We start from the raw sequence: 56,002 nt of genomic DNA on the forward strand, positions 1-56,002 counted from the left end.
GCCTATGAGGACGTCTCGATCACCCTGACCGAGCTGCGCCTGCGCCGCGTCAGCCACAAGGGCCACGTCATGGAATGGCGCTTCAACCCGCTCTGGGTGCGGCTCGACCAGGAGACCCACGAGGAGTTCGGTATCGAGCGCCTCTACCTGGTGGCGCGCGGCCAGCGCGTCGCCATCGCGAGCTTTTTGGGCCCGGAGGAGAAAGCCAGTTTTGCGAAGGCCCTCACGGCCGGGCTGCAGGCCGCGAAGCGCGGGCCGGTGTACAACCCGCTGTAGCGCGTCCAAGGGCACTGACTGCGGGCAGCTCTACCCAGGCGAAAGCGCCGCTAACACCCTCCGGCGTCGTTCCGGGGCGCGCGCAGCGCGAGCCCGGAACCCATACCCACAGGACCTTGTGTGGGGCACGCGGGTAGTGGGCATCTCGCCTCACACGTCTTCTCGTGGTTATGGATTCCGGGCTCATCGCTGCGCGATGCCCCGGAATGACGGAGCAAGCCGGGAAACTCCTGTTTCAAGCCGAAGCCGATCGCAACGCCCCTAGCCTCCCGATCGGAAATCGGGTGGAGTCCGCGCCCCGGCCGCCCTACATCCGGATCATGATGACCCTCGCCATTCACGATTCCGCCCTGGCCAAGCCGGGCCCGCAACAATCGGCCGCGCTGCGCGACTACGATGCGGTGCGCCGCGCGATCGCGTTCATCTCCGAGCACTGGCGCCGGCAGCCGACCATCGAGGACATGGCCGACGCCGCCAGCCTCACGCCCGACGAGTTGCACCATCTGTTCCGGCGCTGGGCCGGGCTGACGCCGAAGGCGTTCATGCAGGCACTGACGCTCGATCACGCCAAGGGCCTGCTGAAGAGCTCAGCCAGCGTGCTCGACGCCGCGCTCGACTCGGGGCTTTCAGGCCCCGGCCGGCTGCACGATCTGTTCGTCACCCATGAAGCGATGTCGCCCGGCGAATGGAAGACCGGCGGCGCCGGCACCACGCTTCGTTACGGCTTCCACCCCTGCCCGTTCGGCATCGCGCTGGTGATGGCCACCCCGCGTGGCCTCGCCGGCCTCGCCTTCGCCGACCCCGGCGAGGAGGCTGGCGCGCTCGCCGACATGAAGAGCCGCTGGCCCCGCGCCACCTATATCGAAGACGTCCCCGGCACCGCCGGCCTCGCCCAGCGCATCTTCGACAAGACCCTGTGGCGGCCCGACCAGCCCTTGCGCGTCGTCCTGATCGGCACCGACTTCGAGGTCCGCGTCTGGGAAACCCTGCTCAAGATCCCCATGGGCCGCGCCGTCTGCTACTCGGACATCGCGACACGGCTGGAGTCGCCGAAAGCCTCGCGCGCGGTGGGCGCGGCGGTCGGCAAGAACCCGATCTCGTTCGTCGTGCCCTGCCATCGCGCGCTCGGCAAGACCGGCGCGCTGACGGGCTATCATTGGGGGCTCACGCGCAAGCAGGCGATGCTTGGGTGGGAAGCGGGGGCAGGTGGGGATGGGGTAGAGCGGCGAGGCCGCTGCTACTCTCGCTGTCATCGTCCGCGAACGCTGACGATCCAGTAAGCACCGACGTCTCGAGTCTCGCGACCGTCACGGCGTGCTGGATGCCCCGCCTGCGCGGGGCATGACGACTGTAAAACTACGCAGCTTTTCATACGACACGAATTCCAGTCAGGCGCCACTCTCTCCGCCGTCATTCCGGGGCGTGCGCAACACGAGCCCGGAATCCATCGCATGGCAGATCGTGGCGGCTGCGCTGCGCGAACGTCGCCAACTTTCGATGATGCCGACGGCAGGCGCCGCGATCTCAGTCTCACCCTCCCCTGGAGGGGGAGGGTCGATCGCGCGCGAAGCGGGCGAGCGGGGTGGGGTGAGCCGCGGAAACCGGTGCGAGTGGAGAGATCACCCCACCCCGGCTCACATGCGCTCCGCGCATCTGAGCCGACCCTCCCCCTCCAGGGGAGGGTGACAGCGGGGCTCACCTCGGCTGCTCTCAATTCTCTGCCCTTGAGAACGGGCAGAGGGAGCGCAGCGTCGATACGGCGGGGGCTGGGCTTCAACTCATGGGGATGCGATCACCCATGAGCAGTGGAATCTTGCGACGGTCCTAGCCCGCCAGATCCAGCTTCGACTCCACGGTCGAATCCGCATTCAACCGGTAGATGATCGGCACGCCAGTCGCCAGCTCGCGTTTCAGGATGCCTTCCGGCGTCAGCTTCTCCAGCACCATGATCAGGGCGCGCAGCGAGTTGCCGTGGGCGGCGACCAGGGTGCGCTGGCCGCGGAGGACGCCGGGGAGGATCTCCTGGACGTAGTAGGGCAGCGCGCGGGCGAGCGTGTCCTTGAGGCTCTCGCCGCCGGGCGGCGGGACGTCGTAGGAGCGGCGCCAGATGTGGACCTGCTCCTCGCCCCATCTGGCGCGGGCGTCGTCCTTGTTGAGGCCCGAGAGGTCACCATAGTCGCGCTCGTTGAGCGCGAGGTTCTTGGCTGTCGGCAGGCCGGTCTGGCCGAGCTCGGTCAGGATCAGGTCGAGCGTGTGCTGGGCGCGCGTCAGCACCGAGGTGAAGGCGACGTCGAAGACCAGTCCCTGCGCCTTCAGCTTGCGCCCGGCCTCCCTGGCCTCGGCCACGCCCTGCTCGGTCAGGTCCGGATCCTTCCAGCCGGTGAACAGGTTCTTCAGATTCCACTCGCTCTGGCCGTGGCGCACCAGCACCAGGAGACGTTCGCTCATCAGTTCGCTTCCATCGACGTTGAACTAGAACAGGTCCTTGAGGCCGAGCACGTCGTCCATCGTGTAGTAGCCCGGCGGCTTGCCATGGGCCCACAGCGCCGCCTTCAGCGCGCCATGGGCGAAGATCATGCGGTCCTCGGCCTGGTGCGACAGCACCAGCCGCTCCGAGGGACCGGCGAAGATGACGCTGTGATCGCCCGCCGCCGTGCCGCCGCGCAGCGAGGCGAAGCCGATGTCGCCGCTGCGGCGCTCGCCGGTGATGCCGTCGCGGCCGCGCGCGGAATGCTCGTCGAGCGCGATGCCGCGGCCCTCGGCGGCGGCGCGTCCGAGCATCAGCGCGGTGCCGGAGGGCGCGTCGACCTTGTGCTTGTGATGCATCTCGAGGATCTCGATGTCGAAGCCGGCATCGAGCGACTTCGCCACCTGCTTGACCAGCGCCGCCAGCAGGTTGACGCCGAGGCTCATGTTGCCGGACTGCACGACGATGGCGCGCTTGGTGACGCTCCTGATGACGGCGTCGTCCGACGCGGACAGGCCGGTGGTGCCGACGACGTGGACGATGCCGCGCTGGGCGGCGATGGCGACATTGGCGATGGTCGCGGCCGGGACGGTGAAATCGAGGATGCCGTCGGCCTCGGCGGACATGCTCCAGAGGTCGCCCGACAGCTTGATGCCGTTGGCGGGCAGGCCGGCGAGGGCGCCGGAGTCCTTGCCGATCAGCTCCGAGCCGGGGGCTTCGAGCGCGCCCGCCAGCACGGCGCCGTCGGTCTCGGCGATCGCGCGCACCAGGGCGCGGCCCATGCGGCCGCCGGCTCCGGCAACGATCAAGCGCATCTTGGACATGTCAACTCCTCTGCCCCTTCAAGGGCTATAGCCGGGGCTGATAGCGGCGGCAACCGAGCGAGGCCACGTCGACGGTGGCCGGGGCGGGCGGCGATCAGGGCTGCGGGCCGTCATAGCCCTCGATGATCACCAGATCGCCTTGCGAATGCGGCGCGCGCATCGCCACCAGCCGCTGGTATTCAGGGGAATTGTAGCACGCCAGCGCGGTCGCGTAGTCCTTGAACTCGATCACGACGTTGCGCGAGCGCGAGGTGCCTTCCTTGGTCTCGTACTGGCCGCCACGGACCAGGAATTTGGCGCCGTACTGGTGGAACACGGCGCCGTTCTGCGCGACGTAGTCCTTGTAGCCGTCCATGTTGTGTACGTCGATCCGCGCGATCCAATAGGCCTTGGGCATCCCTGTCGTCTCCTTGCACTCTGGCGCGCTTGCTCAAGCTCGGTTGGTCTTGCCGACCAGCGCGACGGCGCTGGCGATGTCGGCGACGATGCTCTCGGCGGCCGCTGCCGGATCGGCGGCGCCGGTGACGGGACGGCCGACGACGAGGCGGTCGGCGCCGCCGGCGATCGCCAGCGCCGGGGTCATGATGCGCTTCTGGTCGCCAACGTCCGATCCCGCCGGGCGGATCCCGGGGGTCACGAGCTGCATATCAGGGCCGACCAGCGGGCGGATGAGCTGGGTCTCCTCCGGCGACAGGATCAGGCCGTGGATGCCGATCTCCTTGGCCTGCCTGGCGCGGTGCGCCACGAGTTCCTTGACACCCATGGCGTAGCCGGCGGCGGCGAGGTCAGCATCGTCGTAGGAGGTCATGACGGTGACGGCGAGCAGCTCGAGGCTGGAGCCGGCAGCGCCGGCGAGCGCCGCCTTCATGCTCTGGGAGAAGCCGTGCACGGTGAGGAAGCGCGCGCCGAGCCTGGCGATCTGCCGGGTGGCGCGCTCGACGGTGTTCGGGATGTCGTGCAGCTTGAGGTCCATGAACACGTGCTTGCCCTCGGCCGCGAGCCGTTCGGCGAGACCGAGGCCGCCGGCATAGGTCAGCTCCATGCCGATCTTGTAGAACGTCACGGCGTCGCCGAGCTGTGCGATCATGGCTTCGGCCTCCGCCACGCTCGGCAAATCGAGCGCCACGATCAGGCGGTCGCGGGGAGCAATCTCGGTCGGCATGTCACCTCACATCGTATGTTGCGCTGTTGCGACCAGCTCCCGCACCAGCGCGTCGAGCGCCGTGATGTCGGCGGGCAGTTTGAGCCGGTCCATGTCGTTGTAGGCCTTGTCGGCGAAGGCCAGCGCAAGCTGGCTCGGGATCACCGTCGCGTTGCAGGCCGTCAGCATCAGACGCAACGCGGCAAGGGCGCGGATGCCGCCAAAGCGGTTCTCGGAGGCGGCGGCGATCGCAAACGGCCTGTTGCGGAACACCGCGCCGCGGCTGCCCGGCGGCTCGTCGACGCGCGAGATCCAGGTGATGGCGTTGGTCAGCAGCGGCGGCACCGAGGCGTTGTATTCCGGCGTCACCAGCAGCACGGCATGATGGACGCCGATCATGCGCGTCAGATTCACGGCGTGAAGTGGAATGCCCGATTGCGCCTCGAGGTCGGCGTCGTAGATCGGCAGCGGAAAGTCGGCGAGCGAGATGCGGGTGATGTCGGCGCCGGCCTGCACGAACTGATAGGCGGCGGCCGCGGCGAGCTTCGCGTTGTGCGAGCCGGCTCGGGTCGAACCGGGGATGATGAGCATCTTCAGCGCTGACATCGTGAGGTCGGTCAACGACCCGCCACGAAGGATCGCGGCCGCCGGTCAGGGCTTGCGATACACCCAGACGCGCGCTGGCGGAAGATTCATCCAGATGCGCTCGGAGGCCTGCGTGGTAACGCCAGGCAGCGACTTCGGAATCGGCGGCACGACGGAATAGGTGAACTGCACGAACGGCGCATTCGGCGACATCGCCGCGAACGCATCGCGGATCAGCTTCATGCGGGTCAGCATCGGCTTGGTCACGAGCGGCAGGCCGGAGACGACGGCCGAGGCCGGGGCGCCGAGCACGTTCCAGAGCGTGTCGCGAAGGCGATAGGCGTCGCCCTGGACCACCTTGGCCTGCGGGTAGCGGTCGCGCAGCAGGGCGCAGAAGCCCGGATTGTACTCGACCAGCACCAGCCGCTTCTGATCGACGCCATGTTCGACCAGCGCATTGGTGATCGCGCCGGTGCCCGGTCCGAGCTCGATGACGGGGCCTGTCCCGTGCGGATCGACGTACTGCGCCATGGTGCGGGCCAGCAGTCGGCCCGACGGCATGACGGCGCCCATGTGCAGCGGCTTTTCGATCCATGAGCGGAGGAAGCGCACTTCGTCGTCCAGACGGAGAGGCTTTTTCGACGCACGCACGGACGTTTGCAGGGGCATCTCAGTACCAGACGGGACCGTCTTCACGGCGATGTCAGAAAAGAGTCACAAAGACGTATAGGGCGCAGGCGGGGCGGTCAAGCCGAACCGTAACGTACGATTAAGGCTGGCGGGTCCGCGCTCTTACAGTTGCATTCGATAATTTTTTGCATGTGCGGAGCAGCAAATTCGCTCGACATCGACATTCCGATGCCGTTCAGCGAAAGCATGCGGCCCCGCGGTTCTGCACTCACGGCTCAGCTCGCCGCCTTGCCGAAGAAGTCCTTGACCTTGGTGAAGAAGCCGGCGGCCTCGGGCTGGGTTGCTCCCGAGGACAGCTTCTCGAACTCGGCCAGCAATTCCTGCTGCTTCTTGGTCAGGTTCTGCGGCGTCTCGACAACGATCTGGACATACATGTCGCCGGTCTGGCGCGAGCGCAGCACCGGCATGCCCTTGGCCGCGATCCGGAACCGGCGCCCGGACTGCGCACCGGCGGGAATCTTCACCTTGGTCTTGCCCTTGTCGATCGTGGGCACCTCGAACTCGCCGCCGAGCGCCGCGGTCACCATCGAGATCGGCACCCGGCAGTGTAGGTCGGCGCCGTCGCGCTGGAAGAACTCGTGAGCAGTCAACGACAGGAAGATGTAGAGATCGCCCGGCGGCCCGCCGCGCAGGCCCGCCTCGCCCTCGCCGGCGAGACGGATGCGGGTGCCGTCCTCGACGCCCTGGGGAATGTTGACGGACAGCGTGCGGTCACGGGTGACGCGGCCGGAGCCGGAGCATGACGGACAGGGGTCCTCGATCATCTGGCCGCGGCCGTGACAGCCGGGGCAGGTCCGCTCCAGGGTGAAGAAGCCTTGCGCCTGCCGCACGCGGCCGGCGCCGCCGCACATCGCGCAGGTCTTCGGCTTGGTGCCGGCCTTGGCGCCGGTGCCGGAGCAGGATTCGCAGGTCACCGAGACCGGAATTTCGATCTGTGCGGTCTTGCCCTGGAACGCCTCTTCCAAGGTGATTTCCATGTTGTAGCGCAGATCGGCACCGCGCTCGCGTCCGGTGCCGCCACGGCGCTGCCCGGCCATGCCGAACAGGTCTTCGAAGATGTCGGAGAACGAGGAGGCGAAGCCGGCGCCGAAGCCGTGCGCCCCGCCCATGCCGCCCTGCTCGAAGGCGGCGTGGCCATAGCGGTCGTAGGCGGCGCGCTTGTCGGCGTCGCGCAGCACCTCATAGGCCTCGTTGATTTCCTTGAATTTCACTTCGCTGGAGGCATCGCCCGGATTCTTGTCCGGGTGCCACTTCATGGCCAGCTTGCGGAAGGCGGCCTTGAGCTTGCTCTCGTCGGCGTCGCGCTCGACTTCCAGGGTCTCGTAGTAGCAGCGCTTGGTGGACATCAATCAAACCCGCCCGAACTTCGCCCAACAGGAACGGCTGGCGCGATCGCCGCGCGCGTTCCGGGTCAATGAAAATGACCCCCATCCAACGAGCCGCTGAAAGCGCTCTTTGGCATGGGGGTCATGGTCACTACCTCTGCCTCAGTTAAGCAGATTTCTTCTTGTCGTCGTCGACCTCGGTGAACTCCGCGTCGACCACGTCATCCTTGGCGGCGTCGCGGGCCGCATCGCTCTCGGCCTGCTGCTTGTACATGGCCTCGCCGAGCTTCATCGACGCCTGGGCCAGCGTATTGGTCTTGGCCTTGATCGCCTCGGCATCGTCGCCCTTCAGCGCTTCCTTGAGATCGCTGACGGCATCCTCGATGGCACGGCGCTCGGTGTCGGCGACCTTCGAGCCATGCTCGGCCAGAGCCTTCTCGGTCGAGTGCACCAGCGCGTCGGCATGGTTCTTGGCGTCGACCGCCTCGCGGCGCTTCTTGTCCGCCACGGCGTTGGCCTCGGCGTCCTTGACCATCTTGTCGATATCGGCCTCCGACAGACCACCCGAGGCCTGGATGCGGATCTGCTGCTCCTTGCCGGTGGCCTTGTCCTTGGCCGACACGTTGACGATGCCGTTGGCGTCGATGTCGAACGTCACCTCGATCTGCGGCATGCCGCGCGGGGACGGCGGAATGCCCATCAGGTCGAACTGGCCGAGCATCTTGTTGTCGGCCGCCATTTCGCGCTCACCCTGGAAGACCCGGATGGTGACCGCGTTCTGATTGTCCTCGGCGGTCGAGAACACCTGGCTCTTCTTGGTGGGGATCGTGGTGTTGCGGTCGATGATGCGGGTGAACACGCCGCCCAAGGTCTCGATGCCCAGGGACAGCGGGGTCACGTCGAGCAGCAGCACGTCCTTGACGTCGCCCTGCAGCACGCCGGCCTGAATGGCCGCGCCGATCGCCACCACCTCGTCGGGGTTGACGCCCTTGTGCGGCTCCTTGCCGAAGAACTGCTTCACCATCTCCTGGATCTTCGGCATGCGGGTCATGCCGCCGACCAGCACCACTTCACCGATCTCGCCGGCGGTGAGGCCGGCATCCTTCAGCGCCTTGCGGCACGGCTCGATGGTCTTCTCGACGAGGTCGGCCACCAGCGCCTCGAACTTGGCGCGGGTCAGCTTCATCGTCAGATGCTTCGGACCGGACTGGTCCGCGGTGATGAAGGGCAGGTTGATCTCGGTCTGGGTGGTCGACGACAGCTCGATCTTGGCCTTCTCGGCAGCTTCCTTGAGGCGCTGCAAAGCGAGCTTGTCGTTGCGCAGGTTGATGCCCTGCTCCTTCTGGAATTCGTCGGCGAGGTAGCTGACCAGACGCATGTCGAAGTCTTCACCGCCGAGGAAGGTGTCGCCATTGGTCGACTTCACCTCGAACACGCCGTCGCCGATCTCCAGGATCGAGACGTCGAAGGTGCCGCCGCCGAGGTCGTACACCGCGATGGTGCCGGCCTTGGTCTTGTCGAGGCCGTAGGCGAGCGCGGCCGCGGTCGGCTCGTTGATGATGCGCAGCACCTCGAGGCCCGCGATCTTGCCGGCGTCCTTGGTGGCCTGACGCTGGGCGTCGTTGAAATAGGCGGGGACGGTGATGACGGCCTGGTCGACCTTCTGGCCGAGATGGGCTTCCGCGGTCTCCTTCATCTTCTGCAGGATGAAGGCGGAGACCTGCGAGGGCGAATAGGTCTTGCCGTCGGCCTCGACCCAGGCGTCGCCGTTGCCGGCCTTGACGATCTTGTAGGGGACGAGCTTCTTGTCCTTCTCGACCATCGGGTCGTCGTAGCGGCGGCCGATGAGGCGCTTGACCGCAAAGAAGGTGCGCTCGGGGTTGGTCACGGCCTGGCGCTTGGCCGGCTGACCGACCAGACGTTCGCCGTCGTCACTGAAGGCGACGATCGACGGCGTGGTGCGCATGCCCTCGGCGTTCTCGATGACTTTCGACGATTTGCCGTCCATGACGGCCACGCACGAATTCGTGGTGCCGAGATCGATCCCGATGACCTTTCCCATGGTCTCATATCCTTCTTTTTGCGGCAGGTTGGGTGGGGCCCTGACGGCGCCCCCATCCAAAACCCCCTCAGATCAAATGCTCGCGATATTGCGACGATGAGCGTCATATAGGAGGGGGGGAGTGGCCCGCAAGGACCGGACCAGGGGTTCGACCCCACGAAAATCACGGCCGCCGCCCAAGGTCATCATGGAGACATCAGAGCGGCCCATCGGGCCCGGCGGCGACGCGGAACGGCGGCTCGGACCGGAGGCGACTGCGCGGGTCCACCTGTCGGCACATCGAACGGCTGGTGCGAAATGCAGGGTGTGCGATCGCCGGCAAGTGCGACAGACCCGGTACCGCTGATCTGCCCCAACGACCGAAATGCGTTGTTAACCCACGGGCCCTAGCCTGCCGCACTCCTGGGACGGGAATGAGGCATGGTCATCGACACCGATTGGGGCTTTCCGCAACGCGCGCGTGAAGCCGGCCAGGCCACGTTCCCGAGACTGCTGATCTGCGCCATCGTGGTTGCAGCCGCGTGGCTGCGGTACGTCCTTCCCCTCAATGTCGACGTCAGCTGGTGGCTCCTCGTCAGCGAGCGCATGCTCGATGGCCAGCGACTCTACGTCGACATCCTCGAGACGAATCCGCCCATGGCGGGATCGGTCTATCTTCTGGCGGTCGCACTGGCGCGTGCGATCCATCTCAGGCCCGAGCTGGCGACGAATATCCTGATCTTCGCACTGACCGCGGCATCCCTGACGCTGGTGTGGCTGGTGCTGCGGACATCGGCCCTGCGCCATCGGCTCGCGGACGGCCGGCTGGCGGCGTGGACGACCGCCCTGCTCCTGATCGCGCCGATGTATGATTTCGGCCAGCGGGAACATCTGGCCCTGATCACGATATTGCCGGCGATCGCGGTGTATATCCTGCGCGCCGAGGGCGAGCGGGTAGCCCCGACGGCCATCCTCATCGCCGGGCTCAGCGCCGGCCTCACGATGAGCTTCAAGCCCTATTTCGCCTTCAGCGTCGGCTTCTGCATTCTCGCCGCCGCCGCGCAGGCGCGCGACTGGCGCGTGCTGCTCGCGCTGGAGAACTGGATCGCCGCGGCCCTGGTGCTGCTCAACGCGGCGTGCATCTACCTGTTCTTTCCCGAATATTTCACGGTCATCTATCCGCTGGTCCGCGACGTCTATCTGCTTCTGAAGGCGCCCGTACCGACCATCCTCGTCACTCTGCCGATGGGCCTGTGGCTCGCCGCGGCAATCATCGTCCTCCTCCTGCAGCGCCGGCAATACGAGCGCGACGCGGCGTCCTTCACCACGCTGGCCGGATCGCTCGGCTTCCTGGTGTCGTTCGTCGCGCAGCAGAAAGGCTGGGGCTATCACGCCTACCCCATGGTCGCGCTGGCGCTGCTTGCCGCCGGCCTTGCGGTGTCGGCGATCGACAGCAGCCGCGACGCGCGACGCTGGCCGCGTGCCGCCACCGCTCTCGCCGGCGCCGTGCTGTTCGTGCAGACCTGCTTCTGGTTCAATGGCAGCGTCGACGTCCGGCAGATCGAAGCCCAGGTGGCGCGGCTCGGTCCGCACCCGAGCATGCTGGTGCTCAGCGCGGCTGCGGTCATCGGCCACCCCATGGTGCGGACCCTCGATGGCACCTGGATCTCGCGCCAGGAGGCGTTCTGGGTCCGGGAAATCGTTCGCCGCTCGCAACAGGACGGAACCATCGATTCACAGACGGCGCAGAGGCTCGCGCCCTACGTGGAACGCGAACGCGCCGGGATCGTCGCCGACTTCCGGAAACAGCCGCCCGACGTCGTCCTGATCGACAATCAGAACAGCGACTGGGGCGATTGGGCGCGTTCCGACCCCGAACTCAGGGCTCTGCTGGAGCCCTATGTGCTGGTACAGACCGTCGACGGCGTCGAAATCCTGAAGCGCAGCTAGCGCTGGACCATCCTGAATCCGCCTTTCGAGGCGAATTATCCGCGAAATGCGCCCCCGCGGGGGTCCCGCCAATCGCCGCAGGCGATCAAAACCGCGCGCCCGGCCTGTTGCGGGGGGCGTAAAGCCGCTAAAAGCGTGCCCGCCGAAGACCACGCTGGCGAGGATCCCGACCGCCTCGGCACGAGGCCTCGGTCAACGAGGCAATGTTGATGATGATCGTTCGATTTTTCGCCGCGGCCACCCTGCTGATGTCGCTGCTGCACCCCGCATTGGCCGCCGACGCCATATTTCCGCCCGGCGTCCGCATCGGGCTCGCGCCCCTGGTGGGGCTCGCCAAGGCCAAGACGTTCTCCGGCTTCGAAACCGAGGACCAGAGCGTCAAGGTGCTGCTGACCGAACTGCCGGCGGCCGCCTATGGCGAGGTGAAGAATGCGTTTACCGCCAATCCCGCCGGGACCGGCAGCGTCAAGCCGGAGAGCATCGAGACCGCTGCCGGCACCGCCTACTACACGGTGGAGAACGGCCGGGATGGCGCCACGCCAGTGCGGCGCTACTCGATGATCCTGCCCGGCAACGGCTTCTCCGGCTACGTGGCCGTGCAGATCCCGGAGACCGCGAGCCGGATCTATACCGACGATGCCGTGCGCCAGATGTTCGCCTCCGCCGTCGTCCGCAAGGACGTTCCGGTCGACGAGCAGCTCGCGATGATGCCGTTCAAGGTCACCGACCTCTCCGGGTTCAAGACCATCCGCACGCTCGGGCCGGGCGCCCTGATCCTGGCCGATGGCGAAGAGGACAAGGGCTTCGAGGCCGCGCCCTTCGTGGTGATCGGGCTGGTGGCCGGCGTCGCCCCGGAGGCAGGCGACCGCGCGCGCGTCGCGCAGCAGGCGGCCACCACCATTCCGGGCGTCCGCGAAGCGCGCATCACGATGTCCGAGCCGATCCGCATCGACGGCCAGCCGGCCTATGAGACCCGGATCGACGCCACCAGCGGCAAGGACAATACGCCGGTGACGGTGGTGCAGTGGCTGCGCTTCGGCGGGCCGAACACGTTGCGGATCATCGGCAGCGCGCCGCGCGACCAGTGGTCGGCGGCCTTCCCGCGCTTCCGCGCCGTCCGCGACGGCATCCAGCCGAGAGGCTGAGACCAGCCCGGCATCGGACGTCGTGATCACGTTGGCCACTCGCCGTGAGACGGACTACAAAGTCGCGCCGACAAACAAGAAGCCACGGGCATCGTTGCCCGTGGCTTGTTCATTCGATCGACAGGACGGCAGCGGGACGCCTGCCTAGGCTCGCCGTCAGGCGGCGCTGTTCGACTGATCGTTGCTCGCCGCCGGCGCCGCCTTCGCGCCACCCTTGGACACGCCGACCAGCGCGGGGCGCAGCACGCGCTCGCCGATCATGAAGCCGGCCTGCACGACCTGCACCACGGTACCGGACGGCACCGACGGATCCGGGACCTCGTACATCGCCTGCTGGAAGTTGGGGTCGAACTTCTGTCCCGTCGGATCGAACTTCTTGACGCCGTTCTTCTCCAGCGTGTTGAGCAGCGAGCGCTCGGTGAGCTCGACGCCCTCGATCAGCGACTTCAGGCCCGCATCGGCATTGGCGCGTGTCTCGGCCGGCACGGCATCGAGCGCGCGCTGCAGATTGTCGGCGATATCGAGCACGTCACGGGCGAAGCCGGTGATGCCGTACATGCGCGCATCGGCGACTTCACGGGCCGTCCGCTTGCGCAGGTTCTCCATCTCCGCGAGCGTGCGCAGCATCTTGTCGCGCGCGTCGGCCGCCTCCTTGGCAAGGGCCTCGGCCGAGCCGGCCTCAGGATCATCGGGCATGATGTAGGGCTTGGAGACGACGGGTTCGCTGGCCTGCGCCGGGTTTTCCGGATCATTCTTATGCAGGTCGGGATCGGTCATGGACAGACTCGCAAGTTCGGCTGACGGGTTTGGGGGATATGGGGCGGGATATCGTGCTTTGGGCGTCGAAAATCAAGCGCAGCCTGACCATTGCGCCCGGAGGCGCTGTCCGCGGGTGAACCAAGTCACGCGTCAGCCACCCAGCAGCCGGCTGACCAGACGCGCGGCATAATCGACCGTCGGAATCACCCGGGCATAGTTGAGCCGGGTCGGACCGATGACGCCGAGCACGCCGACGATGCGCCCCGTGGCGTCGGAATAGGGCGACACGATCGTCGACGAGCCCGACAGCGAGAACAGCTTGTTCTCCGAGCCGATGAAGATGCGGACACCTTCCGCGCTCTCCGCCCGTCCGAGCAGATCGACGACGCCGCGCTTGGTCTCGAGATCGTCGAACAGCCGCCGGACACGCTCGAGATCTTCGAGCGCATGCAGGTCCTCGAGCAGGTTGGCGTGGCCGCGCACGATGAGCTGCCGCTCGTCGCTGTCCCCTCCGGACCAGCTCGCGACTCCGGCGGCGATCACCTTCTGCGTCAACTGATCGAGCTCAGCACGGTCATGCGCCAGCGCGGTCTCGAGCTCGAGCCGCGCTTCCGCCAGCGTCCGTCCTCTGATGCGGGCATTGAGGAAATTGGACGCCTCGGTCAGCGCCGACGACGGCACGCCCGGCGGCAGGGTCAGGACCCGGTTCTCGACCTGTCCGTCTTCACCGACCAGAACGACGAGCGCGCGCTCGGGCTCGAGCCTGACGAACTCGATGTGCTTCAGGCGGGTGTTGGATTTGGCGGTGAGAACCACGGCAGCGGCACGGGTCAGACCCGACAGCCGGGTCAGCGCTTCGTCCAGCGCCGCTTCGACCGACTGCGCCTGGCCGACGGCCGCGAGCTGGCTCTGGATCGACTGCCGCTCGGCCTCCGTCATGTCACCGACCTGCATCAGGGCGTCGACGAAGAAGCGCAGGCCAGCCTCGGTCGGCAACCGGCCGGCCGAGGTGTGCGGCGCGTAGATCAGGCCGAGCTGCTCGAGATCGGCCATGACGTTGCGCACCGAGGCCGGCGACAGCGGAACCGCGATCAGCCGCGAAATGTTGCGCGAGCCGACCGGTTCGCCGGTCGCCAGATAGCTTTCGACGATCTGCCGGAAGATCTCGCGCGAGCGCTCGTTCAGGTGCGCCAGACCGGCCGGCGGTGTCATCAGGTTGATCGGATCGTGGTGGGCCACCAGATGAACTCCTCCCAGCTGCCTATAATGTGTCCATGCGGCGGCTCGGTGGCAAGCCGGTCGGCGCTCGCGGGCGAAGCCATGATAAACCCTTGCCGCTGCCTGTCCCGGCTCCTACAAGGCCCGTCAAAGTCGGTCTTTCGCGCGCTTTCACGGAGAGAATCATGCGGCCGAGCCGCCGTGCACCGGATGAACTGCGGGCCGTGAGCCTGGAACGCGGCGTCGTCAAATACGCCGAGGGCTCCTGCTTGGTGAAGTTCGGCGACACCCATGTCCTGGTCACCGCCACGCTCGAGGACCGGCTGCCGCCCTGGCTCAAGGGCCAGGGACGCGGCTGGATCACCGCCGAATACGGCATGCTGCCGCGCGCCACGCTGGAACGGACCCGGCGCGAGGCCTCCGCAGGCAAGCAGACCGGCCGCACCGTCGAGATCCAGCGCCTGATCGGCCGCTCGCTGCGCACCGCGATCGACCTGGAAGCGCTCGGCGAGCGCCAGATCACGGTCGATTGCGACGTGCTGCAGGCCGATGGCGGCACGCGCACGGCGTCGATCACCGGCGCCTGGGTGGCGCTGGCCGACTGCATCAAGTGGATGAAATCGCGCAACATGATCAAGACCGAGGTGCTGCGCGCCAACGTCGCCGCAATCTCCTGCGGCATCTACAACGGCACGCCGGTGCTGGATCTCGACTACGCCGAGGACTCCGAGGCCGAGACCGACGCCAATTTCGTCATGACCGGCGACGGCCGCATCATCGAGGTGCAGGGCACGGCGGAGAAGACGCCGTTCACCGAGGCCGAATTCCTGGCGCTGATGGCGCTCGCCCGCAAGGGCGTCGCGCGGCTGGTCGACCTGCAGAAGATGGCGGTCGCGTGAACAGCCCGCACCGCAAGCTCACCGGTCGCATCATCATTGCGACCCACAATCCCGGCAAGCTTGCCGAGATGCGCGAGCTGCTCGCCCCCCATGGCGTCGAGGCGGTGTCGGCCGGCGATCTCGGCCTGGACGAGCCGGACGAGACCGGCGAGACCTTCCAGGCCAACGCCCGCATCAAGGCGGTCGCCGCGGCCAGAGCCGCGCAGCTTCCTGCCTTTGCCGACGATTCCGGCATCGTGGTTCATGCGCTCGATGGGGCGCCGGGGATCTATTCGGCGCGCTGGGCCGGACCGGACAAGGATTTCGGCGGCGCGATGACGCGCATCGAGCGCCTCCTGCAGGAGCGGGGCGCGACTGGTGCCGACAAGCGCAGCGCCCATTTCGTCTCGGCGCTGTGCGTGGCGTGGCCGGACGGTCACGTCGAGGAGGTCGAGGCGCGGGTCGACGGCACCCTGGTCTGGCCGCCGCGTGGCACGGCGGGCTTCGGCTACGACCCGATGTTCCTGCCAGAGGGCCACGACCGGACCTTCGGCGAGATGACCAGCATCGAGAAACATGGCCTGCCGCCGCTCGGGCTCGGCCTGTCGCACCGGGCGCGCGCCTTCGTGAAACTCGCGGAGATCTGTCTTGAGCAGCGCTGACAGCGAAGCGTTCGGCGTCTATGTGCACTGGCCGTTCTGCCTGTCGAAATGTCCGTATTGCGACTTCAACAGCCACGTCCGGCATGCCGCCATCGATCAGGACCGCTTCGCCCGCGCCTTTGCGCAGGAGATCGCGACCACGGCCGCCCGCATTGGGCCGCGCACCGTCACGTCGATCTTTCTCGGCGGCGGCACCCCGTCGCTGATGCAGCCGCAGACGGTCGGCGCCATTCTCGACGCGATCGGCCGGCACTGGCACGTCGCTGGCGATGTCGAGGTGTCGCTCGAAGCCAACCCGACCAGCGTCGAGGCGACCCGCTTTGCCGGCTATCGCGCCGCCGGCGTCAACCGGGTCTCGCTCGGCGTCCAGGCGATGGACGATGCGTCGCTCAAGATGCTCGGCCGCCTGCACACCGCCGAGGAGGCGATGAAGGCGGTCGCGATCGCGCGCCATGCATTCGAGCGCTATTCGTTCGATCTGATCTACGCGCGGCCCGACCAGACGCCGGCGATGTGGACCGAGGAGCTGACGCGGGCGATCGGCGAGGCGGCTGAGCATTTGTCGCTGTATCAACTGACCATCGAGGAAGGCACGCCGTTCTTCGGCCTGCACGCCGCGGGCAAGCTGAAGACGCCGGACGAAGGCCTGGCGCGCACCTTGTACGACGTCACGCAGGAGATCTGTGGCCGTCACGGACTGCCGGCCTATGAGATTTCCAATCACGCCCGGCCCGGCGCGGAGTGCCGGCACAACCTCGTCTACTGGCGCGGCCACGAATATGCCGGCATCGGCCCGGGCGCCCATGGCCGCCTCGACATCGGCGGCATCAGGCACGCGACCGCGACCGACAAGCGGCCGGAGGCCTGGCTGATGCGGGTCGAGTCCAACGGTCATGGTGTGATGACCGACGACGAGCTCAACCGCGAGGAGCGCGCCGACGAATTCCTGCTGATGGGGCTGCGACTGGCCGAGGGCATCGACCCGCAGCGCTACGCAAGGATCTCCGGCCGCACGCTCGATCCGCGCCGCATCGCGCTGCTGCGCGAGGAGGGCGCGATCGCGGTCGATCCGGACGGGCGGCTGCGCGTGACCCAGGACGGCTTTCCGGTGCTCGACGCGGTCGTCGCCGACCTCGCCGCCTGAGAAGTGCTGCGACTCACGTCGCGCTGAAACTCTTCGGCGCGCCGGCGACCGCCTGTCCGCCACCCGAACCGACGCGCATCACCGCAAGCCCGCGCTCATTGGTGCCGTCGCTGCGGAACCGGAACAGCCCGTCGATGCCGGCGAAGCCGGATGCATTGGTCAGGACATCGGGCGCGAAACGCTGGTTGCCCTGGGTGCGCGCCAACGCGGCCACGAGCGCCACCGCATCATAGGCGAGGGTCGCCGTACGTACGGGATCGCCGCCGAATCGCGTCCGGTAGCGGCCGGCAAAGGCGCGGAAGCCGGAGGGATCCGGCGCGGCATAGAGGCCGCCCTGCAGGCTGGCGCTGGCATAGACGCGCGGATTGTCCCACAGCCCTGTGCCGAGCAACTGGATGTTGCGCAGATTGGCGCCGGCAGCGGTCAGCGCATCGGCCGTCGCCGCGACCGATTCGCCGTCATCGGCCAGCAGCAGCGCATCGGCGCCGCCGAGCGCCTGCGCCACCGTGCGCGCAGGCCCGTTGCGGTCGCCGGAATATTTCTCGAATGCCACGATGCGTCCGCCGCGGCGGCTGACCGCGGTCTTGAACGCCCCCTCGACGACGGTGCCGTAGGCATTGTCGGGCAGCAGCGCCGCGAACGAGCGTTTGCCGACGCTGGCGGAATATTCGACGATGCGGCTGGCATCGGACTCCGGCAGGAAGCTGAGCAGATAGACGCCGCGCCCCGCCACACTCGAATCGGTCGAAAAGGCGATGACCGAGATGTTGCGCGCGCGCGCCACCTGAGCCGTCGCCGGCACTGAGCCCGCGAACAGGGGGCCGAGAATGATCTCGGCGCCTTCGTCGCAGGCCTGCTGCGCGCCCTGCTGCGCCCCTTGCGGGCTGCCGGCGTCGTCCTTGATCAGGAGCTGGATGTTGGGGTTCTGAAACTCGGCCAGCGCCATCTCGGCGGCGTTCTTCATCGATTGCGCGGCGACGCCGGCATTGCCCGACGCCGACAGCGGCAGAATCAGCCCGACCTTGACCTGGCCGTTGCCGGCCACCGCCGGCTGCTGCGGCGGTCCCGCCGGCGCGGTCGGCTGCTCGAACGGATTGAAGCCCTGCTGGACGTTGGAGCACGCCGACAGCAGCGGCGCGCCGACAATCAGGCCCAGCGCCGTTCGCCGGGCGACCCCATGGGGTCCCGGACCGAGAGAGTTGGGATGACGCGGGCCCACCATGGCATCTCTTCGTTCGGCCGAGTCCGGCCAGAAGTTCCCCAAACGCACGTCCCGCAGGCCGTGCAGATTCACTCATATTGTCGACGAATAGTTAAGCAAAACAAAAGGCTGTCAGCGCCACACAGCCGATCAATTCGACGTTTTGCACGGCCTATCCCCTGCTCGTACACACCCTCATCGAGGTGCAGCTTCGAACTTGAAGCTGCGATGAACGGCCCCCCCGTGCCGATCGGCACTTCAAAATCGCTGCGCGGCTGTTCCCCTGTGGCAATCCCGCGGCAGGCCCTTTAAATTACCTCGATGGGCGCGAAGGCAATCCCCAAGACGTCGCCGGATGACGGCAAATCTTCCACCACGTCGACCTATCTGGTGGCGGGGCAGATCGTTGCGGCGCCCAAGGCGCGGCCTGGATTGCATCTGGTGGCGACCCCGATCGGCAATCTCGGCGACATCACGCTGCGCGCGCTGGAAACCCTGGCCGGCGCCGACCTCATCTTGTGCGAGGACACGCGAATCACCCGGCGCCTGACCGAGCGCTACGGCCTCAGCGCGGAACTCGCAGCCTATCATGAGCACAATGCCGAAGCCGTCAGACCCAGGATCCTGCAGCGCCTCGCCGAAGGCGCGGCCATCGCGCTGGTGTCCGACGCCGGCACGCCGCTGATCTCCGATCCCGGCTACAAGCTGGTGCGCGAGGCGTGTGAGGCCGGGCATGTTGTCACCGCGCTGCCGGGACCTTCCGCCGTGCTCGCGGCGCTCAGCGTGGCCGCGCTTCCGACCGACCGCTTCTTCTTCGAGGGGTTCCTGCCGGCCAGGCAGCAGGCGCGGCGTACGCGGCTGTCCGAGCTCGCGCGGATCGACGCGACGCTGGTGCTGTTCGAAGCCGGCAACCGGGTGCAGGAGACGCTGGCCGACCTCGCCGATGCCATGGCGGGACGTCAGGCCGCGATCTGCCGCGAGCTCACCAAGCTGCACGAGGAGGTGCTGCGCGGCGCCATCGGCGATCTCGCTGCGGAGGCCGGCGATCTCGAAACGCGCGGCGAGTTCGTGCTGGTGATCGGTCCGCCGCCGCGCGGCGCCGGGGTGCTGACGCCGGATGCGCTCGACGCCGTGTTGAAGGATCTGCTGCAGCGATCGAGCGTCAAGGATGCCGTGATGCATGCCGTCGAGCTGTCCGGCCGGCCGCGCCGCGAAGTCTATGCGCGCGCGCTCGAGCTGGTGAAGGACGCGCGGTCAGGGTCGGCCGATGGCGAAGACTGAGCGCGTCTCCCCTGACAAGCCGGCGAAGACGGCGGCACCCGAACGCGTCGCCGCCTTCCGCACCGGATTATCGGCGGAAGCCCGCGCCGCAGCGCTGCTGATCGCCAAGGGCTATCGCATCCTCGCCAAACGCTTCCGCACGCCCCAAGGCGAGATCGACATCATCGCGCGCAGGCGCGGCCTGGTTGCCTTCGTCGAGGTCAAGGCGCGTGCCTCGCTCGACGATGCCGCCTATGCGGTGACGCCGCGCCAGCAGCAGCGCATCATCGATGCCGCGCAGGCCTGGTTGATGGCGCATCCCGACCATGCCGAATTGGAGCTGCGCTTCGACGCGATTCTGGTTGCGCCGCGCAGCCTGCCGCGCCATCTGGTAGCGGCGTTCGACGCCAGCACCTGACATGAACTGATTGCAGAGAGCAGGGACCTGCCCATGAAACTGAACGTCGCCGTCCAGATGGACCCGATCGCGCGCATCAACATCCGCGGCGACTCGACCTTCGCGATGCTGCTCGAAGCGCAGCGGCGCGGCCATGGCCTGTGTTACTATACGCCCGACAAGCTGTCGCTGCGCGGCGGCGAGCTCTATGCGCCGGTGCAGGCGCTGACGGTGCGCGACCAGGTCGGCGACCATTTCACGCTCGGCGAACCGAAACCGACCGCGCTGACATCCTTTGATGTCGTGCTGCTGCGGCAGGATCCGCCGTTCGATCTCGCCTACATCACCTCGACGCATTTCCTCGAGCGCATCCATCCGAAGACGCTGGTGGTCAATGATCCCGCAAGCGTCCGCAACGCGCCGGAAAAGCTGTTCGTGATGAACTTCCCGCAACTGATGCCGCCGACCTTGATCTCGCGCGATCTCGACGAGATCAACGCCTTCCGCGATCAGCACGGCGCTGTCGTGATGAAGCCGCTGCATGGCCATGGTGGCGCGGCGGTGTTTCGGGTGATGCCGCAGGATATGAATTTCGGCTCGCTGTTCGACATGTTCTCGGTGACGTTCAAGGAGCCCTGGGTGATCCAGCGCTTCCTCCCCGAGGTGAAGCACGGCGACAAGCGCATCATCCTGGTCGACGGCGAGTTCGCCGGCGCCGTCAACCGCGTGCCGGCAGCAGACGATCTGCGCTCCAACATGGTGCGCGGCGGCGCCGCGCAGGCCACCGATCTCAGCGCACGCGAGCGCGAGATCTGCGACACGCTCGGTCCGGAATTGCGCGCGCGCGGCCTGCTGCTGGTCGGCATCGACGTGATCGACGGCAACCTCACCGAGATCAACGTGACGTCGCCGACCGGCATCCGCGCGATCTCGCGGCTCGGCGGACCCGACATCGCCGCCCGCGTATGGGACGTCATCGAGAGCAAACGGCGCTGATCAGGCGCCGTCCCACATGGCTGGGGATAAGGCCAACCAACGCGGTCAGTCCGATGCGTCCGAGGCGATGCGGAATCGCTGACATCGCCGCAATTCATGGTATGACGCGGGTCTCATGCGTCTCGTCCTGACCACCTGGAACATCAACTCGGTGCGCCTGCGCATCGACCTCGTCGCCAAGCTCATCAAGCAGGTCAGGCCCGATGTGCTGTGCCTGCAGGAGACCAAGTGCATCGACGACGCCTTTCCGCTGAAGCGCTTCAAGAGGCTCGGCTATGAGCACGTCGCGCTGAACGGGCAGAAGGGCTATCACGGCGTCGCCGTGATCTCGAAATGGCCGTTCGAGGAGACCAACGTCCGCACCTTCTGCGACAAGGTGGATTCGCGCCACATCACGGTGGCGTTCGGCGAAAAGGCGCAGCTCGCGCAGCCGCTGGTGCTGCACAATTTCTATGTGCCCGCAGGCGGCGACATTCCCGACCCCGCGCTCAATCCGAAATTCGAGCACAAGCTGCAATTCCTCGACGAAATGAAGGCGTGCGAGCCGCTGCATCCACGCGGCGACGACCGGCATATCCTGGTCGGCGATCTCAACGTCGCGCCGCATGAGCACGATGTCTGGTCGCACAAGCAGCTCCTGAAGGTGGTGTCGCACACGCCGATCGAATGTGAAAAGCTGTTGGCGGCGCAGACCCATGGCGAATGGGTCGATGTCGCTCGCGAGCGCATCCCGATGTCGGAGAAGGTCTACACCTGGTGGAGCTACCGCGCGGCCGACTGGACCGTCGGCGATCGCGGCCGAAGGCTCGACCACATCTGGGTGTCACGCGCACTGAAGGACCGGGTCAGCGATTTCAGGATCCTGCGCGACGCCCGCAGCTGGGAGCGGCCGTCGGATCACGTGCCGGTCACGGTGACTCTGGACGTGTCGTAGCGGACCCGCGCGGTCACGAAGTCAGCTTGGCCCCGGCCGCCATGATGTCGTTGGCGATTCGGCTGGCGCGGTGGGCGAACTCGTCGCGCAGCCGGCGCGCCGCCTTGGCGTCGCTTTCCAGCACACGCTGAAACAGGCTGCGCGAGATCCGCACCACGGTCGAATATTCCAGGGCCGTCGCGGTCGCCGGGCGCCGCATCTCGACCAGCAGCGCCAGCTCGCCGATCAGCATGGTCGGCGTGGCGACGATCTCGGCACCGACCTCGTCGCTGATGCGCAACGACCCGCGCTGCACGACATAGCCGCAATCGGCGGTGTCCCCCTCGCGGAACAGGGTCTCTCCGCTCTGGATGTTACGCTGCTCGGAGCCGATGGCGATCATGCGCAGCGAGTCGCTTCCCAGCAGGCGCAATGTTGGGACCCGCTCCAATAGCGCAATATCGTCTTCGATCGACATCAAGGGCCCGGGGAAGGCTGAATGGAACCAATATCATAAATGGCGAAACCGCCATCCCCGAACCTATCACGGTACCAACTTGTAGCCACCGGCCTCCGTCACCAGAATCTCCGGATTCGCGGCATCTTTCTCGATCTTCTGCCGCAGACGGTAAATGTGCGTTTCCAGCGTGTGGGTGGTGACGCCGGAATTGTAGCCCCAGACCTCCTGCAACAGCGTCTCGCGCGACACCGGCTGCTGGCCGGCGCGGTACAGGAAGCGCAGGATCGCCGTTTCCTTCTCCGTCAGGCGGACCTTGCGGGCGTTGGCGCCGGTCAGCATCTTCGAGCCCGGCCGGAAGCTGTAGGGGCCGACCGAGAACACCGCGTCCTCGCTGGCCTCGTGCTGGCGAAGCTGGGCCCGGATGCGTGCCAGCAGCACGGCGAAGCGGAAGGGCTTGGCGACATAGTCGTTGGCGCCGGATTCGAGCCCGAGAATCGTGTCCGAATCGGTATCGTGCCCGGTCAGCATGATGATCGGCGCCTTGAAGCCGCCCTTGCGCAGGGACCGCACCACTTCGCGGCCATCGGTGTCGGGCAGGCCGACGTCCATCAGAACCAGGTCGGGTGAATTGGCCTTTGCGGCGGTGGCGCCTTTGGCGCCGGTATCGACGGCCTGGGCTTCGAACTCGTCATGCAGCGAGAGCTGCTCCATCAGGGCATCGCGCAGATCGGTGTCGTCATCCACGATCAGGATCTTGCGGGCATTGGCCATTGTACAATCCTCTAGGTGGCGCCGGCGGGATCGGATGGGTGGCGCCGTCAACGGTGGGCAAACAGGCTCATCAGCCCTGTTCCGTCTTGAAGTAGGGGGCTGTTACCGATTCACAAGCGCCCGGGACTCTACTCCAGAATTGAGCAGGGATTGAGATGATTGTCCTGTTCGACCCTCGCGGCGGACCATTTGCCGACATTAAGGCAATTACCGGGCAATCCATGGCAATGAAAAGGCACGTTGTTTCATGTCGTTAGCGAAGGTGAAGCCTGGCATGCCAGCATCGCGGATCTCGATTCGCACCAAAGCCGGGTCGCGGCAGCGCGGCTGGCTCCATGTCTGGGGCCATGTCATTCCGGTGGCGCTCGGGCGCGGCGGCGTCCTGGCCAACAAGCGCGAGGGAGATGGCGGCACCCCCCGAGGGACCTTCCGGCCCCGGCGGCTGTGGTGGCGGGCCGATCGTCATTCGCGTCCGCGCACCTTTCTGCCGATCCGGCCGATTGGCCCGGAGGATGCGTGGTGCGAGGACCCGGCCGACCGGCACTACAACCAGGCGATCCGGCTGCACGGCGACCATCCCGGAGACCGGCTGGCGCGCCAGGACCATCTGTACGATTTCATCATCGAGATCGACCACAACACGCGGCCGCGGATCGCGGGCCGCGGCAGCGCCGTGTTCCTGCATCTGGCGCGGCCGAATTTCGGCCCGACCGCAGGCTGCGTGGCCATGACCCGGCCGGCGATGCTGCGTCTGTTGCAAAGAATCGGTCCGCGCACCAGAATCGTCATCGAATGAGAAGCGAGTTGGGGGAGGACGTCATGCGCGCACCGGATCAGCCAGCCAGCGCCGCTGGCATCCTGCGCCAGCATTGGAGCGAAGGCAGCAAGCTGGCAGAGCTGCCGACTGAGCTGCGTCCGAGAGATCGCGCCGAAGGCTATGCCATCCAGGCCGAGCTCGAGCGCCACTCGCCCAAGCCATTATTTGGCTGGAAGATTGCGGCGACCAGCGAGGCCGGCCAGCGCCATATCAATGTCGCCGGTCCGATGGCCGGGCGGATCCTGGCCGAAACGGTGCTGCCGGTCGGCGGCACCGCATCGATGGCCGGCAACGCGATGCGGGTCGCCGAGCCGGAATTCGCCTTCCGCCTCGGACGCGATCTGCCGCCCAGACCGACACCTTATGATGTCGCGGAGGTGCTGGCCGCGGTCGACACGCTGCACCCCGCGATCGAAATTCCCGATTCGCGGTTCGCCGACTTCGTCAGCGCCGGCGAGGCGCAACTGATCGCCGACAATGCCTGCGCGCATCTGTTCGTGCTGGGCGAGGCCGCCACCGCCGACTGGCGCAGCCGCGACCTGATCGCGGAGCGGCCGCGCATCGCGCTGCGTGGCGAGACCTTCATCGGCCACGGCCGCAACGTGCTCGGTGATCCGCTGATAGCGCTGGCCTGGCTGGTCAACGAGCTCAGCGCGCTCGGCGTGCCCGCGCGGGCAGGGCAGGTGGTCACGACCGGCACCTGTCATCCGCCGCTGCCGATCGGCAGCGGGGACCACATGGAGGCCGATTTCGGCGATCTGGGGCAGGTATCGGTGCGGTTCGAGTAGGGACCGGCCGCGACCGCGCCCCCCTTCAGCGATGCCCGAAGATCGCCGAGCCGACCCGCACATGCGTGGCGCCGAACTGGATGGCGGTGGCGAAATCGGCGCTCATGCCCATCGAGAGATGCGCGAGGCCGTTGCGGGCGGCGATCTTGGCGGTCAGCGCGAAATGCGGCCCCGGTGCTTCATCGACCGGCGGAATGCACATCAGTCCTGAAATCGCCAGCCCGTAATCCGTGCGGCAGGCGGCGATGAAGGCGTCGGCGTCGCCGGGCGCGATGCCCGCCTTCTGCGGCTCCTCGCCGGTATTGATCTGGACGAACAGCTGCGGATGCCGGCCCTGGGCGGAAATCTCCTTGGCAAGCGCCACGCACAGGCTTGGCCGGTCCACCGAATGGATGGCGTCGAACAGCGCGACCGCCTCCTTGGCCTTGTTGGATTGCAGCGGCCCGATCAGGTGCAGTGCGAGCCCCGGATGCGCGGCCATCAGCGGCGGCCACTTGGCTTTGGCTTCCTGAACGCGATTTTCACCGAACGCGCGCTGTCCGGCCGCGATCACCGGCTCGATCGCGTCGGCATCGAAGGTCTTCGACACAGCGATCAGCGTGACCGAGCCGCGATCGCGTTTGGCGTCGCGGCAGGCGCGCAGAATCTCCTGCTCGACGGCGGCGAGCGCGGACGGCGAGGACGAGGTTGAGGCGTTCGATTCATCAGGCACGATGGCGTCCGTCGGTAGATTTACGGGTTTGGCTGCAATTTTACAGAGTTCGAGAAAGGGTTCTTGAGCCCTTCTCCTTACCCTTCACGGCCGGGGGTAGGGGGAAGAAATGCCAAGCATCCGGTTCAATCGCAATAGAGTGAAGCTGAACCGGCTGATGGGGATCCGCGCCCGGCTGGCGCTGCTCGCCCTGATCCTGGTCGCGCCGCTGATGCTGGAACGCGCGCGCTCGCTGGAAAGCGCCAGGACAAGGCAGATCGCACTCGCATCGGAGGAATTCTCCGGCCTCGCCCGGCAAAGCGCCGACATGCAGCGCGAGGTCATCATGTCGGTGGAGACGGTGCTGAAGTCGACGGCCTATGTCCGGGCGTCGAGCACCGGCGTGAGCCGCAGCTGCGACATGATGCGCGCCAGCCTGCCGGCGACCCTGCCGTGGATCCGCACCCTGATGATCGCCGGCCGCGACGGCCGCATCCAGTGCTCGACCAACAACCAATATGTAGGGCTCGATTTCAGCGACCGGCCGTATTTCCGTGGCGCCCAGGAATCACGTGATTTCGTGTTCAGCGACTACCTGCTGTCGAAGCCGTCGCACGTGCCGATCGTCATGGCCGCCTATCCGGTCGGCGCTATCACCGGCGAGCCGGACGCGGTGATGCTGGCGAGCGTGAACCTGGAATGGATGTCCAAGATCATGAACAATCTTGGCGGCCGCCCCGGCATCACGGCGGTGCTGGTCGACAGCGAAGGAACCGTGCTGGCGGCGCCCGCCGACCGCAACGAGCTGATCGGCCGGCCGCTCGACAGCGTGCCGTTGTTGTCGGCCGTTGCCGAGACCGCCCTGAGTTCGGGGAAGCCGAGCGAGACGATGAGTTTCACGGCGGCGGATGGTTCTAAGCGCGCGATCACCTTCACTCGGATCGCCGACACCGGATCGCGGCTGATCGTCAGCATCGATGAGACCCGCGTCACCGCCGCCATCGACCGCGAGATCCGCAACGCCTATCTGCAGGCTGGCCTCGTCTGCCTGATCGTGCTGCTCGGCGCGCTGATCGCCGCCGAGAAGCTGATCGTGAAGCCCGTCAGCATGCTCGCCGCGACCGCCAAGCGCTTCGGCCACGGCCACTGGTCGGCGCGCGTCACCACCAAGCATCTGCCGTCGGAGTTCGTTCCGCTGGCAAAGTCCTTCAATGCGATGGCCGCCAAGCTCGGCCAGCGCGAGCGCGAGCTGGTCGCCGCCAATGACCGGCTGACGGTGATGGCGTCGATCGACATGCTCTCGGGCCTCGCCAACCGCCGCGGCTTCCAGAACCGCATCGACGTCGAATGGAGCCGCGCGCAGCAGGCCGGCACCGAGCTGTCGCTGCTGATGATCGACGTCGACCACTTCAAGCTCTACAACGACACCTATGGGCACCCTGAGGGTGACGCCTGCCTGTCACGTCTCGGCGAGACGCTGTCGCAGATCGCCGGCGCCATGACGGCTTTCGCCGGCCGCTATGGCGGTGAGGAGTTCTGCCTGTTGTTGCCGGGCATGGGTGCCAGAGAGGCGCTCGCGGTCGGCGAGCAGGTGCGCGCCACGGTGCTGGAGCTCGAGCTGCCGCACGCGACGTCGGCGCATCGGTGCGTCACCGTGAGCGTCGGTGTCGCCTCGACCCGGCCGAACGAGTCGCTGATGCCCTCCGACCTGATCGAAGCCGCCGATGCCGCGCTCTATGCGGCCAAGCATCGCGGCCGCAACACGGTCATCGCGCATGGCTTCGCGGATGTCGCGGATGTCAGGAGCGGCGTGGCACGCGCAGGATAGGGCTGCGGCTGCGGCCTGCGATCAGCCGACCGCGAGCTTCTGGTCGAGCTCGAGCTCGGTGACCACGCGGTTGCGGCCGAGCTTCTTGGCGAGATACAGCGAGCGGTCGCAACGGTCGATCAGATCAGCCATCGATTCGCCGAACTGGAACTGGCCGACGCCGATCGACACCGTGATCTGCGGCAACACCTCGCCGGTCGAGCGCCGCGTGAACTGACAATCGGCGATGGTGCGCCGGATGCGCTCGGCGATGACAGTACAACCTTCGAGGTCGGTCTGCGGCAGCACCGCGATCAGTTCCTCGCCGCCGTAGCGTGCGGGAAGATCCTTGTCGCGGACGCGCTCGCGCAATGCCTTGGCGACAAGGCGCAGCACCTGATCGCCGACGCCATGGCCGTAATTGTCGTTGAACTTCTTGAAGTGGTCGACGTCGATCAGGAGAACGCTGAGCGGTTCGTCGCGCTCCATCGCCTCGACCTGCGCATGGCGGAAGAACTCTTCGAGCGCGCGCCGGTTCGGCAATCCGGTCAGCGTGTCCGTGCGTGCGCGCTGCTCCGACTTGTTGAGCGAGTCTCGGATGGTGTCGAGCTCGCGTGACTTCTCGGCAAAGCTCGCTTCGAGTTTCGCCGCACGCGCGGTCGCCTGGGCGAGCTCGCTGACCAGGTTCTCGATCAGGATCTTCGGATCGACGCCCTGCTCGCTGCGTTCGGCGACGCCATCGATCGCCGCCATGTGTGTGCGGTTGTCGGCGATCGCGGCCGTCAGATACTGCTTGGCGGAGTCCATCACGCCATGCAACTGCTGCGAGACTTTGTGGACGACAGCCGCTTCCGTACCCTGCTGGCCGATGTACGTGTCGAACAGCGCCTGGTTGGTGGTCTTGTCGAACTTGCGCTTGTTGCTGACCAGGATGTCGACGGCGCGCTTGAGATCCGACGCCGAGCCCAGTGAGTACTTGAACCACAGATGGAAGTTGTTAGGCGTCGGTGGCACGCGCTGTTGAGCCATGGATTTCATGGCCTTTTCCGCGACCGTCGTCGCGTACTCGAAGTCAAGCTCGTCGAACGTAGCGCCGGACACGATGTGGAGTGATCCCAGATGCGGGCTGATGCCTGGATGTATGCACTCAGTCTCCCATTCAAGTCTTAACCGTGCCTCAATCGAACCTTCGACACTGCCGGCAGAGGCTGCAAAAAAACTCACGATTACCGTCGCTTAGCGGATGCCCAAAATGGTATCATCATCTGTCGCCCCATTGACCGGGCTGCCGCTTTTGTGGCCTAGTCCGCCGTCTTCAAACGACGCGAATCCTCGAAAATTACAAGCGATTCCATGACATCCGAACGCTACAACGCCCGTGAAGCCGAGCCGCGCTGGCAGCGCCAGTGGGACGAAAAGGCGATCTTCGCCACCAGGAACGACGATCCGCGTCCGAAATACTACGTGCTCGAGATGTTTCCCTATCCGTCGGGACGCATCCATATCGGGCATGTCCGTAATTATACGCTGGGCGACGTGCTGGCGCGCTTCATGCGTGCCAAGGGCTTCAACGTGCTGCACCCGATGGGCTGGGACGCGTTCGGCCTGCCGGCCGAGAACGCCGCGATCGAGCGCAAGGTGGCGCCCAAGGCGTGGACCTACGACAATATCGCGGCGATGAAGAAGCAGCTGCGCTCGATCGGCCTGTCGCTCGACTGGGCGCGCGAGTTCGCGACCTGCGATCCATCCTACTACAAGCACCAGCAGAAGATGTTCCTCGACTTCATGCAAGCGGGGCTGGTCGAGCGCGAGAAGCGCAAGGTGAACTGGGATCCGGTCGACATGACCGTGCTCGCCAACGAGCAGGTCATCGACGGTCGCGGCTGGCGCTCCGGTGCGGTGGTCGAACAGCGTGAGATGAACCAATGGGTGTTCAAGATCACGAAGTACTCGCAGGAGCTGCTGGACGCGCTCGATGGTCTCGACCGCTGGCCCGACAAGGTGCGGCTGATGCAGCGCAACTGGATCGGCCGCTCCGAAGGCCTGCTGATCCGCTTCGCGCTGGATCCCAAGACGACGCCGGCGGGCGAGACCGAATTGAAGATCTTCACGACGCGGCCGGACACGCTGTTCGGCGCCAAGTTCATGGCGATCTCGGCGGACCATCCGCTGGCGCAAGCCGCGGCCGCCAAGAACCCGGAGCTCGCCGCGTTCGTCGCCGAGATCAAGCGGATCGGCACCGCGCAGGAGGCGATCGACACCGCGGAGAAGCAGGGCTTCGACACCGGCATCCGCGCCGTGCATCCGTTCGATCCGAGCTGGACCTTGCCGGTCTATGTCGCGAACTTCGTGCTGATGGAGTACGGCACCGGCGCCATCTTCGGCTGCCCGGCGCATGACCAGCGCGACCTCGACTTCGTCAACAAATACAATCTCGGCAACACGCCGGTGGTCTGCCCCGAGGGTCAAGACCCGGCGAGCTTCGTCATCACCGACACCGCGTTCGACGGCGACGGCCGCCTGATCAATTCGCGCTTCCTCGACGGCATGACGATCGCGCAGGCCAAGGACGAGGTCGCCAAGCGGCTGGAGACCGAGCAGCGCGCTGGCGCCGCCGTCGGCGAGCGCCAGGTCAATTTCCGGCTGCGCGATTGGGGCATCTCGCGCCAGCGCTATTGGGGCTGCCCGATCCCGGTGATCCACTGCCCGACCTGCGATGTCGTGCCGGTGCCGGCCAAGGACCTGCCCGTGGTGCTGCCGGACGACGTCACCTTCGACAAGCCGGGCAATGCGCTCGACCACCATCCGACCTGGAAGCACGTCACCTGCCCCGCATGCGGGGGCAAGGCGCAGCGTGAGACCGACACCATGGACACCTTCGTGGATTCGTCCTGGTACTTCGCGCGCTTCACCGATCCATGGAACGAGACCGCGCCGACGACGCCGGCCGTGGCCAACCGGATGATGCCGGTCGACCAGTATATCGGCGGCGTCGAGCACGCGATTCTGCATCTGCTCTACAGCCGGTTCTTCACCCGCGCGATGAAGGCCACCGGCCACGTCGCGATGGACGAGCCGTTCGCCGGCATGTTCACACAGGGCATGGTGGTCCACGAGACCTATCAGAAGGCCGACGGCACCTACGTCAACCCGGCGGAGGTCAAGATCGAGATCGGCGGCAACGGCCGCCGCGCCGTGCTGGCCGCCACCGGCGAGGACATCACGATCGGCCCGATCGAGAAGATGTCGAAGTCGAAGAAGAACACCGTCGACCCCGACGACATCATCGAGAGCTACGGCGCCGACGTCGCGCGCTGGTTCATGCTGTCGGACTCGCCGCCGGACCGCGACGTGATCTGGAGCGACGAGCGGGTGCAGGGCGCGGCGCGCTTCGTCCAGCGGCTGTGGCGGCTGGTCAACGAATCGGTCGCGGCAGCGGCCGAGGCCCCCTCCTCCCGCCCGGCCGCGTTCGGCCCCGACGCGCTGGCGCTGCGCAAGGCTGCCCACGGCGCCCTGGACAAGGTGACCGGCGGCATCGAGCGGCTGCACTTCAACGTCTGCCTGGCGCATATCCGCGAGTTCGCCAATGCGCTGGCCGACGTCCTGGCGCGGCCGGCCAAGCCGGCGGCCGACCTGGCCTGGGCGATTCGTGAGGCCGCCGGGATCCTGGTGCAGCTGTTCTCGCCGATGATGCCGCATCTGGCCGAAGAATGCTGGCAGGTGCTGGGCCAGACCGGGCTGATCTCGGAGGCCTCCTGGCCGCAAATCGAACGAGATTTGCTGGTTGAGGACAGCATGACCCTGGTCGTCCAGGTCAACGGCAAGAAGCGCGGAGAAGTCACAGTCGCCAGCAACGCGCAGAATCCGGAAATTGAGGCTGCCGTTTTGGCCCTCGATGCAGTAAAACTGGCGCTGGATGGCAAACCCGTCCGCAAGGTGATCATTGTTCCCAAGAGGATCGTGAATGTCGTCGGCTAGGTTTCGGATCGCTGCTCGGCTTGTTGCCGTGGCCGCTTTGGCCGCGCTGACGGCAGGCTGCTTCCAGCCGATGTATGCAGAGCATACCGACGGCACGCCCGGCCTGCGCGAAAAGCTGATGGGCATCGAGCTGCCGCCGGTCGACAAGCCGAACGCCTCGCCCGAGGCGCGCATCGGCGTCGGCATCCGCAACGCGCTCGCCTTCAAGCTGTACGGCACCGCAACCGGCACGGCGCCGACCCACAAGCTGGTGCTGCGATTGCAGACCAGCCGGTCCTCGCTGATCGTCTCACAGACCACCGGCCTGCCGACCACCGAGAATGTCGGCCTCGACGTGCAGTACAATCTGGTCGAGTTGGCGACCAACAAATCGGTCATGACCGGAACGACCTTCGCGCGCACCTCCTATGACATCCCCGGCTCGTACCAGCGCTTCGCCCGGCAGCGGGCCTTCCGTGACGCCGAGGATCGCGCCTCCGAGGAGGTCGCCGAGAAGATCAAAACGCGGCTCGCGGCCTATTTCACCGCGGGCACCTGACGCACGGCTGACATCGCCGTGGTCGCGCTGCGCGGACGAGACATCGATGCCTTCCTGGCCAAACCGGACGCCACTCGTCCGCTGATCCTGTTGTACGGTCCGGATACCGGCCTGGTTCGCGAGCGTGCCGAGGCCCTCATCGCTTCGGCCGTCGACAACCCCGATGATCCCTTCTCCGTGGTCAGGCTCGACGGTGACGAGCTCTCCGCGGAGCCATCGCGCCTCGTCGACGAAGCCATGACCGTGCCGCTGTTTGGCGGCCGCCGGGCCATCCGGGTGCGCGCTGGCTCGCGCAATTTCGCCAGCGGCGTCGAGACGCTCAGCGAGATGAACGTGCGGGACTGCCGCATCGTGATCGAGGCCGGCGACATCCGCCCCGATTCGCCACTGCGCAAGATTTGCGAGAAGGCCAGAACGGCGGTGGCGATCGGCTGCTACCCGGACACCGAGCGCGATCTCGCCAAGCTGATCGACGACGAATTGCGCTTGGCCTCGCTGCGCATCTCTCCGGAGGCCCGCGCCTATCTGATGGCGCTGCTCGGCGGCGACCGCCAGGCCTCCCGCAACGAGCTGCGCAAGCTGACCCTGTTCGCCCACGGCGAAGGCGAGGTGACGCTCGACCATGTGATGGCCGTGGTCGCCGACGCCTCGGAGATGAAGCTCGATCCGATCGTTGACGGCGCCTTCGGCGGCAAGCCGGAAATGGTCGAGACCGAGTTCGGCAAGGCGATGATCGCGGGCACCTATCCCGGCGTCATCATCTCCGCCGCGCAGCGACATGCCGCATGGCTGCATAAATCGGCGCTCGCCGTCGCTTCCGGCACGCCAGTCTCGTCCATCCTCGAAGGCGGCTTCCCCCGGCTGCACTTCTCGCGCAAGCCGAGCGCCGAGACGGCGCTGCGCAATTTCTCCCCTGCCCGCCTGCTGCCGATCATCGACCAACTGGCGACAGCCGCGCTCGACATGCGCAAGCAGCCGGGATTGGCGGCAGCGATCGCGCAGCGGACGCTGCTGTCGATCGCGGTCGCGGCACGGCGGAAGGGGTGATGGTCAGTGCGCCGGCTCCCTGAATACGGCGTCGAGAACTTCAGCCCGAGTGGACCCGAGATCGCTCTCCAACCTCAGCCGTCATTCCGGGGCGCCCGAAGGGCGAGCCCGGAATCCATCGGGCTACAGGATCTGCTGAGAGATGGATTCCGGGTTCGTGCTGCGCACGCCCCGGAATGACGGAGGAGAGAGTCGTGTGCTCGCTTTGGCAATCGCGACGAAAAACACAGCCGTAGCTCTTCCAAATTATTAGCTCGTCATGCCCGGGCTTGACCCGGGCATCCATCCGCTTCGTCCAAAAAAATGGATGGCCGGGTCAAGCCCGGCCGTGACGTAGGTGAGAGCGGAGCAACGAACTCATGGAGGCCCGAGGCACAGCCGCGGCGGCGCAATGAGCGCCACGACCTAACAACCTAGCCCTGCTCCAGCCGGCGCATCACCTCGTCGAGCTGCTCGAGGCTGCGGTAGGTGATCTGCACCGTGCCGCCGGGGTCGCGGTGGCTGATCGACACCGAAAGGCCGAGTGCATCGCCGACGCGCTTCTCCAGCGCGATGGTGTCGGCGTCCTTCTTCTCCGCCGGCGCGCTGCCGCTGCTGCGCGGCTTCTGCGGCTTGCGTTCCGGCACGCCCTCCTCATGCGCGAGCGCCTCGGTCTGCCGGACGTTCAGCCCTTCCGCGATGATCTTCTTCGCCGCCGACATCGGATCCGGCAGGTTGATCAGCGCTCGCGCATGGCCGGCCGAGATCTGCCCGGTCGCGATGAAGCCCTGCACCTCGGCCGGCAGCTTGGTCAGCCGCATCATGTTGGCGACGTGACTGCGGCTCTTGCCGACGATCTTGGCGATGTCTTCCTGGTTGCGTTTGAACTCGTTGGCGAGCGCGTGATAGCCCTGCGCCTCCTCCATCGGATTGAGATCCTCGCGCTGCACGTTCTCGATGATCGCGAGCTCCAGCGCATCGCTGTCGCTGACATCGACCGGAACGATCGGCACCTCGTGCAGGCCGGCGGCCTGCGAGGCGCGCCAGCGCCGCTCGCCGGCGATGATCTCATAGCGGTCGTGCTGGCCCTTCACCGGACGCACCACGATCGGCTGGATCACGCCATGCTGCTTGATCGAGGCCGAGAGCTCGGCGAGCTCGCCGTCGGAAAACGTCTTACGCGGATTGCGCGGGTTCGGCTTGAGGAATTCGATCGGCACCTTGCGCTGATTGCGCGGCCGCTCCGGCGGCGCGCCGGCCTCGCGGCCGACGTCACCGATCAGACTTGCGAGACCCCGGCCCAATCGCGATCGCGACTCGTCGGCCATCGCCTTCTCCTTTGGATTCACGTCACGCTCCGCTTGCGTCTGCTGCCGAACGGGTCCCGCCGGCACAATGAACGAGGGAGCGGATTCATTTCGGAATCCGCTGCCGTCCTCGAATGAGATCCGGGCGACGAGGTCCCCCGGAGCAGAGGCAAAGTCAGTTCGTGCGCAGGTCACGCTCGCGCTGAATGACTTCGGTCGCGAGCTTGAGATAGGCCTCGCTGCCGACGCACTTCAAGTCGTAGACCAGCACCGGCTTGCCGTAGGACGGCGCTTCCGAGATGCGCACGTTGCGCGGGATCATCGTGTTGTAGACCTTCGATCCCATGAACTGGCGGACGTCGGCGACCACCTGGTTCGACAGGTTGTTGCGCGAGTCGAACATCGTCAGCACGATGCCGTGGATCGAGAGGTTCGGGTTCAAGGTCGAGCGCACCTGCTCCACGGTCTGCAACAGCTGCGACAGACCTTCGAGCGCGAAGAACTCGCACTGCAGCGGCACCAGGATCGCGTCGGACGCGGCCATCGCATTGACCGTCAGCAGGTTCAGCGACGGCGGACAATCGACCAGCACGTAGGTGTAGTCGTTCTCCGGCGAGACGTTGTTGTTGAGGCCGGCGATCGCATCGCGCAGACGGAAGGCGCGGTTGGCGGTGGAGCCGAGCTCGAGCTCGAGCCCCGACAGGTCCATCGTCGAGGAGGCGATGTGCAGCCGCGGCACGGCCGTCGCAACGACGGCGTCGCGCAGCGAGGCCTCGCCGATCAGCACGTCATAGGTCGAGCAGTTGCGGCTGCCACGGTCGATGCCGAGGCCGGTCGAGGCGTTGCCCTGCGGATCGAGATCGACGATCAGCACCCGCTCGCCGATCGCGGCCAGCGCCGTACCGAGGTTGATCGCGGTCGTGGTCTTGCCGACCCCGCCCTTCTGATTGGCGAGCGCCAGGATGCGCGGATGCCCCTCCGGGTGAGGAGCCCTATCTTCTTGATAAATCTGATCAATTACGGCCATGCGCGATCGCCATTGGTTGTCGTCTTGACGGAATTCAGCTCTGTCGCTCGATGCAATCGATTGCGACGATCCAGCCCTGCCCGCCCGTCCGGCTGGAGTGAAGTTTCGACTCAATTTTCCAATACTTAGTAGATTCGGTCAATTCCGCTTCTACATCTTGACCCTTGAGAAACAGCGCTTTCGCGCCTTTTTTCACCAAGGGCTCCGCAAAGCCGATGAGCTGATGTAGCGGAGCAAGCGCGCGTGCGGTCACGCAATCGACTCGCCCGCCCCACTTCTCCACGATATCCCCGATCTCTGACAAATGCACGATCCCCGGAGCGCCGGTGACGCGAATTGCCTCGCGCAGGAAGGCGGCCTTCTTGGCGTTGCGCTCGACCAGATGGACCTGGGCACCATCCCGCTCGGCCAGGGCGCAGGCGAGGACGACGCCCGGGAAGCCGCCGCCGCTGCCGAGATCAATCCAGATCCGGGCGTCGGGCGCGAGGTCCAGGAGCTGAAGCGAGTCGGCGATGTGGCGCGTCCAGAGATGCGGCAAGGTCGACGGCGCGATCAAATTGGTCTTCGCCTGCCACTCCAGCAGCAGTGCGACGTAGCGATCGAGACGCTGCTCCGTTTCACGTGAAACGGGAGTCAGCGCGAGCGCTGCCGCCTTGTCCGATTCGATCATCTTGGATGCCACCGCTGGCGATGCCTGTTTCACGTGAAACGCCTCAACCCGTGGCCTTGCTTCGACGCGCTTCGCGGCGGAGATAGGCCGCAAGGATCCCGAGCGCCGCCGGCGTCATGCCATCGATCCGGCCGGCCTGCCCGATCGTCCACGGCCTGGCCGCCGTCAGCTTCGCTCGCGCCTCATTGGAGAGACCTGGGACGAGCGCATAGTCGACGTCACCGAGCACCAGGCTTTCGTCGCGCCGGAAGGCGTCGACGTCCTGGCTCTGCCGGCGGACATAGACATCATATTTGGCATCGATCTCAAGATGGATGACGATGGCGGGATCGATCGCGCCGAGCTCCGGCCAGATCGCCCTCACCTCGGAGAAACCGATCTCCGGATAGGCCATCAGTTCGAAGGCCGAGCGGCGCTGGCCATCCTTGTTGAGCGTGAAGCCGTGCTTCGCCGCCTCGTTGGGCGTGATCGTCAGCGACCTCGCCATCGCGCGGGCAGCTTCCAACGCGCCCATCTTGCTTCGATGGAAACGCGCACGATCATTGCCGACACAGCCGAGCGCCATGCCCTTGTCGGTCAGCCGCTGGTCGGCATTGTCCGCCCGCAGCGTCAGTCGATACTCGGCGCGCGAGGTGAACATCCGATACGGCTCGGTGATCCCCCGCGTGACGAGGTCGTCGATCATCACCCCCAGATAGCCATCGGCGCGATCGAATACGACCGGCCCGCCGCCGCCCGCGGCCAGCGCGGCATTGAGACCCGCGACCAGACCTTGAGCTGCGGCCTCCTCATACCCGGTCGTGCCGTTGATCTGGCCAGCGAGGAACAGACCCTTCATCCGCTTGGTCTGCAGGGTCGGCTCGAGCTCACGCGGATCGACGTGGTCGTACTCGATGGCATAGCCCGGCCGGATCATCCGGACCCGTTCGAGACCCGGGATGGTCGGCAGCAGCGCGAGCTGGACCTCCTCCGGCAGCGAGGTCGAGATGCCGTTCGGGTAGACCGTCGTATCGTCGAGCCCTTCGGGCTCCAGGAAGATCTGGTGACCGTCGCGGTCCCCGAAGCGGACGATCTTGTCCTCGACCGAGGGACAGTAACGCGGCCCGGTCGACTTGATCTGCCCGGAGTACATCGGCGAGCGATGGACGTTGGCGCGGATCACCTCGTGGGTTGCGGTCGTCGTCCGGGTGATGCCGCATTGGATCTGCGGGGTGGTGATCCTGTCGGTCAGGACGGAGAACGGCTCCGGCGGATCGTCGCCGGGCTGCATCTCGACCGCGCTCCAGTCGATCGTCGATCCATCCAGGCGCGGCGGCGTGCCGGTCTTGAGGCGGCCGAGCCGAAATCCGATGGCTTCGAGAGACTGGGACAGCCCCAGCGCCGGCGCTTCGCCGACCCGGCCGGCCGGCCAGGTCCTCTCACCCAGGTGGATCAGACCACGCAGGAACGTGCCGGTCGTGATGACGACAGCGCCACAGATGAAGGTCCGGCCGTCAGCCAACCGCACCCCTGCCATCCGTCCGCCGGTAACGATCAGTTCGTCCGCCTCGCCTTCAATGACGGTGAGGTTTGGGGTCTCCCGGATCGCCGACTGCATCGCCGCGGCGTAGAGCTTGCGGTCGGCCTGGACGCGTGGACCTCGAACGGCCGGTCCTTTGCGGCGATTCAGAACGCGAAACTGGATGCCGCCGGCGTCGGCGACGCGACCCATCAAGCCGTCGAGAGCGTCGACCTCGCGAACCAGATGTCCTTTTCCCAGTCCTCCGATGGCCGGATTGCAGGACATGGCCCCGATCGTCGCGAACTGATGGGTGATCAGCGCGGTTAGGGCGCCCATGCGCGCCGCGCCCGCCGCGGCTTCACAGCCGGCGTGGCCGCCACCGATGACGACGACGTCGTAGGATGTCAGATGCTGGATCATGGGGCTTATCTAACGCCTGCAGACAATGCTCGGAAGACGTTTCACGTGAAACATTCGCCGACGTCGAATCCTCGTTGTTTCACGTGAAACACGACCAGCGGTCCCATCGTGTTTCACGTGAAACATCCCTGACGGCGTCCGCACATCCTGTTTCACGTGAAACAATTGACGATCGATTAACCAAGCAACGCTTCATTAAGTATATTCGACCCGGTTCGTGGGGCCGCGGCTACTTGCCGATGCAGAACTCGCGAAAGATCACGTCGAGCAGGTCTTCGACATCCACTCGTCCCAAAAGACGCCCGAGCGCAAGCGCGGCAATCCGCAGCTCCTCCGCAGCAAGCTCCTCGCCCAGGTCGATCGCCGAGATGCTACGCTGAAGCGCAGCGGCGGTGTCGGCGAGCAGAGTCCGCTGCCGCTGCCGTGTGATCAGGCCGCTCTCAGTTGATCCAAAATAGTCCCGGGCAAAGCCAACCAGCGCATCCAGCAGCTCGACCAGCCCTGCCCCGCTTCGCGCGGAGATTTGAAAGACCGGGTTATCTCCGCTGGACGATGGACGACTCCCCTCCCGACCTCTGCTCAGATCGATCTTGTTACGAACGAGCCAGACGGGAGCCTCGCTTTGGCGCTCAACCTCGGCCTGCTCATCCTCCGACAGCCACAGCACCAGATCCGCCTGCGCCGCTCGGTCCCGCGCGCGCCGAACACCCTCCTGCTCGACCGGATCGTCCGTCTCGCGAATGCCCGCGGTGTCGATCACCGTCACTGGATAGCCGTCGAGATCGAGCTGGACCTCGATGAGATCGCGCGTGGTGCCGGCCTGCGGAGAGACGATCGCGACCTCGCGACGCGCAAGCTGGTTCATCAGGGTCGACTTGCCCGCGTTCGGCGGTCCGGCAATGACGACCGTCAGGCCGTCGCGCAGACGTTCGGCCCGGCCCTGGGCCGACAGCACCGACTCGATCTCGGTCAACAGCTGGCCGATCCGGGCGAGCGCCGGCGCCATCAGCTCGATTGGCACGTCGCCTTCATCGGCAAAATCGATCCCGGCCTCGATCAGCGCCGCCGCCTCGATGATCTGCTCACGCCAGCTCCGCGCCTTGTCGCCCAACAGACCCTTCAGCTGCCGCAACGCCTGGCGCCGCTGGCGGTCCGTGTCGGCGTGGATGAGGTCGTCGAGACCTTCGGCCTCGGTCAGATCGATCTTGCCATTCTCGAACGCGCGCCGCGTGAACTCGCCCGGCTCAGCAGGGCGCATCTGCGGCATCGTCGACAGCACCGAGAACATTGTCGCCACGACGGCTCGACTGCCGTGCACATGCAGCTCGGCAACATCTTCGCCGGTGGCGCTTGCGGGTCCGGGAAACCACAGCACGACGGCATCGTCGATCGGCTCGCCATTACCATCCCGCAGCAAGGCGCGCGTCGCCATCCTCGGCAGCGGCAGTTTCCCCGCAAGCATCTGAAGGGCGATGCCGGCGTGAGGCCCGGAGAGCCTGACGATCGCAATCGCACTCGGCAGGCGTCCGGAGGACAGCGCGAAGATGGTCTGGTCGTGTGGATGCATGATCCTCAGTTGGGCTCACCGGCAGCGAAAGACAATCGGTTTGCAGCGGCATGCTTTACGCCGGCGAACCATGGCGGGCGGATAAGCATCGAGGTCTTCACGCCGAGCGCAGCGACAAACACGTCAAACAAAAAGGGCGCTCTGGAGAGCGCCCTTTGCAGATTGAAGCAGTGCCTCGATCAGGTGTTCATCGACTCGAAGAACTCGGCATTGCTCTTGGTGCTGCGGAGCTTGTCGAGCAGGAAGTCGATCGCGTCCATGGTGCCCATCGGATTGAGGATGCGGCGGAGCACGTACATCTTCTTGAGGTTCTGCGGCTCGGTGATGAGCTCTTCCTTGCGGGTGCCGGAGCGGGCGATGTCGATCGCCGGGAAGGTCCGCTTGTCCGCGACCTTGCGGTCGAGGATGAGCTCGGAGTTGCCGGTGCCCTTGAACTCCTCGAAGATGACCTCGTCCATGCGGCTGCCGGTGTCGACCAGCGCGGTCGCGATGATCGTGAGCGAGCCGCCTTCCTCAATGTTGCGGGCAGCGCCGAAGAAGCGCTTGGGACGCTGCAGCGCGTTGGCGTCGACGCCGCCGGTCAGCACCTTGCCGGAGGATGGCACGACGGTGTTGTAGGCGCGGCCGAGACGGGTGATCGAGTCGAGCAGGATGACGACGTCGCGGCCGTGCTCGACCAGGCGCTTGGCCTTCTCGATCACCATCTCCGCGACCTGGACGTGACGGGCGGCCGGCTCGTCGAAGGTGGATGACACGACCTCGCCCTTGACCGAGCGCTGCATGTCCGTGACTTCTTCCGGACGCTCGTCGATCAGCAGCACGATCAGATAGCACTCGGGATGATTGGCGGTGATCGAGTGCGCGATGTTCTGCATCAGCACCGTCTTGCCGGTGCGCGGCGGCGCGACGATCAGCGCACGCTGGCCCTTGCCGATCGGCGCGACGATGTCGATGACGCGTGGCGACAGATCCTTGCGGGTCGGATCCTCCAGCTCGAGCCGGAAGCGCTCGTCCGGAAACAGCGGCGTGAGATTGTCGAAATTGACCTTGTGCTTGGACTTCTCGGGATCCTCGAAGTTCAGCGTGTTGACCTTGAGCAGCGCGAAATAGCGTTCGCCTTCTTTCGGGCTGCGGATATGCCCTTCGATCGTGTCACCGGTGCGCAGGCCGAAGCGTCGAATCTGCGACGGCGAGACATAGATGTCGTCGGGACCGGGCAGGTAGTTCGCATCCGGCGAGCGCAGGAAGCCGAAGCCGTCGGAGAGCACCTCGACGACGCCCTCACCGATGATGTCGGTTTCCTGGATCGCGAGCTGCTTGAGGATGGCGAACATCAGCTCCTGCTTGCGCATCGTGCTGGCGTTCTCGACCCCGTTTTCCTCCGCGAAGGAGACGAGCTCGGCCGGCGTCTTTGACTTGAGGTCCTGTAGTTTGATTTCCCGCATTGGGGTGGTCCTGTGGAAGCGACTTGGGAGGGATGCGAGGTGGCTGTGGGAAGGCGGACGAAATGAGGTCCGCAGGTCTGAGCAAGGTTGGCGCCGATGAGGCACCAGACCTGATGCGGCGGCCGGTCAAGCCGGAACGCAACCACATCCGCCTGCGTGGGGTGGGATATCGATAATATAGAAAATCGCGCCGTCGTCTGCAAGGCATCTGCAGCGGAGCGGTATTCCCTGGGAAGCGGTCAGAACGGCTTGACGATGACGAGAATCACGATGCCGATCATCAGCACCGTTGGTACCTCATTGATATACCGGTAGAATTTCTGGCTTCGGGTGTTCTTGTCGGCGCCGAATTCTCTGACCCAGCGGGTGAACAGTCCATGGACCCCGGACATGATCAGCACCAGCAGAAATTTCGCATGAAACCAACCGCTGGTATACCAGCGGCCGGACCAGGCCAGATAGAGTCCGGCAAGCCACGTCACGGTGATCGCCGGATTGATGATCGCCTTGAGCAGGCGCCGTTCCATGATCTTGAACGTCTCGGACTGCTTCGAGCCGATCTCGGCGTCGCAATGATAGACGAACAGCCGTGGCAGATACAGCATGCCGGCCATCCACGCGATGACAGCGATGACGTGAAGGGCCTTGATCCACTCATACATCGGAAACGCGTGATCCTCTCGGCTGGCGATCAGCTTGCGTGTCGAGACATATCCGCTCGCTCAGTCCCCTCCAAACCAAATAATTTTAGAATCTTAAGGTTTGAGTCTAGGTAGCGGTGGATTGGACTCATGCAATGTCATCCGCAGTCTGCCCGCAGCTTGTTCACATCCCTCAACATGCGAGCTGCGCACGCCGGATCGCCCCAGAGTCTGATGTGATTCAGACGCTTGTCGAAATCCTTCGACAGCTTATCCAGAGACAAATGGGCCTCGTCCCGATATCATCGCGCTGCTGCCTGACGTTGTCCCGGACGGCGACCATGTGCAGAACAATCGGGGTTATACAAAGGGAGCGGTCCGAGGCGGCTTTTTGGCCCCATCCTTCACAGGGATTCACAGATCGTTAAGGATTTGATGCCCACCACCGGCAACTACTTTCACCTCCATCTGGTTTCCGATTCGACGGGCGAAACCCTGATCACGGTCGCGCGTGCGGTCGCCGCGCAATACACCAACGTGACCCCGGTCGAGCACGTGTACCCGCTGGTGCGGAGCCAGAAGCAGCTCGACCGCGTGCTCGACGAGATCGAGGAAGCGCCGGGCATCGTGCTGTTCACGCTGCTCGAGAAGGATCTGGTCAGCCGGCTCGAAGCCAAGTGCCAGCAGATCAACATCCCGAGCCTGTCGATCATCGGTCCGGTGATGCAGCTGTTCGAGGCCTATCTCGGCGCATCGACCGCCGGCCGCGTCGGTGCGCAGCACGTGCTCAATGCCGAATATTTCGCCCGCATCGATGCGCTGAACTACACGATGCTCCACGATGACGGGCAGATGGTCGACGGTCTCGAAGACGCCGAAGTGGTGCTGGTCGGCGTCAGCCGGACGTCGAAGACTCCGACCTCGATCTATCTCGCCAACCGCGGCGTGCGCACCGCCAACGTGCCGCTGGTCCCGGGCATTCCGATCCCGCATCAGCTCGAGATATTGAAGAAGCCGCTGGTGGTCAGCCTGCATGCGACCCCGGAGCGACTGATCCAGGTGCGGCAGAATCGCCTGCTCAGCATGGGTGCGGAATCCGGCAATGAGAACTATGTCGACAAGCAGTCGGTGACGGACGAGGTCGCCTATGCACGCAAGCTGAGTGCGAAGTTCAACTGGGTCATGCTCGACGTGACGCGGCGCTCGATCGAGGAGACGGCCGCCGCGATCCTGAAACTCTATACCGACCGGCAGCGGCAGCGGCTTCCGGACTAGTGAGCGGATCAATGTCCATCTGGTGCAGTGACGAGCCTCTCATTCTGGCATCGCAGAGCCGCGCGCGGCGGATGCTGCTCGCGAACGCAGGCCTCGCCTGCGAGGCGCTTCCGGCCGATATCGACGAACGCGCGGTGCAGGCCGAAGCTGGCCTGGTCGCGCCCTACGAGATTGCGTTGCACCTTGCCAACGCGAAGGCCGCAGCGGTCTCGGCAAACAGGCCCAATTCATATGTGGTGGGCGCGGATCAGACGCTGGCATTGGGTGAGCGCATGTTCAACAAGCCAGCCGGCCGCCAGCATGCCATGCAGCAACTGTTGGCGCTGGGCGGACGCACCCATGCGCTGCACTCGGCCATCGCCGTGGTCCGCAATGGCGAGGTGCTGTTCTCGCACGTCGCCGTTGCCTGGATGACGATGCGTGCCCTCACCGAAACCGAGATCGCAGCCTATCTCGATGCCGTAGGCGAAACCGTCACATCCAGCGTCGGCGCCTACCAGCTGGAAGGGCTCGGCGTGCACCTGTTCGACCGCATCGACGGCGATCACTTCACCATCCTCGGCCTGCCGCTGCTGCCGCTGCTCGCCTATTTTCGCGAAGCGAAGCTGCTCAGGATCTGAGGCCGACCGCAGCCACGCGCAAGGGGGAGTGACCGCGGATGAGAGTGCTGGGTCTGACCGGCTCGATGGGCATGGGCAAGTCGACGACCGCAAAGCTGTTCGCCGAAGCCGGCGTCCCGGTCTATGACGCCGACGCGACCGTTCATAAGGTCTATGAGGGCGAAGCCGTGCCGGCGATCGAAGCCGAATTTCCTGGGACCACGGTGGACGGCAAGGTGGATCGGGCCAGGCTCTCCGCCAAGGTCGTCGGTGATGCCGACGCGATCCGCAGGCTCGAAGCGATCGTGCACCCGATGCTGCGCTCCTATCATCAGAAGTTTCTCGACGACGCCGAGCAGTCCGGCGTGCCCGTTGCCGTCGTCGATGTCCCCTTGCTGTTCGAGACCGGCGGCGACAAGCGCGTCGATGCCGTGGTGGTGGTGTCGACCGCGCCCGAGATCCAGCGTCAGCGCATTCTGGCGCGCGGCACGATGACGGAAGAAGCGCTCGATGCGCTGCTCGCACGGCAGATGCCGGATGCCGAGAAGCGCAAGCGCGCCGATTTCGTCGTGGATACCTCGCACGGGCTCGATCCGGTGCGGGCACGCATCCGCGACATCCTGGCGGAGGTCGTTAGAATGCCACAGCGCCGACGCTGATTCGCGAACGCCGGCCGCGCGGAATTCGACGGATCAAATCAGATGCGTGAGATCGTTCTCGACACCGAAACCACCGGCCTCGACGCCCTGCGCGGCGACCGCCTGGTCGAGATCGGCTGCGTCGAGATCATCAACCGCATGCCCACCGGCCAAGTCTACCACCGCTACATCAATCCCGAACGTGACATGCCGGCGGAGGCGTTCGCGGTTCACGGACTGTCGAGCGAGTTCCTCGCGGACAAGCCGCTGTTTCACGAGATCGTGGAGGAGTTCCTGGAATTCATCGGCGATGCCCCGCTGGTGATCCACAACGCCTCGTTCGACATCGGCTTCATCAATGCCGAGCTCGACCGGGTCAAGCGCGCGGCCATTCCGAGGGACCGTCTGGTCGACACGCTGCTGCTGGCACGTCGCAAGCATCCCGGCGTGTCGAACCGCCTCGACGACCTGTGCTCACGCTATGCGATCGACAACTCACGCCGCACCAAGCACGGCGCGTTGCTCGACGCCGAGCTGCTGGCGGAGGTCTATGTCGATCTGGTCGGGGCGCGGCAGTCGCAGTTGATCCTGACCCAGGACAGCCAGGAGATCCGCATCGGATCTGCCGGCGAGACGCCGCGCCGTCAGCGCGAGCAGCCGCTGTTGCCGCGGGTCACGGATGCGGAGCGAGAGGCGCATCGCGCCTTCATCGCCACGCTCGGCGACAAGCCGATCTGGACGGAGTTTCTCGCCGGCACGTGATCCGCCTGATCGGCAGCGGATCACGCCCGGCAAACATCAATCGTAAGCAGAACCGGATCAGCTCGACAGCACCTGGCCGCCCTGGGCCGCCGCCTGGCGCTCCATGTTCTGGCGGTACAGGCCGACGAAATCGACCGGGTCCAGCATCAGCGGCGGGAAGCCGCCGTCACGCACCGAATTGGCGACGATCTCGCGGGCGAACGGGAACAGCAGGCGCGGGCATTCGATCAGCAGCATCGGCGACAGGTTCTCGCGCGGAATGTTGACCAGCCGGAACACGCCGCCATAGACCAGCTCGAAGCTGAACATCACTTGGCTACCGCTCTCGGCCTTGCCCTCGATCGTCAGCGTCACCTCGTATTCGGTGTCATTCAGCGCATTGGCGCCGACATTGATCTGGATGTTGATCTGCGGCGGCTGGCCCTGCGGCGCCAGGGACTGCGGAGCGTTCGGATTCTCGAACGAGAGATCCTTGATGTATTGCGCCAGCACGTTCAGTTGAGGAGGAGGAGCCGCCTCGGGAGTGGCGCCGTTACCGTTGGTCATCGCAGTGTTCTCCAGGCAAAAAGGGCGGGTCGTTGCGGCGCGTGGCTACCATAGGGCCGGCTTGTTCCACAAGGACGAGGCACGGACGCCGCAAAAGGCCGAGGCAGAGGGTTGATCCGGCCGGCATGCCTCTATTTGTCGCATCGCCCCGGGGGCGGAACCAGCGACCGTCTACTCTGTTCCAATCCAAGGTCGATCGGATTTCCCCTTGAGAGGGAAAAGGGTTAGGATCACCGGGCCACAATGTGCCATTGGCCGGGCCCAATTCGATGACTACATCCGGGTCGACCGAGGGATTCACGGGTCTTTACCCGGATCCTGTAGAACGGGTGCCCGGTGGCCGGGCTCCGCGTTCGGCTCGACAAGTCAGAAAGCGAACACGAAGTGGACATTTATACCATCATCTTCCTGGCGCTGGCGGTCTTCATCTTCATCCGCCTGCGCGCCGTGCTCGGGCAGCGCACCGGGAGCGAGCGGCCGTTCGATCACGCCGCCCGAAACGCGGTCCAGGGCGCGCCGGACAACCACGTCATGCCGGTTCCCAACAAGCCCATCGATCCCTCGGCTGCGGTCCCCGGCGGCGAGATGCCGGCGCCGGGCGATCGCTGGCGTGGCCTGGCCGAGCCGGGCACACCGCTCGCCCGTGGCCTCGACGCGATCGTCGCCGACGACTCGTCGTTCGATCCGCGCCATTTCCTGACCGGCGCGCGCAGCGCCTACGAGATGATCGTGCTGGCGTTCGCCAATGGCGATCGCCGCGCATTGCGCGACCTGTTGTCGTCCGAGGTCTATGAGAGTTTCGACGCCGTCATCAAGGAGCGTGAGAAGCAGGAGCAGAAGACCGAAACCCGCTTCGTCTCCATCGATACCGCCGAACTGGTCGGTGCCGAGCTGCGCGACCGCACCGCGCAGGTGACGGTGCGCTTCGTCTCGCAAATGATCTCGGTGACACGCGACAAGGGGGGCAACATCGTCGACGGCAATCCGGACAAGGTGGCCGACATCACCGACATCTGGACTTTCGCCCGCGATACCGGCTCGCGCGATCCCAATTGGAAGCTGGTCGGCACCGGCAGCCATTGATGGAATAGGTTGCCGCCGCCGGCGTTACATCGGGAGATCGCCCGCTCTCGATGTCGACCCCGTTCTGCAAGGAGGACGACGAGGTCCATCCTCGGCTTTTTGACCCGGATCTTTTCAGCATCCCGTTTTCTCTGAATTTCGCGTTGAGTGGTACTTTGATGGTGCAAGCATGGTTCGCGAAATTTGGAAGCGGGGTTTCACCGCTCATCGCCTGAAATACTGGACGCCGGCGCTCGCCCTGAGCGTCGCCGCCGTGGCGCTCGCCCCTTATGCGGCCGAGGCGGTGCGCTCGCGCCACCGGGCGGCGGCGCCCCCGGTGCGCCACCTGCCCTACCCGCAACTCGACTGGCCGCTCGAGATCAGCAACAGCCAGTACCTGCCATTGGCCTGGAACGACGTGCCCGGCTGGAACGACGACGACCAGCTTGCGGCCTATCGGACGTTCCGCGCCAGCTGCAAGCCGATCGCCGCAAAGACGGATGCAGCGCCGGATGCCAAGGCGGATGGCAAGCCGCTGGGTGATTCCCTGCGCGACCCCTGTCGCGACGCTCGGGCCACCGATCTCGCTGACAATGCTGCGGCAAGGGCATTTTTCGAACGGCACTTCGAGCCGCTGAAGATCTCCAAGCTTGGCGATGCCGATGGCTTCGTCACCGGCTACTACGAACCCGTCATCGAGGGCTCGCGGACCCAGAACGAGGTCTACAACGTTCCGGTCTATCGTCGCCCCTCCAATCTGTTCGTCCGTGGCTTCAAGCAGGACGCGACGAGTCTGCCCAACAAGGGTCCCGTCTATCGGAAGATCGGACGGCGCAAGCTGGTCCCCTATTACGACCGCGCGGAGATCGAGGACGGCGCCATCGAGGGCCGCGGCCTGGAGATCGCGTGGCTCAGGAACCAGACCGACCTGCTGTTTGCCCAGATCCAGGGATCGGCGCGCATCAGTCTCGACGACGGCTCGACCATCCGCATCAACTACGATGCCTATAATGGCCTTCCCTACACACCGGTCGGCCGCATCCTGATCGAGCGCGGCATCATTCCGCGCGAGCAGATGTCGATGCAGCGTATCCGCGACTGGATGGAGCAGAATCCGGAAGGTGCCAATGACCTGCGGCGGATGAACCGCTCCTACATCTTCTTCCGCGAGGTGCAGCTGTCGGAGAAGGACGAGGCGGTCGGCGCGCAGGGCATCCCGCTGACGCCCGGCCGTTCGATCGCGGTCGACAAGTCGCTGCACGTCTATGGCACGCCGTTCTTCATCACCGGCGAGCTGCCGATCGAATCCGAGAAGTCGAAGACCGCGTTCCACCGGCTGATGATTGCGCAGGATACAGGCTCGGCGATCGTCGGACCTGCGCGCGCCGATCTCTATTTCGGCGCCGGCCAGGACGCCGGCAAGGTCTCCGGCCGTCTCAAGCACAGCATCCAGTTCGTGATGCTGGTGCCGAAGAGCCTCGATCCGGTCGCGCGTGGCCGCAAGATGCCGCTGCCGGATGCACGCCCGTCGGAGAAGATCGCAAAACTGTTTCCGCAGGTGCTGCCGAAGGAGGCCGCCAAAGCCGTCGCCTCCCCGGTCAACGATGCGAAGGCCCCTGCTTCCGCCGCGAGCGCAATCCCGGCAACCACGGTGGCGCAGAACGTTGTGGCGCCGCAGCCCGTGCCCCTGCCCGAGGCCCGCCCCCGTATCGAAAGTGATCGCAATATCCGCCGATTGCGTTATGGCAGGCGCCATCGCAACCGCCGATGACAAGCCGTCTCCATGTCTGAAGATCCCGAGCCGCCGCGCGGCCGTCGCAAGCGTGGCCTCTCCGAGGACGAGCGCACGCTGTGGGAGACGGTGGCGCGCCAGGTCAAGCCGCTGCGCAAGACGCACCGTCCGGTGCGGCCGCATCCGCCGATGGTGACGGCCGAGCCGCAGCCGGACAAGCCGATGATGACACCGCGGCCGGTCGCGCCGGTGGTCGTGCCCAAGCCGGCCCGGCCGGCGATCCCGCCGCTGGTCTCGCTCGGCCGCAAGGAGCGGTCCAAGCTGTCGCGCGGCCGCAGCGAGATCGATGCGCGGCTCGATCTGCACGGCATGACCCAGAGCCGGGCGCATCAGGCGCTGCATCATTTCCTGCATCGCGCCCAGCATGACGGTCTCACCTTCGTGCTGGTCATCACCGGCAAGGGCACCATCGGGGCGGATCCCGAACGCGGCGTGCTCCGGCGGCAGGTGCCGCATTGGCTCAGCCTGCCGGAATTCCGCTCGCTCATCGTCGGCTTCGAGGAGGCTCATGTCGGCCATGGCGGCGCCGGCGCGCTCTATGTCCGGATCAGGCGCGCCCGCGGCTGAGCGTCAGAACGGGCGGATGATCCCGATCCGCGGTACGGCGGTGACGATCCATCCCAGGATCGTCGTCATGCGGTCGTCGGCGTCGATCGGAGTGATCGGCTTGGTCGCAGGAAGCGTCTTCACCGCGTGCAGCATCAGTACCATGCAGACCACCCAGCTCGAGATCCAGCGCGAATAGTCGAACACCATGGCGAACATGACGAGGTAAGCGCAGCTGATCGCGATCAGAGCGGCGATGACGATCTGGCGATGGCGCTTGTCAGCCAAGGCGCCGATGAGATCCTTGAGATTCCGCCACAGCGGCGCGTGCAGCCACAGCAGCAGCGCATAGATGGGCAGGCCCAGCAGGTTCGACGGCAGCCGCGCCCAGGTGTCCTGCACCTCCTTGGCGAGCGGCTGATACCAGACATAGGCGAACTGCAAGAGCTCGGTGCGCGACGGATCGACCATGCGCGAGCGCAAGTAGGACACGAAGTCGGCCTCGGGCAGCGGCATGGTGCCGAGGAATTGCGCCGCGAGGAACAGCGCGCCGAGGCCGAGCAGCGCGCTGGCGCCGACTGCAATATCTAGGCGAGTGCGGGGACGCGTCAGGTAGTAGCGCAGCACGACGATCGCGGTGATGGTCGGCACGTACATCAGCAGATGGATGTGATGAATCAGCACGAGCAGGGCCGAAATCAATGCCGCAAGCAGCACGTAGGCCAGCGTGCGCGCCGGCACCAGCAGCAGGACGATCGCGCCGAGACAGCCATAGATGTCGAAATGGCCGAGCGTGAACAGGAAGTTCTTGAACACGAACGGTGAGCAAGCGGTGAAGATGAACAGCGGCAGCCGTGCGCGATCGAAGCCGAACGTGCGGCGGAAGAGCTGCGCGAACAGCGCGAGGGTGATGAGCCAGACGCAACCGGCCAGCGCGAACACCAGCCAGACCGGCACCTTCGCGGCGAACAGGCCGACCATGGCACCGATCAGCGCGCGCTTGATGAAGCCGAAATGATAGTCGACCAGCAGATGGATGTACGGAATGTAGGGCGGCAGCGTGAGCTTGTGCAGGAACACGCCGAGCATGACGGCGGCGTTCACGGCGAGCATCAGGCGCCAGTGTTTGCTGGAGGCGGCGGTCATGCGGCGTCCGAGCGGTGATAGATGGAGACGAGGTCGTCGCCCCGTCCACCACTGTCGTCCCGGCCTTGAGCCGGGACCCATTGCCGCCGCCGTTCGTGGTGAGGCAAGGCTGGAGCCGCCATCGTGAGTCACAATCAGCTTTGGTGGTTATGGGTCCCCGCGTTCGCGGGGACGACAGCGGATTTTGACGCCGCGCCGGAGCGAAGAAGCTCAGCGCTTGCTAGGCGCAGCCGACTACAAAATGAACCGGCTGAGATCCGCGTTCTTGGCGAGGTCGCCGATGTGTTGCTGCACATACGCAGCGTCGACGCGCATGGTTTCGCCGTTACGATCGGACGCCGTGAAGGAGATCTCGTCGAGCACGCGCTCCATCACCGTCTGCAGCCGGCGCGCGCCGATGTTTTCGACCGTCGAATTCACGGCGACTGCGATGTCGGCGAGCGCGTCGATCGCATCGTCGGTGATGTCGAGCGTCACGCCCTCGGTCTGCATCAGCGCGACATATTGCTTGATCAGCGATGCCTCCGGCTCGGTCAGGATGCGCCGCATGTCGTCGCGCGTCAGCGCCTGCAGCTCGACCCGGATCGGCAATCGTCCCTGCAGCTCCGGCAAGAGGTCCGAGGGCTTGGCGATGTGGAACGCGCCGGAAGCAATGAACAGGACGTGATCGGTCTTGACCGCGCCATGCTTGGTCGAGACCGTCGTGCCCTCGATCAGCGGCAGCAGGTCACGCTGCACGCCCTCGCGCGAGACGTCGCCGCCGGCGCGGTTCTCGCGCACGCAGATCTTGTCGATCTCGTCGAGAAACACGATGCCGTTGTTTTCGACCACGCTGATTGCTTCCTGCACCAGCTGCTCGCTGTCGAGCAGCTTGTCGGATTCTTCCGCGATCAGGATGTCGTGCGAGGCCTCGACCGTCACGCGCCGCGTCTTGGTGCGGCCGCCGAGCTTGCCGAAGATGTCGCCGATCGAGATCGCGCCCATCTGGGCTCCCGGCATGCCGGGGATCTCGAACATCGGCAAGCCGCCGCCGGAGGACTGCGTCTCGATCTCGATCTCCTTGTCGTTGAGCTCGCCGGCGCGCAGCTTGCGGCGGAACGAGTCGCGCGTCGCAGCACTCGCATTGGCGCCGACCAGCGCGTCGAGGACGCGCTCCTCGGCGGCGAGCTGCGCGCGGGCGGCGACGTCCTTGCGCTTGCGCTCCCGGACCTGGGCGATCGCGACCTCGACGAGGTCGCGGATGATCTGCTCGACGTCGCGGCCGACATAGCCGACCTCGGTGAACTTGGTCGCCTCGACCTTGAGGAACGGTGCGCCCGCAAGCTTGGCCAGCCGCCGCGCGATCTCGGTCTTGCCGACGCCGGTCGGCCCGATCATCAGGATGTTCTTCGGCAGCACCTCTTCGCGCAGGCCTGCATCGAGCTGCAGCCGGCGCCAGCGGTTGCGCAAGGCAATGGACACCGCCCGCTTGGCGTCGGCCTGGCCGACGATGTAGCGGTCGAGTTCGGAGACGATTTCGCGGGGTGAAAAGTCGGTCATGGGGCTCTAGCTAGGTTTGGATCGCAATCAGGGCAAGTCGCCGGGCTGGCTCACCATCAGCAGCGCAGAGCCCTCCGGCGTTTCGACGAGCCGATCGCGTCTGAATCCGGCCTTCTCGTAGGCGCGCACGGCACGGGCGTTCGCCGGATCTGGATCGGTCACCACGCGTGGCGCGGCCGATCGCAGCAGGTCTTCGACGAACTGCCGAATGAAACGCGCCCCATGGCCGCGCCCGATCATGTCGGGCTCGCCGATGAACTGATCGATGCCACGCGTGGCGGGCGGTTGAGGCCCGAATCCATGATCCCATGCTGAGAGCGCATAGCACTGGAGATATGCGAACGGCCGGCCATCGATCGCGACGATAAATTGGTCCATGTCAGGATGAGCGAGATCGCCGCTCACCAGCGCATATTGCTCGTCGGGCTCTCCCCACCACCGCATCACGTCCGGCGTGCCAAGCCAACGGCGTATCAAGGGCAGGTCGGCGGCAGCCATTGCGCGGATGGCGTAATCCTGAGCCATTAATCCCGCACCATGGCTGAGCCGCCCTGCAAGGTCTCGATGGTGATGTTGCGGTTGGTGTAGACGCAGATGTCGGCGGCGATGTCGAGCGAGCGCCGCACGATGCTCTCGGCGTCTTTGTCGGTGTCGAGCAGGGCCCGCGCCGCGGCCAACGCGTAATTGCCGCCTGAGCCGATCGCCATCACGCCGGCCTCAGGTTCCAGCACATCGCCGGTGCCGGTCAGGACCAGCGAGACGTCCTTGTCGGCGACGATCATCATGGCTTCGAGCCGCCGCAGATAGCGGTCGGTGCGCCAGTCCTTGGCGAGCTCGACAGCTGCCCGGGTCAACTGCCCCGGATATTGCTCCAGCTTGCTCTCCAGCCGCTCGAACAGGGTGAAGGCGTCGGCGGTGGCGCCGGCGAAGCCGCCGATGACGTCGCCCTTGCCGAGCCTGCGCACCTTGCGGGCGTTGGACTTGATCACGGTCTGGCCGATCGAGACCTGGCCGTCGCCGCCGATCACCACCCTGCCCCCCTTGCGGACGGTCAGGATCGTGGTGCCGTGCCAGACGGTGGGCTCGTTCGCGGATGCGTGCATGGGGGGTCCCTGGTTGATCCTCTGATTTAGGCGTTCAGGCGTCGGGATACAATTACCGGGTCCCTGCCCTGCCCTGGCGGGCCTTGAAATCCGCTCACCATGGCCCGAGATCAAGGCCGAGGGGCGTCATCCCGCAGTAGCTAAGGTGACATCCGCCTGATAAAAGGGCCGCGTTTTCAAGGGAAAGCTGACCCCATGCGTAGCGCGACCATCAAGCGCAAGACCAAAGAGACCGAGATCGAGGTGTCCGTGAACCTCGACGGCACCGGCGTCGTGAACATCGCGACCGGGATCGGCTTCTTCGATCACATGCTGGATCTGCTGGCCCGGCATTCCCGCATCGACATGACCGTCAAGGCGGTCGGCGACCTCCATATCGATTTCCACCACACCACCGAGGATGTCGGCATCGCCCTCGGCCAGGCCGTGCGTCAGGCGCTCGGCGACATGGCCGGCATCACCCGTTACGCCTCGATCCACATGCCGATGGACGAGACCCTGACGCGCGTCGTGATCGACGTATCGGGCCGGCCGATGCTGGTATTCCGCACGACCTTTGCGCGCGACAAGATCGGCGAGTTCGACACCGAGCTGGTGCGCGAGTGGTTCAACGCCTTTGCCATGAACGCCGGCATCACCCTGCATGTCGAGACGCTGTACGGCGAGAACGCCCATCATATCGCCGAATCCTGCTTTAAGGGTCTGGCGCGGGCCCTCCGCGCAGCCCTTGCGATCGATCCTCGCAATCAGGGCGAAGTGCCATCCACCAAGGGTCAGCTCGGCGGCTGACCTCCCTCCTCCCAAGGGATTATCGACATGCCCGTCTATACGGTTCACGCTCCCCTGGCCGCCGGGGTCGATCTGCGTTCGACCGATCGCTTTGTCTTCATCCGCGACGGCTTCCATTTCTGGGCCGCCGTGCTCGGCGCCGTCTGGCTGGCCTGGCATCGTCTCTGGCTTGCGATGCTGGTCTGGGCCGTGCTGACGATCGCGCTCGACGTCGTCCTGGTGCGCGTCGGCGTCAGCGGCGGCGCGATTGCCGGAATCGATCTGTTGCTTGCGATCCTGCTCGGGCTCGAAGCCTCGAGCCTGAAGCGCTGGAGCTACTCGCGCGGCAATTGGCGCCAGATCGACGTCGTCGTCGCCGACGATCTCGATGCCGCCGAGCGCCGCTTCTTCGAGCGCTGGGCCGCCCGGCGCAGCACGCTCGGCTACGACAACCACACCGTCGATCGCGGCGCGGCGCCGCCGACACGCGACAATGGCAATGGGCAGCACCCGCCGCCGCTGCCGCATGCCAGCATCATTGGCTTGTTTCCCGAACCCGGAGGTGGACGATGAGTGTTGCGATCATCGATTACGGCTCCGGCAATCTGCATTCCGCCGCCAAGGCGTTCGAGCGCGCCGCGCGCGGCATGGCGGATCCGCAGAAGGTCGTCGTGACACGCGATCCCGATACGGTCTATCGCGCCGATCGCATCGTGTTGCCCGGCGTCGGCGCCTTCGCCGACTGCCGCCGCGGGCTCGACTCCGTCGACGGCATGCTGGAGGCGATGACCGAAGCCGTGCGCCACAAGGCGCGGCCATTCTTCGGCATCTGCGTCGGCATGCAATTGATGGCAACGCGCGGCAAGGAGCACGTCACCACCGACGGCTTCGACTGGATCTCCGGCGACGTCGAGAAGATCACGCCTCGCGACGAGAGCCTGAAGATCCCGCATATGGGCTGGAACACGCTCGATGCGCTGCAAGAGCATCCGGTGCTGGAGCGGCTGCCGCTCGGACCGAAGGGCCTGCACGCCTATTTCGTGCACTCCTATCACTTGAATGCCGTCAACGAGAGCGACGTTCTGGCACGCGCCGATTACGGCGGACCGGTCACCGCGATCGTCGGCAAGGACACCGCGATCGGCACCCAATTCCATCCCGAGAAGAGCCAGCGATTCGGTCTCGCCCTCATTTCCAACTTCCTGAAGTGGAAGCCATGAGCGCAGCGTGCCTGCTCGTCCAAGGGGCGAGCAGGGCGCTTGCCTGAAAGACAGCTCCGATGATCCTGTTTCCTGCCATTGATCTGAAGAACGGCCAGTGCGTGCGCCTGGAGCAGGGCGACATGGCGCGCGCCACCGTGTTCAACCTCGATCCCGCCGCGCAGGCCAAGAGCTTCGCCGACCAGGGGTTCGACTATCTCCACGTCGTGGATCTCGACGGCGCCTTCGCCGGCAAGCCGATGAATGCGCACGCCGTGGAAGCGATGTTGAAAGTCGTCAAGATGCCGGTGCAGCTCGGCGGCGGCATCCGCGATCTCGAGACGGTGGAGGCTTGGCTCAGCAAAGGCATCACCCGTGTCATCATCGGCACCGCGGCGGTGCGCGATCCCGAGCTGGTGAAGACCGCAGCCAAGGCCTTCCCCGGCCGCGTCGCCGTCGGGCTCGATGCGCGCGACGGCAAGGTCGCCGTCGAGGGCTGGGCCGAGACATCCGAAGTGACCGCGCTCGACATCGCCAAGCGCTTCGAGGACGCCGGCGTCGCCGCGATCATCTTCACCGACATCGCACGCGACGGCCTACTCAAGGGCCTCAACCTCGACGCCACGATCGCGCTCGGCGACGCCATCTCGATTCCCGTGATTGCCTCCGGCGGCCTGGCCTCGATCGAGGACGTCAAGGCGATGCTGACACCGCGGGCGAAAAAGCTCGAAGGCGCCATCGCCGGCCGCGCGCTCTATGACGGCCGCCTCGATCCCGCGGAAGCACTGGCGCTGATCCGCGCGGCGCGTGCGTAGGAGGAAACAGGATGTTCAAGGTCCGTGTCATTCCCTGCCTCGACGTCAAGGACGGACGAGTCGTCAAGGGCGTCAACTTCGTCAATCTGCGCGATGCCGGCGATCCGGTCGAAGCCGCGATCGCCTATGACGCGGCCGGCGCCGACGAGCTGTGTTTCCTCGACATCACCGCCACCCATGAGAACCGCGGCATCATGCTGGACGTCGTCCGGCGCACGGCGGAGGCCTGCTTCATGCCGGTCACGGTCGGCGGCGGCGTGCGCACCATCGACGACATCAAGACCCTGCTCCGTTCCGGCGCCGACAAGGTTTCGATCAATTCGGCCGCGGTGAGCAGGCGCGAATTCGTCAAGGAGGCGGCCGAGAAGTTCGGCGAGCAGTGCATCGTGGTGGCGATCGACGCCAAGTCCGTGTCGCGGCCGGGCGGCGGCAGCCGCTGGGAGATCTTCACCCATGGCGGCCGCAAATCGACCGGCATCGATGCCCTGGAATACGCCCAGGAGGTGGTCGCGCTCGGTGCCGGCGAGATCCTGCTGACCTCGATGGACCGCGACGGCACCCGCCAGGGCTTCGACCTGCCGCTGACCCGGGCAGTCGCCGACAGCGTCCCGGTGCCGGTGATCGCCTCCGGCGGTGTCGGTAACCTCGATCATCTGGTGGACGGCATCCGCGAGGGCCACGCGACCGCGGTGCTGGCGGCGTCAATCTTCCATTTCGGGGAATTTACCATCCGGCAGGCCAAGGAGCACATGGTGCGCCAGGGGCTGCCGATGCGGCTCGATCCCTGACGACATTGCGTCGCAAAAATGTTAGATGAACGCTGGTCCGGCCGCCGTGGTCGGGCAGGCGTTCCGAGTACCGGCTGATGTCCCGCTTCACGCTTCAC

At 65.9% G+C, this 56,002-nt stretch carries 56 protein-coding genes and 1 pseudogene (2 of these 57 cut by a window edge); 30 read left to right on the forward strand and 27 right to left on the reverse strand.

What is annotated here, in order from left to right; all coding sequences use genetic code 11:
- Together QX048_RS13555 and QX048_RS13560 are read left to right on the forward strand one after the other, a co-directional pair.
- Positions 1-276 carry the 3' portion of a DUF2244 domain-containing protein gene (locus tag QX048_RS13555; RefSeq protein WP_316186449.1) on the forward strand. It extends 258 nt beyond the left edge of the window, so 276 of the gene's 534 nt are visible here — the last part of the coding sequence; the start codon falls outside the window, past its left edge; the stop codon is at positions 274-276.
- A 320-nt stretch (positions 277-596) separates the two neighbouring features.
- A pseudogene (locus QX048_RS13560) lies at positions 597-1,487 on the forward strand (methylated-DNA--[protein]-cysteine S-methyltransferase); the annotation flags it as partial.
- 613 nt (positions 1,488-2,100) lie between these two features.
- Here QX048_RS13560 and QX048_RS13565 read toward each other — a convergent pair.
- The 8 genes from QX048_RS13565 to dnaK all read right to left on the reverse strand — a co-directional run bounded on the left by QX048_RS13565 (position 2,101) and on the right by dnaK (position 9,370).
- Positions 2,101-2,724, reverse strand: coding sequence for a 2,3-bisphosphoglycerate-dependent phosphoglycerate mutase (locus tag QX048_RS13565; RefSeq protein ID WP_316183676.1), 624 nt, complete (start codon positions 2,722-2,724; stop codon positions 2,101-2,103).
- Positions 2,725-2,748: 24 nt separating this feature from the next.
- Positions 2,749-3,567 carry a 4-hydroxy-tetrahydrodipicolinate reductase gene (gene dapB / locus QX048_RS13570; RefSeq protein WP_315716833.1) on the reverse strand — a complete coding sequence of 273 codons (819 nt, stop codon included), beginning with the start codon at positions 3,565-3,567 and terminating at the stop codon, positions 2,749-2,751.
- Positions 3,568-3,661: 94 nt separating this feature from the next.
- Positions 3,662-3,964: a DUF1330 domain-containing protein gene (locus QX048_RS13575; protein WP_315716832.1), complete on the reverse strand. Its 303-nt coding sequence runs from the start codon at positions 3,962-3,964 to the stop codon at positions 3,662-3,664.
- A 33-nt stretch (positions 3,965-3,997) separates the two neighbouring features.
- Entirely contained in the window at positions 3,998-4,729 is a 732-nt protein-coding gene (gene pyrF, locus QX048_RS13580; protein ID WP_316186448.1) for an orotidine-5'-phosphate decarboxylase, read from the reverse strand.
- Between the two features lie 6 nt (positions 4,730-4,735).
- On the reverse strand, positions 4,736-5,314 hold the full coding sequence (locus tag QX048_RS13585) for an NAD(P)H-dependent oxidoreductase (protein ID WP_316186447.1): 579 nt from the start codon (positions 5,312-5,314) through the stop codon (positions 4,736-4,738).
- A gap of 45 nt (positions 5,315-5,359) precedes the next feature.
- Positions 5,360-5,962 (reverse strand): class I SAM-dependent methyltransferase, encoded by a 603-nt coding sequence (locus QX048_RS13590; protein WP_315716829.1) that lies wholly within the window; start codon positions 5,960-5,962, stop codon positions 5,360-5,362.
- 236 nt (positions 5,963-6,198) lie between these two features.
- Positions 6,199-7,329 (reverse strand): molecular chaperone DnaJ, encoded by a 1,131-nt coding sequence (dnaJ, locus tag QX048_RS13595; RefSeq protein ID WP_315716828.1) that lies wholly within the window; start codon positions 7,327-7,329, stop codon positions 6,199-6,201.
- Positions 7,330-7,474: 145 nt separating this feature from the next.
- Complete coding sequence (gene dnaK / locus QX048_RS13600; RefSeq protein WP_315716827.1) at positions 7,475-9,370, reverse strand: molecular chaperone DnaK; 1,896 nt, start codon at positions 9,368-9,370, stop codon at positions 7,475-7,477.
- Between the two features lie 420 nt (positions 9,371-9,790).
- Here dnaK and QX048_RS13605 point away from each other — a divergent pair, with 420 nt between their 5' ends.
- Both QX048_RS13605 and QX048_RS13610 read left to right on the forward strand, forming a co-directional pair.
- The gene (locus QX048_RS13605; RefSeq protein WP_316166395.1) at positions 9,791-11,299 is read left to right on the forward strand and encodes a hypothetical protein; all 1,509 of its coding nucleotides are present in this window, start codon (positions 9,791-9,793) and stop codon (positions 11,297-11,299) included.
- Positions 11,300-11,508: 209 nt separating this feature from the next.
- Positions 11,509-12,444 (forward strand): hypothetical protein, encoded by a 936-nt coding sequence (locus tag QX048_RS13610; protein WP_315716825.1) that lies wholly within the window; start codon positions 11,509-11,511, stop codon positions 12,442-12,444.
- A 156-nt stretch (positions 12,445-12,600) separates the two neighbouring features.
- Here the strand turns inward: QX048_RS13610 and grpE are convergent, their stop codons facing one another.
- Positions 12,601-13,221 (reverse strand): nucleotide exchange factor GrpE, encoded by a 621-nt coding sequence (gene grpE, locus QX048_RS13615; protein WP_315716824.1) that lies wholly within the window; start codon positions 13,219-13,221, stop codon positions 12,601-12,603.
- Positions 13,222-13,353: 132 nt separating this feature from the next.
- Positions 13,354-14,442: a heat-inducible transcriptional repressor HrcA gene (gene hrcA, locus QX048_RS13620; RefSeq protein ID WP_315716823.1), complete on the reverse strand. Its 1,089-nt coding sequence runs from the start codon at positions 14,440-14,442 to the stop codon at positions 13,354-13,356.
- Between the two features lie 164 nt (positions 14,443-14,606).
- Here hrcA and rph point away from each other — a divergent pair, with 164 nt between their 5' ends.
- Genes rph through hemW form a run of 3 tightly spaced genes read left to right on the forward strand, consistent with a single transcriptional unit; the run spans position 14,607 to position 17,105 of the window.
- Positions 14,607-15,320 (forward strand): ribonuclease PH, encoded by a 714-nt coding sequence (gene rph / locus QX048_RS13625; RefSeq protein WP_315716822.1) that lies wholly within the window; start codon positions 14,607-14,609, stop codon positions 15,318-15,320.
- Positions 15,317-15,961: an RdgB/HAM1 family non-canonical purine NTP pyrophosphatase gene (rdgB, locus tag QX048_RS13630; protein WP_316173481.1), complete on the forward strand. Its 645-nt coding sequence runs from the start codon at positions 15,317-15,319 to the stop codon at positions 15,959-15,961. The genes rph and rdgB overlap by 4 nt, the downstream gene beginning before the upstream one ends.
- A complete protein-coding gene (hemW, locus tag QX048_RS13635) occupies positions 15,948-17,105 on the forward strand; it encodes a radical SAM family heme chaperone HemW (RefSeq protein ID WP_316173479.1) in 1,158 nt (385 codons plus the stop codon). Before rdgB ends, hemW begins: the two co-directional genes overlap by 14 nt.
- 13 nt (positions 17,106-17,118) lie before the next feature.
- Here hemW and QX048_RS13640 read toward each other — a convergent pair whose 3' ends face one another.
- Positions 17,119-18,327, reverse strand: a complete 1,209-nt coding sequence (locus QX048_RS13640; protein WP_316170007.1) for a penicillin-binding protein activator — start codon at positions 18,325-18,327, stop codon at positions 17,119-17,121.
- A 300-nt stretch (positions 18,328-18,627) separates the two neighbouring features.
- Here QX048_RS13640 and rsmI point away from each other — a divergent pair, with 300 nt between their 5' ends.
- The 4 genes from rsmI to QX048_RS13660 all read left to right on the forward strand — a co-directional run bounded on the left by rsmI (position 18,628) and on the right by QX048_RS13660 (position 21,893).
- Complete coding sequence (gene rsmI / locus QX048_RS13645; RefSeq protein WP_315716818.1) at positions 18,628-19,587, forward strand: 16S rRNA (cytidine(1402)-2'-O)-methyltransferase; 960 nt, start codon at positions 18,628-18,630, stop codon at positions 19,585-19,587.
- Complete coding sequence (locus tag QX048_RS13650) at positions 19,574-19,984, forward strand: YraN family protein (RefSeq protein WP_315716817.1); 411 nt, start codon at positions 19,574-19,576, stop codon at positions 19,982-19,984. The genes rsmI and QX048_RS13650 overlap by 14 nt, the downstream gene beginning before the upstream one ends.
- Before the next feature lie 33 nt (positions 19,985-20,017).
- Positions 20,018-20,959, forward strand: a complete 942-nt coding sequence (gene gshB / locus QX048_RS13655; RefSeq protein WP_315716816.1) for a glutathione synthase — start codon at positions 20,018-20,020, stop codon at positions 20,957-20,959.
- Between the two features lie 115 nt (positions 20,960-21,074).
- Positions 21,075-21,893, forward strand: a complete 819-nt coding sequence (locus QX048_RS13660) for an exodeoxyribonuclease III (RefSeq protein WP_315716815.1) — start codon at positions 21,075-21,077, stop codon at positions 21,891-21,893.
- A 13-nt stretch (positions 21,894-21,906) separates the two neighbouring features.
- Here QX048_RS13660 and QX048_RS13665 read toward each other — a convergent pair whose 3' ends face one another.
- The gene (locus tag QX048_RS13665; RefSeq protein ID WP_315716814.1) at positions 21,907-22,350 is read right to left on the reverse strand and encodes a cyclic nucleotide-binding domain-containing protein; all 444 of its coding nucleotides are present in this window, start codon (positions 22,348-22,350) and stop codon (positions 21,907-21,909) included.
- A gap of 66 nt (positions 22,351-22,416) precedes the next feature.
- The gene (locus QX048_RS13670) at positions 22,417-23,103 is read right to left on the reverse strand and encodes a response regulator transcription factor (protein WP_315716813.1); all 687 of its coding nucleotides are present in this window, start codon (positions 23,101-23,103) and stop codon (positions 22,417-22,419) included.
- Between the two features lie 274 nt (positions 23,104-23,377).
- Between QX048_RS13670 and QX048_RS13675 the strand changes: the two genes are divergently transcribed.
- Complete coding sequence (locus QX048_RS13675; protein ID WP_315825687.1) at positions 23,378-23,899, forward strand: L,D-transpeptidase; 522 nt, start codon at positions 23,378-23,380, stop codon at positions 23,897-23,899.
- A 23-nt stretch (positions 23,900-23,922) separates the two neighbouring features.
- Entirely contained in the window at positions 23,923-24,708 is a 786-nt protein-coding gene (locus QX048_RS13680; protein WP_315825688.1) for a 2-keto-4-pentenoate hydratase, read from the forward strand.
- Positions 24,709-24,733: 25 nt separating this feature from the next.
- Here the strand turns inward: QX048_RS13680 and QX048_RS13685 are convergent, their stop codons facing one another.
- Complete coding sequence (locus QX048_RS13685; RefSeq protein WP_316166397.1) at positions 24,734-25,420, reverse strand: YggS family pyridoxal phosphate-dependent enzyme; 687 nt, start codon at positions 25,418-25,420, stop codon at positions 24,734-24,736.
- 109 nt (positions 25,421-25,529) lie between these two features.
- Here QX048_RS13685 and QX048_RS13690 point away from each other — a divergent pair, with 109 nt between their 5' ends.
- The gene (locus QX048_RS13690) at positions 25,530-27,227 is read left to right on the forward strand and encodes a diguanylate cyclase domain-containing protein (protein WP_315825690.1); all 1,698 of its coding nucleotides are present in this window, start codon (positions 25,530-25,532) and stop codon (positions 27,225-27,227) included.
- 21 nt (positions 27,228-27,248) lie between these two features.
- On the opposite strand, the gene QX048_RS13695 is transcribed toward QX048_RS13690, so the two are convergent.
- Positions 27,249-28,235, reverse strand: coding sequence for a GGDEF domain-containing protein (locus tag QX048_RS13695; protein WP_315825825.1), 987 nt, complete (start codon positions 28,233-28,235; stop codon positions 27,249-27,251).
- 324 nt (positions 28,236-28,559) lie between these two features.
- Between QX048_RS13695 and leuS the strand changes: the two genes are divergently transcribed.
- Genes leuS through holA form a run of 3 tightly spaced genes read left to right on the forward strand, consistent with a single transcriptional unit; the run spans position 28,560 to position 32,769 of the window.
- Positions 28,560-31,184: a leucine--tRNA ligase gene (gene leuS / locus QX048_RS13700; protein ID WP_316159332.1), complete on the forward strand. Its 2,625-nt coding sequence runs from the start codon at positions 28,560-28,562 to the stop codon at positions 31,182-31,184.
- The gene (lptE, locus tag QX048_RS13705; protein WP_315716807.1) at positions 31,171-31,722 is read left to right on the forward strand and encodes an LPS assembly lipoprotein LptE; all 552 of its coding nucleotides are present in this window, start codon (positions 31,171-31,173) and stop codon (positions 31,720-31,722) included. The genes leuS and lptE overlap by 14 nt, the downstream gene beginning before the upstream one ends.
- A gap of 18 nt (positions 31,723-31,740) precedes the next feature.
- A complete protein-coding gene (holA, locus tag QX048_RS13710) occupies positions 31,741-32,769 on the forward strand; it encodes a DNA polymerase III subunit delta (protein ID WP_315750509.1) in 1,029 nt (342 codons plus the stop codon).
- A gap of 413 nt (positions 32,770-33,182) precedes the next feature.
- On the opposite strand, the gene QX048_RS13715 is transcribed toward holA, so the two are convergent.
- From QX048_RS13715 to hemJ, 7 genes are all read right to left on the reverse strand, one after another.
- Positions 33,183-34,076, reverse strand: coding sequence for a ParB/RepB/Spo0J family partition protein (locus QX048_RS13715; RefSeq protein WP_315716956.1), 894 nt, complete (start codon positions 34,074-34,076; stop codon positions 33,183-33,185).
- Positions 34,077-34,230: 154 nt separating this feature from the next.
- Positions 34,231-35,082, reverse strand: coding sequence for a ParA family protein (locus QX048_RS13720; RefSeq protein WP_315716805.1), 852 nt, complete (start codon positions 35,080-35,082; stop codon positions 34,231-34,233).
- Between the two features lie 34 nt (positions 35,083-35,116).
- Positions 35,117-35,785, reverse strand: coding sequence for a 16S rRNA (guanine(527)-N(7))-methyltransferase RsmG (gene rsmG, locus QX048_RS13725; RefSeq protein ID WP_410051880.1), 669 nt, complete (start codon positions 35,783-35,785; stop codon positions 35,117-35,119).
- Positions 35,786-35,795: 10 nt separating this feature from the next.
- A complete protein-coding gene (mnmG, locus tag QX048_RS13730; RefSeq protein ID WP_316191526.1) occupies positions 35,796-37,673 on the reverse strand; it encodes a tRNA uridine-5-carboxymethylaminomethyl(34) synthesis enzyme MnmG in 1,878 nt (625 codons plus the stop codon).
- Between the two features lie 229 nt (positions 37,674-37,902).
- Positions 37,903-39,240: a tRNA uridine-5-carboxymethylaminomethyl(34) synthesis GTPase MnmE gene (gene mnmE / locus QX048_RS13735; RefSeq protein WP_316191527.1), complete on the reverse strand. Its 1,338-nt coding sequence runs from the start codon at positions 39,238-39,240 to the stop codon at positions 37,903-37,905.
- 179 nt (positions 39,241-39,419) lie between these two features.
- Positions 39,420-40,685 carry a transcription termination factor Rho gene (gene rho / locus QX048_RS13740; protein ID WP_008965552.1) on the reverse strand — a complete coding sequence of 422 codons (1,266 nt, stop codon included), beginning with the start codon at positions 40,683-40,685 and terminating at the stop codon, positions 39,420-39,422.
- A gap of 239 nt (positions 40,686-40,924) precedes the next feature.
- Positions 40,925-41,347 (reverse strand): protoporphyrinogen oxidase HemJ, encoded by a 423-nt coding sequence (gene hemJ / locus QX048_RS13745; protein ID WP_316200455.1) that lies wholly within the window; start codon positions 41,345-41,347, stop codon positions 40,925-40,927.
- Between the two features lie 414 nt (positions 41,348-41,761).
- Here hemJ and QX048_RS13750 point away from each other — a divergent pair, with 414 nt between their 5' ends.
- Genes QX048_RS13750 through dnaQ form a run of 4 tightly spaced genes read left to right on the forward strand, consistent with a single transcriptional unit; the run spans position 41,762 to position 44,600 of the window.
- Positions 41,762-42,601 carry a pyruvate, water dikinase regulatory protein gene (locus tag QX048_RS13750; RefSeq protein ID WP_316166406.1) on the forward strand — a complete coding sequence of 280 codons (840 nt, stop codon included), beginning with the start codon at positions 41,762-41,764 and terminating at the stop codon, positions 42,599-42,601.
- Between the two features lie 11 nt (positions 42,602-42,612).
- A complete protein-coding gene (locus QX048_RS13755) occupies positions 42,613-43,221 on the forward strand; it encodes a Maf family protein (protein ID WP_316191528.1) in 609 nt (202 codons plus the stop codon).
- A 38-nt stretch (positions 43,222-43,259) separates the two neighbouring features.
- Complete coding sequence (gene coaE / locus QX048_RS13760; protein WP_316173465.1) at positions 43,260-43,859, forward strand: dephospho-CoA kinase; 600 nt, start codon at positions 43,260-43,262, stop codon at positions 43,857-43,859.
- Positions 43,860-43,901: 42 nt separating this feature from the next.
- Positions 43,902-44,600, forward strand: coding sequence for a DNA polymerase III subunit epsilon (dnaQ, locus tag QX048_RS13765; RefSeq protein ID WP_315716798.1), 699 nt, complete (start codon positions 43,902-43,904; stop codon positions 44,598-44,600).
- Between the two features lie 57 nt (positions 44,601-44,657).
- Here dnaQ and secB read toward each other — a convergent pair whose 3' ends face one another.
- Complete coding sequence (secB, locus tag QX048_RS13770) at positions 44,658-45,146, reverse strand: protein-export chaperone SecB (RefSeq protein WP_315716797.1); 489 nt, start codon at positions 45,144-45,146, stop codon at positions 44,658-44,660.
- A 384-nt stretch (positions 45,147-45,530) separates the two neighbouring features.
- On the opposite strand from secB, the gene QX048_RS13775 reads away from it, so the two are divergent.
- The 3 genes from QX048_RS13775 to QX048_RS13785 all read left to right on the forward strand — a co-directional run bounded on the left by QX048_RS13775 (position 45,531) and on the right by QX048_RS13785 (position 48,567).
- Positions 45,531-46,229: a Tim44/TimA family putative adaptor protein gene (locus QX048_RS13775; protein ID WP_315750514.1), complete on the forward strand. Its 699-nt coding sequence runs from the start codon at positions 45,531-45,533 to the stop codon at positions 46,227-46,229.
- A 169-nt stretch (positions 46,230-46,398) separates the two neighbouring features.
- Positions 46,399-47,979, forward strand: a complete 1,581-nt coding sequence (locus QX048_RS13780; protein WP_316183647.1) for a murein transglycosylase A — start codon at positions 46,399-46,401, stop codon at positions 47,977-47,979.
- 12 nt (positions 47,980-47,991) lie between these two features.
- Positions 47,992-48,567, forward strand: coding sequence for a Smr/MutS family protein (locus QX048_RS13785; RefSeq protein ID WP_315716794.1), 576 nt, complete (start codon positions 47,992-47,994; stop codon positions 48,565-48,567).
- A gap of 3 nt (positions 48,568-48,570) precedes the next feature.
- On the opposite strand, the gene QX048_RS13790 is transcribed toward QX048_RS13785, so the two are convergent.
- The 4 genes from QX048_RS13790 to hslV all read right to left on the reverse strand — a co-directional run bounded on the left by QX048_RS13790 (position 48,571) and on the right by hslV (position 52,334).
- On the reverse strand, positions 48,571-49,692 hold the full coding sequence (locus tag QX048_RS13790; RefSeq protein ID WP_316183644.1) for a hypothetical protein: 1,122 nt from the start codon (positions 49,690-49,692) through the stop codon (positions 48,571-48,573).
- 234 nt (positions 49,693-49,926) lie between these two features.
- Positions 49,927-51,231 (reverse strand): ATP-dependent protease ATPase subunit HslU, encoded by a 1,305-nt coding sequence (hslU, locus tag QX048_RS13795; protein ID WP_315716792.1) that lies wholly within the window; start codon positions 51,229-51,231, stop codon positions 49,927-49,929.
- 27 nt (positions 51,232-51,258) lie between these two features.
- Positions 51,259-51,756, reverse strand: a complete 498-nt coding sequence (locus QX048_RS13800; protein ID WP_315825695.1) for a GNAT family N-acetyltransferase — start codon at positions 51,754-51,756, stop codon at positions 51,259-51,261.
- Positions 51,756-52,334, reverse strand: coding sequence for an ATP-dependent protease subunit HslV (hslV, locus tag QX048_RS13805; RefSeq protein ID WP_315825696.1), 579 nt, complete (start codon positions 52,332-52,334; stop codon positions 51,756-51,758). Before hslV ends, QX048_RS13800 begins: the two co-directional genes overlap by 1 nt.
- Positions 52,335-52,529: 195 nt before the next feature.
- Here hslV and hisB point away from each other — a divergent pair, with 195 nt between their 5' ends.
- The 6 genes from hisB to QX048_RS13835 form a co-directional block, all read left to right on the forward strand.
- Entirely contained in the window at positions 52,530-53,123 is a 594-nt protein-coding gene (hisB, locus tag QX048_RS13810; protein ID WP_315716789.1) for an imidazoleglycerol-phosphate dehydratase HisB, read from the forward strand.
- Between the two features lie 27 nt (positions 53,124-53,150).
- Complete coding sequence (locus QX048_RS13815) at positions 53,151-53,675, forward strand: DUF2628 domain-containing protein (RefSeq protein ID WP_316186437.1); 525 nt, start codon at positions 53,151-53,153, stop codon at positions 53,673-53,675.
- Complete coding sequence (gene hisH, locus QX048_RS13820) at positions 53,672-54,322, forward strand: imidazole glycerol phosphate synthase subunit HisH (RefSeq protein ID WP_315750522.1); 651 nt, start codon at positions 53,672-53,674, stop codon at positions 54,320-54,322. The genes QX048_RS13815 and hisH overlap by 4 nt, the downstream gene beginning before the upstream one ends.
- A 59-nt stretch (positions 54,323-54,381) precedes the next feature.
- The gene (gene hisA / locus QX048_RS13825; RefSeq protein WP_316200454.1) at positions 54,382-55,116 is read left to right on the forward strand and encodes a 1-(5-phosphoribosyl)-5-[(5-phosphoribosylamino)methylideneamino]imidazole-4-carboxamide isomerase; all 735 of its coding nucleotides are present in this window, start codon (positions 54,382-54,384) and stop codon (positions 55,114-55,116) included.
- An 11-nt stretch (positions 55,117-55,127) separates the two neighbouring features.
- Positions 55,128-55,904 (forward strand): imidazole glycerol phosphate synthase subunit HisF, encoded by a 777-nt coding sequence (hisF, locus tag QX048_RS13830; RefSeq protein WP_315716785.1) that lies wholly within the window; start codon positions 55,128-55,130, stop codon positions 55,902-55,904.
- A gap of 77 nt (positions 55,905-55,981) precedes the next feature.
- A protein-coding gene (locus tag QX048_RS13835; RefSeq protein WP_315716784.1) for a phosphoribosyl-ATP diphosphatase crosses the window boundary here: on the forward strand, positions 55,982-56,002 show its beginning. Its footprint extends 303 nt past the window's final position; only the first 21 of its 324 coding nucleotides appear in the window; its start codon is at positions 55,982-55,984; its stop codon lies off the right edge, out of view.

It is taken from the genome of Bradyrhizobium sp. SZCCHNS30572 (assembly GCF_032484415.1).
Lineage (GTDB): Bacteria > Pseudomonadota > Alphaproteobacteria > Rhizobiales > Xanthobacteraceae > Bradyrhizobium.

Bases quoted from the DNA above. Each gene is read 5' to 3' on its own strand.
- secB (WP_315716797.1), bottom strand. From the start codon at position 45,146: ATGACCAACGGTAACGGCGCCACTCCCGAGGCGGCTCCTCCTCCTCAA.
- QX048_RS13665 (WP_315716814.1), bottom strand. From the start codon at position 22,350: ATGTCGATCGAAGACGATATTGCGCTATTGGAGCGGGTCCCAACATTG.
- QX048_RS13785 (WP_315716794.1), top strand. From the start codon at position 47,992: ATGTCTGAAGATCCCGAGCCGCCGCGCGGCCGTCGCAAGCGTGGCCTC.
- QX048_RS13670 (WP_315716813.1), bottom strand. From the start codon at position 23,103: ATGGCCAATGCCCGCAAGATCCTGATCGTGGATGACGACACCGATCTG.
- QX048_RS13680 (WP_315825688.1), top strand. From the start codon at position 23,923: ATGCGCGCACCGGATCAGCCAGCCAGCGCCGCTGGCATCCTGCGCCAG.
- rsmI (WP_315716818.1), top strand. From the start codon at position 18,628: ATGGGCGCGAAGGCAATCCCCAAGACGTCGCCGGATGACGGCAAATCT.
- QX048_RS13650 (WP_315716817.1), top strand. From the start codon at position 19,574: ATGGCGAAGACTGAGCGCGTCTCCCCTGACAAGCCGGCGAAGACGGCG.
- QX048_RS13605 (WP_316166395.1), top strand. From the start codon at position 9,791: ATGGTCATCGACACCGATTGGGGCTTTCCGCAACGCGCGCGTGAAGCC.
- QX048_RS13590 (WP_315716829.1), bottom strand. From the start codon at position 5,962: ATGCCCCTGCAAACGTCCGTGCGTGCGTCGAAAAAGCCTCTCCGTCTG.
- grpE (WP_315716824.1), bottom strand. From the start codon at position 13,221: ATGACCGATCCCGACCTGCATAAGAATGATCCGGAAAACCCGGCGCAG.
- QX048_RS13720 (WP_315716805.1), bottom strand. From the start codon at position 35,082: ATGGCCGTAATTGATCAGATTTATCAAGAAGATAGGGCTCCTCACCCG.
- QX048_RS13790 (WP_316183644.1), bottom strand. From the start codon at position 49,692: ATGACCGCCGCCTCCAGCAAACACTGGCGCCTGATGCTCGCCGTGAAC.
- hemJ (WP_316200455.1), bottom strand. From the start codon at position 41,347: ATGTATGAGTGGATCAAGGCCCTTCACGTCATCGCTGTCATCGCGTGG.
- lptE (WP_315716807.1), top strand. From the start codon at position 31,171: ATGTCGTCGGCTAGGTTTCGGATCGCTGCTCGGCTTGTTGCCGTGGCC.
- rph (WP_315716822.1), top strand. From the start codon at position 14,607: ATGCGGCCGAGCCGCCGTGCACCGGATGAACTGCGGGCCGTGAGCCTG.
- hisF (WP_315716785.1), top strand. From the start codon at position 55,128: ATGTTCAAGGTCCGTGTCATTCCCTGCCTCGACGTCAAGGACGGACGA.
- QX048_RS13575 (WP_315716832.1), bottom strand. From the start codon at position 3,964: ATGCCCAAGGCCTATTGGATCGCGCGGATCGACGTACACAACATGGAC.
- QX048_RS13675 (WP_315825687.1), top strand. From the start codon at position 23,378: ATGCCAGCATCGCGGATCTCGATTCGCACCAAAGCCGGGTCGCGGCAG.
- QX048_RS13565 (WP_316183676.1), bottom strand. From the start codon at position 2,724: ATGAGCGAACGTCTCCTGGTGCTGGTGCGCCACGGCCAGAGCGAGTGG.
- pyrF (WP_316186448.1), bottom strand. From the start codon at position 4,729: ATGCCGACCGAGATTGCTCCCCGCGACCGCCTGATCGTGGCGCTCGAT.
- QX048_RS13815 (WP_316186437.1), top strand. From the start codon at position 53,151: ATGCCCGTCTATACGGTTCACGCTCCCCTGGCCGCCGGGGTCGATCTG.
- QX048_RS13715 (WP_315716956.1), bottom strand. From the start codon at position 34,076: ATGGCCGACGAGTCGCGATCGCGATTGGGCCGGGGTCTCGCAAGTCTG.
- hslU (WP_315716792.1), bottom strand. From the start codon at position 51,231: ATGACCGACTTTTCACCCCGCGAAATCGTCTCCGAACTCGACCGCTAC.
- mnmE (WP_316191527.1), bottom strand. From the start codon at position 39,240: ATGCATCCACACGACCAGACCATCTTCGCGCTGTCCTCCGGACGCCTG.
- QX048_RS13750 (WP_316166406.1), top strand. From the start codon at position 41,762: ATGCCCACCACCGGCAACTACTTTCACCTCCATCTGGTTTCCGATTCG.
- dapB (WP_315716833.1), bottom strand. From the start codon at position 3,567: ATGTCCAAGATGCGCTTGATCGTTGCCGGAGCCGGCGGCCGCATGGGC.
- QX048_RS13690 (WP_315825690.1), top strand. From the start codon at position 25,530: ATGCCAAGCATCCGGTTCAATCGCAATAGAGTGAAGCTGAACCGGCTG.
- QX048_RS13695 (WP_315825825.1), bottom strand. From the start codon at position 28,235: ATGGCTCAACAGCGCGTGCCACCGACGCCTAACAACTTCCATCTGTGG.
- leuS (WP_316159332.1), top strand. From the start codon at position 28,560: ATGACATCCGAACGCTACAACGCCCGTGAAGCCGAGCCGCGCTGGCAG.
- rho (WP_008965552.1), bottom strand. From the start codon at position 40,685: ATGCGGGAAATCAAACTACAGGACCTCAAGTCAAAGACGCCGGCCGAG.
- QX048_RS13755 (WP_316191528.1), top strand. From the start codon at position 42,613: ATGTCCATCTGGTGCAGTGACGAGCCTCTCATTCTGGCATCGCAGAGC.
- QX048_RS13800 (WP_315825695.1), bottom strand. From the start codon at position 51,756: ATGGCTCAGGATTACGCCATCCGCGCAATGGCTGCCGCCGACCTGCCC.
- hisH (WP_315750522.1), top strand. From the start codon at position 53,672: ATGAGTGTTGCGATCATCGATTACGGCTCCGGCAATCTGCATTCCGCC.
- hslV (WP_315825696.1), bottom strand. From the start codon at position 52,334: ATGCACGCATCCGCGAACGAGCCCACCGTCTGGCACGGCACCACGATC.
- hisA (WP_316200454.1), top strand. From the start codon at position 54,382: ATGATCCTGTTTCCTGCCATTGATCTGAAGAACGGCCAGTGCGTGCGC.
- QX048_RS13585 (WP_316186447.1), bottom strand. From the start codon at position 5,314: ATGTCAGCGCTGAAGATGCTCATCATCCCCGGTTCGACCCGAGCCGGC.
- mnmG (WP_316191526.1), bottom strand. From the start codon at position 37,673: ATGATCCAGCATCTGACATCCTACGACGTCGTCGTCATCGGTGGCGGC.
- gshB (WP_315716816.1), top strand. From the start codon at position 20,018: ATGAAACTGAACGTCGCCGTCCAGATGGACCCGATCGCGCGCATCAAC.
- coaE (WP_316173465.1), top strand. From the start codon at position 43,260: ATGAGAGTGCTGGGTCTGACCGGCTCGATGGGCATGGGCAAGTCGACG.
- dnaJ (WP_315716828.1), bottom strand. From the start codon at position 7,329: ATGTCCACCAAGCGCTGCTACTACGAGACCCTGGAAGTCGAGCGCGAC.
- QX048_RS13780 (WP_316183647.1), top strand. From the start codon at position 46,399: ATGGTTCGCGAAATTTGGAAGCGGGGTTTCACCGCTCATCGCCTGAAA.
- dnaQ (WP_315716798.1), top strand. From the start codon at position 43,902: ATGCGTGAGATCGTTCTCGACACCGAAACCACCGGCCTCGACGCCCTG.
- QX048_RS13660 (WP_315716815.1), top strand. From the start codon at position 21,075: ATGCGTCTCGTCCTGACCACCTGGAACATCAACTCGGTGCGCCTGCGC.
- hisB (WP_315716789.1), top strand. From the start codon at position 52,530: ATGCGTAGCGCGACCATCAAGCGCAAGACCAAAGAGACCGAGATCGAG.
- dnaK (WP_315716827.1), bottom strand. From the start codon at position 9,370: ATGGGAAAGGTCATCGGGATCGATCTCGGCACCACGAATTCGTGCGTG.
- QX048_RS13610 (WP_315716825.1), top strand. From the start codon at position 11,509: ATGATGATCGTTCGATTTTTCGCCGCGGCCACCCTGCTGATGTCGCTG.
- QX048_RS13640 (WP_316170007.1), bottom strand. From the start codon at position 18,327: ATGGTGGGCCCGCGTCATCCCAACTCTCTCGGTCCGGGACCCCATGGG.